This window comes from Niallia sp. 01092 (assembly GCF_052318935.1).
Lineage (GTDB): Bacteria > Bacillota > Bacilli > Bacillales > Cytobacillaceae > Niallia.
This window is the reverse complement of record NZ_JBQRKO010000009.1, coordinates 57,672-115,342: the sequence shown is the minus strand read 5'-3', so window position 1 is coordinate 115,342 and position 57,671 is coordinate 57,672. Positions and strand designations below refer to the sequence as shown.

Annotated in this window: 57 protein-coding genes (2 of these 57 cut by a window edge); all 57 read left to right on the top strand. The window is 35.4% G+C overall.

All coding sequences use genetic code 11. The annotated features are described in order from the left end of the window. On the top strand, nt 1-606 hold the 3' portion of the coding sequence (gene fabG / locus ACTXGU_RS10380; RefSeq protein ID WP_443481446.1) for a 3-oxoacyl-[acyl-carrier-protein] reductase. 138 nt of this gene lie to the left of the window's left edge; 606 of the gene's 744 nt are visible here — the last part of the coding sequence; its start codon lies beyond the left edge, outside the window; it ends in the stop codon at nt 604-606. A gap of 265 nt (nt 607-871) precedes the next feature. Then, nucleotides 872-1,102: an acyl carrier protein gene (locus ACTXGU_RS10375; protein ID WP_101175522.1), complete on the top strand. Its 231-nt coding sequence runs from the start codon at nt 872-874 to the stop codon at nt 1,100-1,102. Between the two features lie 382 nt (nt 1,103-1,484). Next, nucleotides 1,485-2,282: a ribonuclease III gene (rnc, locus tag ACTXGU_RS10370; protein ID WP_443481445.1), complete on the top strand. Its 798-nt coding sequence runs from the start codon at nt 1,485-1,487 to the stop codon at nt 2,280-2,282. 167 nt (nt 2,283-2,449) lie between these two features. After that, a complete protein-coding gene (gene smc, locus ACTXGU_RS10365; RefSeq protein WP_443481444.1) occupies nt 2,450-6,016 on the top strand; it encodes a chromosome segregation protein SMC in 3,567 nt (1,188 codons plus the stop codon). A 308-nt stretch (nt 6,017-6,324) separates the two neighbouring features. After that, entirely contained in the window at nt 6,325-7,314 is a 990-nt protein-coding gene (gene ftsY, locus ACTXGU_RS10360) for a signal recognition particle-docking protein FtsY (RefSeq protein ID WP_443481443.1), read from the top strand. 254 nt (nt 7,315-7,568) lie between these two features. Next, a complete protein-coding gene (locus ACTXGU_RS10355) occupies nt 7,569-9,923 on the top strand; it encodes a DUF7408 domain-containing protein (RefSeq protein ID WP_443481442.1) in 2,355 nt (784 codons plus the stop codon). Next, nucleotides 9,920-10,852, top strand: coding sequence for an ATP-binding cassette domain-containing protein (locus ACTXGU_RS10350; RefSeq protein ID WP_443481441.1), 933 nt, complete (start codon nt 9,920-9,922; stop codon nt 10,850-10,852). The genes ACTXGU_RS10355 and ACTXGU_RS10350 overlap by 4 nt, the downstream gene beginning before the upstream one ends. Continuing rightward, on the top strand, nt 10,849-11,691 hold the full coding sequence (locus ACTXGU_RS10345; RefSeq protein ID WP_443481440.1) for an ABC transporter permease: 843 nt from the start codon (nt 10,849-10,851) through the stop codon (nt 11,689-11,691). Before ACTXGU_RS10350 ends, ACTXGU_RS10345 begins: the two co-directional genes overlap by 4 nt. A gap of 17 nt (nt 11,692-11,708) precedes the next feature. Further along, a complete protein-coding gene (locus ACTXGU_RS10340) occupies nt 11,709-13,316 on the top strand; it encodes a hypothetical protein (RefSeq protein ID WP_443481439.1) in 1,608 nt (535 codons plus the stop codon). A 7-nt stretch (nt 13,317-13,323) separates the two neighbouring features. After that, on the top strand, nt 13,324-14,337 hold the full coding sequence (locus ACTXGU_RS10335; RefSeq protein ID WP_443481438.1) for an AAA family ATPase: 1,014 nt from the start codon (nt 13,324-13,326) through the stop codon (nt 14,335-14,337). Next, nucleotides 14,334-15,197: a DUF58 domain-containing protein gene (locus ACTXGU_RS10330; protein WP_443481437.1), complete on the top strand. Its 864-nt coding sequence runs from the start codon at nt 14,334-14,336 to the stop codon at nt 15,195-15,197. Before ACTXGU_RS10335 ends, ACTXGU_RS10330 begins: the two co-directional genes overlap by 4 nt. Nucleotides 15,198-15,211: 14 nt before the next feature. Beyond that, nucleotides 15,212-16,993, top strand: coding sequence for a vWA domain-containing protein (locus ACTXGU_RS10325; RefSeq protein ID WP_443481436.1), 1,782 nt, complete (start codon nt 15,212-15,214; stop codon nt 16,991-16,993). Beyond that, entirely contained in the window at nt 16,977-19,730 is a 2,754-nt protein-coding gene (locus ACTXGU_RS10320) for a VWA domain-containing protein (RefSeq protein WP_443481435.1), read from the top strand. The genes ACTXGU_RS10325 and ACTXGU_RS10320 overlap by 17 nt, the downstream gene beginning before the upstream one ends. A 107-nt stretch (nt 19,731-19,837) precedes the next feature. Further along, nucleotides 19,838-20,170 carry a putative DNA-binding protein gene (locus ACTXGU_RS10315; protein ID WP_443481434.1) on the top strand — a complete coding sequence of 111 codons (333 nt, stop codon included), beginning with the start codon at nt 19,838-19,840 and terminating at the stop codon, nt 20,168-20,170. A gap of 12 nt (nt 20,171-20,182) precedes the next feature. Continuing rightward, on the top strand, nt 20,183-21,535 hold the full coding sequence (ffh, locus tag ACTXGU_RS10310) for a signal recognition particle protein (protein WP_443481433.1): 1,353 nt from the start codon (nt 20,183-20,185) through the stop codon (nt 21,533-21,535). A gap of 130 nt (nt 21,536-21,665) precedes the next feature. After that, nucleotides 21,666-21,938, top strand: a complete 273-nt coding sequence (gene rpsP, locus ACTXGU_RS10305) for a 30S ribosomal protein S16 (RefSeq protein WP_443481432.1) — start codon at nt 21,666-21,668, stop codon at nt 21,936-21,938. 13 nt (nt 21,939-21,951) lie between these two features. Then, a complete protein-coding gene (locus tag ACTXGU_RS10300; RefSeq protein WP_443481431.1) occupies nt 21,952-22,182 on the top strand; it encodes a KH domain-containing protein in 231 nt (76 codons plus the stop codon). Between the two features lie 243 nt (nt 22,183-22,425). After that, the gene (locus ACTXGU_RS10295) at nt 22,426-22,812 is read left to right on the top strand and encodes a YlqD family protein (RefSeq protein WP_443481430.1); all 387 of its coding nucleotides are present in this window, start codon (nt 22,426-22,428) and stop codon (nt 22,810-22,812) included. A gap of 10 nt (nt 22,813-22,822) precedes the next feature. Continuing rightward, nucleotides 22,823-23,341 carry a ribosome maturation factor RimM gene (rimM, locus tag ACTXGU_RS10290; RefSeq protein WP_443481429.1) on the top strand — a complete coding sequence of 173 codons (519 nt, stop codon included), beginning with the start codon at nt 22,823-22,825 and terminating at the stop codon, nt 23,339-23,341. After that, a complete protein-coding gene (gene trmD, locus ACTXGU_RS10285) occupies nt 23,341-24,078 on the top strand; it encodes a tRNA (guanosine(37)-N1)-methyltransferase TrmD (RefSeq protein ID WP_443481428.1) in 738 nt (245 codons plus the stop codon). Before rimM ends, trmD begins: the two co-directional genes overlap by 1 nt. A 141-nt stretch (nt 24,079-24,219) precedes the next feature. Then, a complete protein-coding gene (gene rplS, locus ACTXGU_RS10280) occupies nt 24,220-24,564 on the top strand; it encodes a 50S ribosomal protein L19 (RefSeq protein ID WP_141431197.1) in 345 nt (114 codons plus the stop codon). A gap of 484 nt (nt 24,565-25,048) precedes the next feature. Further along, complete coding sequence (lepB, locus tag ACTXGU_RS10275; RefSeq protein ID WP_443481427.1) at nt 25,049-25,603, top strand: signal peptidase I; 555 nt, start codon at nt 25,049-25,051, stop codon at nt 25,601-25,603. A 28-nt stretch (nt 25,604-25,631) separates the two neighbouring features. Continuing rightward, on the top strand, nt 25,632-26,507 hold the full coding sequence (ylqF, locus tag ACTXGU_RS10270) for a ribosome biogenesis GTPase YlqF (protein ID WP_443481426.1): 876 nt from the start codon (nt 25,632-25,634) through the stop codon (nt 26,505-26,507). Between the two features lie 123 nt (nt 26,508-26,630). Further along, a complete protein-coding gene (locus tag ACTXGU_RS10265) occupies nt 26,631-27,401 on the top strand; it encodes a ribonuclease HII (RefSeq protein WP_443481425.1) in 771 nt (256 codons plus the stop codon). A gap of 10 nt (nt 27,402-27,411) precedes the next feature. Then, nucleotides 27,412-28,704 carry a hypothetical protein gene (locus ACTXGU_RS10260; RefSeq protein WP_443481424.1) on the top strand — a complete coding sequence of 431 codons (1,293 nt, stop codon included), beginning with the start codon at nt 27,412-27,414 and terminating at the stop codon, nt 28,702-28,704. After that, nucleotides 28,701-28,985: an EscU/YscU/HrcU family type III secretion system export apparatus switch protein gene (locus ACTXGU_RS10255; RefSeq protein ID WP_443481423.1), complete on the top strand. Its 285-nt coding sequence runs from the start codon at nt 28,701-28,703 to the stop codon at nt 28,983-28,985. The genes ACTXGU_RS10260 and ACTXGU_RS10255 overlap by 4 nt, the downstream gene beginning before the upstream one ends. 260 nt (nt 28,986-29,245) lie before the next feature. Beyond that, the gene (dprA, locus tag ACTXGU_RS10250) at nt 29,246-30,106 is read left to right on the top strand and encodes a DNA-processing protein DprA (RefSeq protein WP_443481422.1); all 861 of its coding nucleotides are present in this window, start codon (nt 29,246-29,248) and stop codon (nt 30,104-30,106) included. A gap of 450 nt (nt 30,107-30,556) precedes the next feature. Further along, nucleotides 30,557-32,632, top strand: a complete 2,076-nt coding sequence (topA, locus tag ACTXGU_RS10245; protein WP_443481421.1) for a type I DNA topoisomerase — start codon at nt 30,557-30,559, stop codon at nt 32,630-32,632. Nucleotides 32,633-33,276: 644 nt separating this feature from the next. Further along, the gene (gene trmFO, locus ACTXGU_RS10240; RefSeq protein WP_443481420.1) at nt 33,277-34,590 is read left to right on the top strand and encodes an FADH(2)-oxidizing methylenetetrahydrofolate--tRNA-(uracil(54)-C(5))-methyltransferase TrmFO; all 1,314 of its coding nucleotides are present in this window, start codon (nt 33,277-33,279) and stop codon (nt 34,588-34,590) included. 60 nt (nt 34,591-34,650) lie between these two features. Next, nucleotides 34,651-35,556, top strand: a complete 906-nt coding sequence (xerC, locus tag ACTXGU_RS10235; protein WP_443481419.1) for a tyrosine recombinase XerC — start codon at nt 34,651-34,653, stop codon at nt 35,554-35,556. Between the two features lie 27 nt (nt 35,557-35,583). Next, entirely contained in the window at nt 35,584-36,135 is a 552-nt protein-coding gene (gene hslV, locus ACTXGU_RS10230; RefSeq protein WP_443481418.1) for an ATP-dependent protease subunit HslV, read from the top strand. Between the two features lie 16 nt (nt 36,136-36,151). Beyond that, nucleotides 36,152-37,561, top strand: coding sequence for an HslU--HslV peptidase ATPase subunit (gene hslU, locus ACTXGU_RS10225; protein WP_443481417.1), 1,410 nt, complete (start codon nt 36,152-36,154; stop codon nt 37,559-37,561). Nucleotides 37,562-37,793: 232 nt separating this feature from the next. Continuing rightward, entirely contained in the window at nt 37,794-38,573 is a 780-nt protein-coding gene (codY, locus tag ACTXGU_RS10220) for a GTP-sensing pleiotropic transcriptional regulator CodY (RefSeq protein WP_443481416.1), read from the top strand. A gap of 611 nt (nt 38,574-39,184) precedes the next feature. Next, complete coding sequence (flgB, locus tag ACTXGU_RS10215) at nt 39,185-39,565, top strand: flagellar basal body rod protein FlgB (protein ID WP_443481415.1); 381 nt, start codon at nt 39,185-39,187, stop codon at nt 39,563-39,565. A gap of 1 nt (nt 39,566) precedes the next feature. Further along, nucleotides 39,567-40,025, top strand: a complete 459-nt coding sequence (gene flgC / locus ACTXGU_RS10210; RefSeq protein ID WP_443481414.1) for a flagellar basal body rod protein FlgC — start codon at nt 39,567-39,569, stop codon at nt 40,023-40,025. A gap of 13 nt (nt 40,026-40,038) precedes the next feature. Continuing rightward, complete coding sequence (gene fliE / locus ACTXGU_RS10205; RefSeq protein ID WP_443481413.1) at nt 40,039-40,341, top strand: flagellar hook-basal body complex protein FliE; 303 nt, start codon at nt 40,039-40,041, stop codon at nt 40,339-40,341. A 133-nt stretch (nt 40,342-40,474) separates the two neighbouring features. Beyond that, nucleotides 40,475-42,058 (top strand): flagellar basal-body MS-ring/collar protein FliF, encoded by a 1,584-nt coding sequence (gene fliF, locus ACTXGU_RS10200; protein WP_443481412.1) that lies wholly within the window; start codon nt 40,475-40,477, stop codon nt 42,056-42,058. A 13-nt stretch (nt 42,059-42,071) separates the two neighbouring features. Then, entirely contained in the window at nt 42,072-43,088 is a 1,017-nt protein-coding gene (fliG, locus tag ACTXGU_RS10195) for a flagellar motor switch protein FliG (RefSeq protein ID WP_443481411.1), read from the top strand. Then, complete coding sequence (gene fliH / locus ACTXGU_RS10190; protein ID WP_443481410.1) at nt 43,081-43,827, top strand: flagellar assembly protein FliH; 747 nt, start codon at nt 43,081-43,083, stop codon at nt 43,825-43,827. Before fliG ends, fliH begins: the two co-directional genes overlap by 8 nt. 3 nt (nt 43,828-43,830) lie before the next feature. After that, a complete protein-coding gene (gene fliI / locus ACTXGU_RS10185) occupies nt 43,831-45,147 on the top strand; it encodes a flagellar protein export ATPase FliI (RefSeq protein ID WP_443481409.1) in 1,317 nt (438 codons plus the stop codon). Between the two features lie 4 nt (nt 45,148-45,151). After that, complete coding sequence (gene fliJ / locus ACTXGU_RS10180; protein ID WP_443481408.1) at nt 45,152-45,604, top strand: flagellar export protein FliJ; 453 nt, start codon at nt 45,152-45,154, stop codon at nt 45,602-45,604. Further along, complete coding sequence (locus ACTXGU_RS10175) at nt 45,605-46,246, top strand: MotE family protein (RefSeq protein WP_443481407.1); 642 nt, start codon at nt 45,605-45,607, stop codon at nt 46,244-46,246. A gap of 44 nt (nt 46,247-46,290) precedes the next feature. Beyond that, the gene (locus ACTXGU_RS10170; RefSeq protein WP_443481406.1) at nt 46,291-48,444 is read left to right on the top strand and encodes a flagellar hook-length control protein FliK; all 2,154 of its coding nucleotides are present in this window, start codon (nt 46,291-46,293) and stop codon (nt 48,442-48,444) included. Nucleotides 48,445-48,460: 16 nt separating this feature from the next. Next, nucleotides 48,461-49,090: a flagellar hook assembly protein FlgD gene (flgD, locus tag ACTXGU_RS10165; protein WP_443481405.1), complete on the top strand. Its 630-nt coding sequence runs from the start codon at nt 48,461-48,463 to the stop codon at nt 49,088-49,090. A 12-nt stretch (nt 49,091-49,102) separates the two neighbouring features. Then, nucleotides 49,103-49,489, top strand: a complete 387-nt coding sequence (locus ACTXGU_RS10160; RefSeq protein ID WP_443481404.1) for a TIGR02530 family flagellar biosynthesis protein — start codon at nt 49,103-49,105, stop codon at nt 49,487-49,489. Between the two features lie 76 nt (nt 49,490-49,565). After that, on the top strand, nt 49,566-50,444 hold the full coding sequence (gene flgG, locus ACTXGU_RS10155; protein WP_443481403.1) for a flagellar basal body rod protein FlgG: 879 nt from the start codon (nt 49,566-49,568) through the stop codon (nt 50,442-50,444). Between the two features lie 57 nt (nt 50,445-50,501). After that, the gene (locus tag ACTXGU_RS10150; RefSeq protein ID WP_443481402.1) at nt 50,502-50,723 is read left to right on the top strand and encodes a flagellar FlbD family protein; all 222 of its coding nucleotides are present in this window, start codon (nt 50,502-50,504) and stop codon (nt 50,721-50,723) included. After that, nucleotides 50,713-51,141: a flagellar basal body-associated protein FliL gene (fliL, locus tag ACTXGU_RS10145; RefSeq protein ID WP_443481401.1), complete on the top strand. Its 429-nt coding sequence runs from the start codon at nt 50,713-50,715 to the stop codon at nt 51,139-51,141. Before ACTXGU_RS10150 ends, fliL begins: the two co-directional genes overlap by 11 nt. Nucleotides 51,142-51,178: 37 nt before the next feature. Continuing rightward, nucleotides 51,179-52,177 (top strand): flagellar motor switch protein FliM, encoded by a 999-nt coding sequence (gene fliM, locus ACTXGU_RS10140; RefSeq protein WP_443481400.1) that lies wholly within the window; start codon nt 51,179-51,181, stop codon nt 52,175-52,177. Continuing rightward, nucleotides 52,167-53,348: a flagellar motor switch phosphatase FliY gene (gene fliY / locus ACTXGU_RS10135; protein ID WP_443481399.1), complete on the top strand. Its 1,182-nt coding sequence runs from the start codon at nt 52,167-52,169 to the stop codon at nt 53,346-53,348. The genes fliM and fliY overlap by 11 nt, the downstream gene beginning before the upstream one ends. A 25-nt stretch (nt 53,349-53,373) precedes the next feature. Beyond that, the gene (locus tag ACTXGU_RS10130; protein ID WP_443481398.1) at nt 53,374-53,736 is read left to right on the top strand and encodes a response regulator; all 363 of its coding nucleotides are present in this window, start codon (nt 53,374-53,376) and stop codon (nt 53,734-53,736) included. A gap of 25 nt (nt 53,737-53,761) precedes the next feature. Continuing rightward, on the top strand, nt 53,762-54,427 hold the full coding sequence (locus ACTXGU_RS10125) for a flagellar biosynthetic protein FliO (RefSeq protein WP_443481397.1): 666 nt from the start codon (nt 53,762-53,764) through the stop codon (nt 54,425-54,427). After that, on the top strand, nt 54,420-55,085 hold the full coding sequence (gene fliP, locus ACTXGU_RS10120; protein WP_443481396.1) for a flagellar type III secretion system pore protein FliP: 666 nt from the start codon (nt 54,420-54,422) through the stop codon (nt 55,083-55,085). Before ACTXGU_RS10125 ends, fliP begins: the two co-directional genes overlap by 8 nt. 14 nt (nt 55,086-55,099) lie before the next feature. After that, nucleotides 55,100-55,369: a flagellar biosynthesis protein FliQ gene (fliQ, locus tag ACTXGU_RS10115; protein ID WP_443481395.1), complete on the top strand. Its 270-nt coding sequence runs from the start codon at nt 55,100-55,102 to the stop codon at nt 55,367-55,369. A gap of 4 nt (nt 55,370-55,373) precedes the next feature. Continuing rightward, the gene (fliR, locus tag ACTXGU_RS10110; protein WP_443481394.1) at nt 55,374-56,150 is read left to right on the top strand and encodes a flagellar biosynthetic protein FliR; all 777 of its coding nucleotides are present in this window, start codon (nt 55,374-55,376) and stop codon (nt 56,148-56,150) included. Nucleotide 56,151: 1 nt separating this feature from the next. After that, a complete protein-coding gene (flhB, locus tag ACTXGU_RS10105) occupies nt 56,152-57,240 on the top strand; it encodes a flagellar biosynthesis protein FlhB (RefSeq protein ID WP_443481393.1) in 1,089 nt (362 codons plus the stop codon). Nucleotides 57,241-57,336: 96 nt separating this feature from the next. Continuing rightward, nucleotides 57,337-57,671, top strand: the beginning of a protein-coding gene (gene flhA / locus ACTXGU_RS10100) for a flagellar biosynthesis protein FlhA (RefSeq protein WP_443481392.1). The gene runs 1,702 nt beyond the window's last position; the window shows 335 of its 2,037 coding nt (coding positions 1-335); the start codon lies at nt 57,337-57,339; its stop codon lies beyond the right edge, outside the window.

Here is a 57,671-nt window from a genome sequence, read left to right as displayed (position 1 = left end):
GTTCAAGAAATAAAAAACTTAGGCAGAGAAGCTATTGCTATTCAATGTGATGTATCAAATGGTGATGCAGTAGCAGATATGATCAAACAAACGCTGGATGCTTTTGGCGCGATTGATATTTTAGTGAATAATGCTGGCATCACAAAAGATAATTTATTAATGCGTATGAAGGAATCAGAATGGGATGATGTTATTAATACGAATCTGAAAGGCGTATTTCTTTGCACAAAAGCTGTTACACGCCCGATGATGAAGCAAAGAAAAGGTCGTATTATTAATATCACATCGATAGTTGGTGTGACAGGCAATCCTGGTCAAGCAAACTATGTTGCCGCTAAAGCAGGTGTAATTGGCTTTACAAAAACAACTGCAAAAGAGCTGGCACAAAGAAATATTACCGTTAATGCGATTGCACCAGGATTTATTACAACTGATATGACAGATAAATTAACAGATGATGTAAAAGAAGCCATGCTAAGCCAAATTCCATTAGGAGCATTCGGAAAGCCGGAGGATATTGCTAATGCAGTTGTTTTCTTAGCATCTGATGAAAGCAGTTATATGACTGGCCAGACATTGCATATAGATGGTGGTATGTATATGTAAGCATGCAGATAAAAGAGTATTTTAGAAGATAAGAATGCATAATTTTTGAAGTTTGATGGATGTCTAGCTTCAGCACCTAGCCCCTGTGAAAAATAACCCTATGCCTCTAAATGTAAAAAACACTTTCGAGTCAAATGAACATTTTTCTTCGGGGCTTAGCAAGGTGCCTACACTTTTCTTATTATTTTTAAGTAAACGGTAAAAAAGAGCATTTATTATTTGAGTAAAATACTCTATAATGCATTTGAGAGGAGGTGAAAAGAAAATGGCAGATGTATTAGAACGTGTAACAAAAATCGTTGTTGATCGTCTTGGTGTAGAAGAATCAGAAGTAACACTTGAGGCTTCATTTAAAGATGATTTAGGTGCAGACTCTCTAGATGTAGTAGAACTTGTTATGGAATTAGAAGATGAGTTCGATATGGAGATCTCTGACGACGACGCTGAAAAGATTGCTACAGTAGGTGATGCTGTTAATTACATAAGTAATCGATAAGTCGCAAACTTTAAAGCTCCGTTTATAGCGGAGCTTTAAGAGTATTGACAGACTCATTTTTGCAGGAACTTCAGGCTGATTGAAAACGTTTGTCTTTCGAGGCGTGAAGCCTTAGGAGGAGCGGAATTACCGTGGTTTGGTAATGAGCATCTGAGTAAGGCGAACAACGAAGAAAGCGAGCGTTTGTCGACAGCCTGAGAGCTCCGTTTATAGCGGAGCTTTCAGTGTAGTGTTGAGACTGTCGCAAAAGGGATATGTATCCTTTGTCAGAGAGATGGTAGACACTTGGAAAGAAAAAACTTTCCAAGTTTCTTTGCGTTTTTTATCTATTTTACTTAAACTTAAAATGGATATGTAAACTTAGGGCTAAGGTGGAGGCAAAATGCGAGGCAACGGAAAAGAAAAAAGAATGATTCGTCCAAACGATAAAAAAATAAAAGAGTTACAACAACAAATTGGTATTCCATTTAATAATGAAAAACTGTTAAAACAAGCTTTTACCCATTCATCATATGTGAATGAGCATCGTAGAAAGCCGCATGAAGATAACGAAAGACTTGAATTTCTAGGGGATGCAGTGTTAGAACTGACTGTTTCACAATTCCTTTTTAAAAAATATCCAATGATGAGCGAAGGAGAATTAACGAAATTACGAGCGGCTATTGTATGTGAACCTTCTCTCGTTACCTTTGCAAACGAATTATCATTTGGCAGTTTTGTGCTGTTAGGAAAAGGGGAAGAAATGACCGGAGGCAGAACAAGACCTGCTTTACTTGCTGATGTTTTTGAAGCATTTATTGGTTCCCTTTATTTAGATCAAGGAATTGAGGTAGTTGTAAATTTTCTAGAAAAAGTAATATTTCCGAAAATAAATGCCGGTGCTTTTTCTCATGTGATGGATTTTAAAAGCCAGCTGCAAGAATATATACAAAGAGACGCTTTTGGAACGTTAGAATACCGAATACTATCAGAAAAGGGGCCAGCACATAATAGAGAATTTGTTTCTCAAGTGTTCTTAAACAGTAAAGAACTGGGTACAGGGAGTGGACGTTCCAAAAAAGAAGCAGAACAACACGCTGCTCAAATGGCTTTGTCGATGCTAAAAACGGAAAGTCCTATTAAAACAAATGTAGCAAACAATATGCAAACATATAGAACAGAGAAAGATAAACAACAGTAATTCTTATTCACCATACAAAACATCAGGAAAAAACAATTAGTGAGTGTTCAAAAAGGGGGATAATAAAAGCGGAAAAGGTCGAGGTGCGGAAGTAATGTATAGATTCGACGGTTAGGCTTCCCGGACTTTTTGAATAACCTCATATAGAAGAACCGGGGGTGAGGAAGATGTTTTTAAAACGGTTAGATGTGATTGGATTTAAATCTTTTGCAGATCGAATTTCTGTCGATTTTGTCCCAGGAGTAACAGCAGTAGTCGGTCCGAACGGGAGTGGAAAAAGTAACATAACCGATGCGATTCGCTGGGTTCTAGGGGAACAATCAGCTAAATCTCTTCGTGGCAGTAAAATGGAGGATGTTATTTTTGCAGGAAGTGATACAAGAAATGCTGTAAACTTTGCAGAGGTTACTTTAACATTAGAAAACGACGATAATTTTCTGCCGCTGGATTTTCATGAAGTGAGTGTAACAAGAAGAGTTTATCGTTCAGGAGAAAGTGAATTCCTTATTAATAAACAAAATTGCCGATTAAAAGATATTATCGATTTATTTATGGATTCTGGTTTAGGAAGAGAAGCGTTTTCCATTATCAGTCAAGGGAAAGTGGAAGAAATCTTAAACAGTAAAGCAGAAGAACGCCGATCCATTTTTGAAGAAGCGGCAGGTGTATTAAAATATAAAACAAGAAAAAAGAAGGCCGAAAGCAAACTTGTTGAAACACAAGAAAATTTAAATCGTGTCCATGATATTCTTTTTGAATTAGAAGGGCAAGTAGAACCATTAAAAATTCAAAGCTCGATAGCAAAAGACTATTTAGAGCAAAAAGAAAACCTAGAACAAATTGAAGTAGCATTAATGGTTTATGATATTGAGGAAGCTCATAAAAAATACGAACAAATCTCTAAACAGGTAACCAATTATAAAGCAGAAGAATTAAAGCTATCTTCCCTTTTACAAGGAAAAGAAGCAAAGATGGAAGAAACGAAAAACTATCTTTCTGCATTAGATGAATCAATAGACAATCTTCAGCAAGTACTGCTAGCAGTAAGTGAAGAGTTGGAGAAATTAGAAGGAAAAAAAGAAGTTTTAAAAGAAAGAAAAAAAAATGCTGCCCAGAACCGAGAGCAGTTGGAAAAAAATAAACAAGAGCTAGAAGCAAGAATAAAGGATGTAACAGTTGAAATAAGCAAGCAGCAACAGGCAGTTAAACAGCTGCAATCAGAAGCACAACAGATAGAGGCGTGTTTAAAGAAAAATGAACAAGATTTGCAGCTGTTAAATGAAAATTTAGAAGAAAAGATTGAAACGTTAAAAAGTGATTATATAGAGCTATTAAATGAGCAGGCTGCGGCAAATAATGAAATAAACTATATAAATCAACAGTTAGAAAATCAAGATCGACGAACAACGCAGCTGGAAGCGGATAATGCAAAACATACAAATGAAAGACAACAAATACTTGAAAAAAAGCAGGAAATGATCCAGAAATCAACTCAGCTTGCCGATGAACTTGAAACGATTAATGAATCGTTGGCAGTGAAACAAGCAGCAGTTGAGGATTTGGTAAACAAACTGCAAAAATTGGAAAAGTCGCTGTATCAGTCGTATCAATTTATTCAGCAGGCAAAGTCGCGTAAAGAAATGCTAGAGGATTTAGAAGATGATTATGCCGGTTTTTTCCAAGGTGTAAAAGAAGTATTAAAAGCAAGAGGAAAGTCGTTAAATGGCATTCATGGAGCGGTTGCTGAATTAATGCATGTCCCAAAAAAATACAGTGTAAGCATGGAAATTGCTCTTGGTGGAAGCATGCAGCATCTTGTTGTCGAAACAGAACAAAATGGACGCGAGGCTATTGCTTATTTAAAGAAGCATGCATTTGGACGGGCAACTTTTTTGCCAATGAATGTTATTAAAGGGAAAACATTAGCTGATTCCCAGCTTCGACTTATTCAAAATCACCCTGCTTTTATTGGCATTGCAGCAAATCTTATTCGTTATGATTCTCCCTACCATGATATTATGCACAATTTATTAGGGAATGTTATTATTACAAAAGATTTAAAAGGTGCCAATGAGATGGCAAAGCTTTTGAACTATCGATCCCGCTTTGTAACGTTAGAAGGGGAAATTGTCAATCCAGGCGGTTCCATGACAGGTGGTGCCATAAAACAAAAGACTGCGTCGATTCTAACACGTAAAGGGGAGTTAGAAGATTTAAAGGCGAAGATTTTTGAAATGGAAAAAACATCCCTTAAATTAGAGGATCAACTAAAAAAAGGGAAAGGCACGTTGCATACAGAGGCATCCAGTTTAGAAAAAATTCAAGACCATGCAGAGGATCTTCGTTTTCAATTGCAATTATGTAAAGATAATTTAAAAGAAATAGAGTTCGAAGAAAGAACAATGAATGAAAAATTATCTTTGTATGATCGTAATAAAGCTGATTTTGTTCAAGAAAATCAAACATTGCAAAACAGACAACAGGAGTTAAAACAATCATTAGAAACACAAAAGCAAAAGATATCGGACTTGGATCATGACATAACAGTTTTAACAGATAAAAAAAATAAACAAAGCTTATCGAAAGAAACGGTTGTCCATGAAATGGGAGAATTGCGCGTTCAATATGCAAGCAAAAAACAGCAGTTAACCCATGCGGAAGAAAAGCTTTCCATACTAACAATAGAATTAAAAGAGAAGGAAGAAAACTGGACGAATGTAAAAGAAGATTTAGAGCTGCTTTCATCCGAGATGACATCAAGCCATTCGGGAGAAGAATATTTAGAGAATGAAGCGGCACAAAAGCTAAAAGAAAAAAAGGAAACAACGAAGCTTATTTCGCAAAGACGGGAAGAACGTCTGCAACTACAAATGACAGAAGAAGATTTAGAGCTGGATATTAAGGAACATCGCCGGATTCATCGCGGAATGGTTCAAGCATTAAATGATGAAGAAATCAGGCTGAACCGGACAGACGTGGAGCTTGACACAAGACTTTCAAACCTTCAGGAAGAATATATGATGACATTTGAAGGAGCAAAAGCAGAGTATCCAATGACGATACAAGTGGAAGACGCACGCAAACAAGTAAAGCTAATAAAATTGGCAATTGAAGAAATGGGCACGGTCAATTTAGGAGCGATTGAAGAGTATGAACGAATTTCAGAGCGTTATAACTTTTTAATCGAGCAAAAAACAGATTTAGAAAATGCCAAAGATACTTTATTCCAAGTGATTGATGAAATGGACACTGAAATGAAAAAAAGATTTGAACAAACATTTACAGGAATAAAGACTCATTTCGAACCGGTCTTTCAAGCGTTATTTGGTGGAGGACGTGCAGATTTACGCTTAACGAATCCTGATGATCTATTAAATACTGGAGTTGAAATTGTGGCACAGCCCCCTGGGAAGAAACTGCAAAACCTTGGGCTTTTATCTGGCGGTGAAAGAGCATTAACAGCCATTGCCCTATTATTTTCGATTTTAAAGGTGCGCCCGGTGCCATTTTGTATTTTAGATGAAGTAGAAGCGGCATTAGATGAAGCGAATGTATTTCGATTCAGTTCGTACTTAAAATCATATAGCAGTGAAACCCAGTTCATTGTTATCACCCATCGAAAAGGCACAATGGAAGGAGCAGATGTTCTTTATGGTGTCACCATGCAGGAATCTGGTGTTTCCAAATTAGTATCGGTAAAGTTAAGCGAAATGGACAGCCTTGTAGCTAATTAATCAAACAAGGCGGCTTACGCAGTTCTTAAATGATTGGCTATGTTAATAAAGCTAATTGTTGATTTTGGCACTATGTTGATTGGAGTGGAAGGCGTGAGACTCCTGCGGGAAAAGCGAGTCAGAGGGAGACCCCACAGGCGCACAGCGCCGAGGAGGCTCCCGGACCGCCCGCGGAAAGCGAACGCCTGGAACGGAAATCAACAACAGGCAAGTTTAACAGAGCCAAAAGATAAGAAGTATAAAATTTTTAACTTAGATGAGTGTCTAGCTCCAGCGCCTGCGCTTCTCTAATGAAAGAAGGGAAATATATGAGCTTTTTTAAAAAATTAAAAGAAAAAATGACCCAGCAAACAACTGCGGTATCAGAAAAGTTTAAAGAAGGATTGTCTAAAACAAGAAATAATTTTTCAGAAAAAGTAAATGATCTTGTTTCACGATATCGAAAAGTCGATGAAGATTTCTTCGAAGAGTTGGAAGAAATTTTAATTGGTGCCGATGTTGGATTTGACACCGTTATGGAGTTAATTGATGAATTAAAAAAAGAAGTAAAACGAAGAAATATTCAAGATCCAAAAGAAGTACAGGCCGTTATTTCTGAGAAGCTAATTGCAATTTATGAAAATGGAGATGATTCTTCTTCGACAATAAATGTGCAAGAGAATGGATTGACCGTTATTCTTTTTGTTGGCGTTAATGGCGTTGGGAAAACGACTACCATTGGAAAATTAGCTCATTATTATCAGTCAGAAGGAAAAAAGGTATTATTAGCTGCAGGAGATACATTCCGAGCTGGAGCAATTGAGCAGCTGGAAGTTTGGGGAGAACGTGTAGGCGTTGACGTAATAAAGCAAGTAGCAGGATCTGATCCTGCCGCGGTAATGTATGATGCCGTGCATGCTGCGAAGTCTCGTAATGCAGATATTCTTTTATGTGATACGGCCGGCCGCTTGCAAAATAAAGTGAATTTAATGAATGAATTGGCAAAAGTGAAAAAAGTGATTGAGAGAGAAATTCCAGGAGCACCCCATGAGGTACTATTAGTATTGGATGCAACAACGGGACAAAATGCGTTAGTGCAGGCAAAAACATTTAAAGAGGCAACTAATGTTAGTGGAATTGTGTTAACGAAATTAGATGGGACAGCAAAAGGCGGCATCGTTTTAGCTATCCGCAATGAATTAAATATTCCTGTTAAATTAGTTGGTTTAGGAGAAAAGATGGACGATTTACAACCATTTGATCCAGAAAAATATGTGTACGGTTTATTTTCTAATTTAGTGGAAGAAGCCGAAGAATAAAGAAAAAGCTGATTACAAAATGTAATCAGCTTTTTTAGTATGCTCATTTCGATACAAAAAATCTATTCTATATAAATTCCTTTTTTTAGTTGAATATTATGATTATTTACAATAAGGTTAAACAGAGTGTAAAAATACCAGTTAATAAAAAAATCTACAAAAAAATGAAAAAAAGTGTAGGGGAATCGACACTTACGATCGTTTATTAAGTGGTTGAAAAAAATTTACCGATTATTATATGGAATGGAGGATGAATGTTGAAGACCTCAAAAAAGGCAATCATCGTTTTAGTGTTAATTTGGTTATTATTTTCCGTTACAGAAAGAGAGGCTTTTGCAAAAAAAATAGCAAGTGATTTAAAAATTACGACAGAAGCAGGTTTTGACGGAAAAATAGGAGAAGGAAAAGGCTACCCGCTTACAATTACAGTTGAAAATACGGGAAAAGCGTTTAAAGGGGATTTATTATTACCGAATTCTCCATCATATGAGATGGGAGGAAGCAAAGTATTAGCAATTGATGTACCTGCCAATAGTCAAAAAACTTATACCATTTCTCTTTCTGGTTTAAATACAGAAAATAGCAACAATGCGATCCGATTGTATAAAGGGAATTGGCAGGACGGTGTCCAAGCGAGTTTTACTGGTGTAAAAAATATAAAAGCGAATTTTATTACAGACTATACACTCGGAATTTTAAGTGAACAATACGATCAATACAAAAGCTTGCGGGATTTGCCCAGTAATTCTGTTAAAACCGTAGAACTGACAAAAGAAAAGATGCCAGACAGCTCCATTGGTTTAGAAGCGATTAATTACTTATTAGCTGACGACTTTTCTCTGTCAGAATTAAGTGAATTACAGCAAAAGTCTATACATGATTGGATAGTAAAAGGCGGAATATTGATTACGGGCAGTAAGCCTAATAGTGAACAAGATTATGGTGATCTTCATTCTTTGCTGCCATTAAAAGCCAGCAAAGAAACGACTATTTCAAGCACTGCTATACATAGTGGCAACAATGGAAATGTAAAAGATTTTTCTATTTCTTCATATGAAACAACCCTTACTGATGGAAGTGAAGTGATTTCCAAAAGTAAAAATACACCAATTATTGCGAAAAAAAAGGTTGGAAATGGCTTGATCATCCAAACTGCTTTTTCACTTCATGATCCTAATTTGCTGACTTCGGATATGTATGCCAATTGGTTTGAACAGTTGTTGTTTTCGCAAAATACGCAAACGTTAAATAGTCAGCAATACTCAAGTGGTTTTTGGAGTGATTTATACTATTCTTTTTTTGAATCAAATGAGTATTTTAAAAGCTCGAACTTTTCAATTTTGTTGATCATTGGCATTTTGCTTAGTTATTTGATTGTGGTTGTTCCAGTGCTGTATTTTGTTTTAAAGAAAAAAGATAAAAGAGAATATGCTTGGTGGATTATACCTAGTATTGCTATTTTGCTGTCAGCAGGTTTGTTTATCGTTGGAGCAAAGGATCGCATTAAATCTTCTCAATTTAATGAAATGGGGATGTTTAAATATGAAAATAATTATTTAACAGGATATTATGCTACCACTTTATTAAGTAAAAATGCTGGAGATTATACGCTTGACTTTAAAAGTTCTGAATATACGCCAATTCCTTTTGCAGGTTATTCCAACTATAAAAAAGAATCGGTAACAACAGAAAAACGACAAATGAGTGAAATACATTTTACTGATGTTGAATATTGGTCTAATCGAACAATGGTTGGAAACGCTATAAAGCAATTAAAAGGCGGATTTGAACCAAACTTAAATAGTGCAGAAAAAACAATAACAGGAACGATTAAAAATAATTTCCCGTATAATTTTTCCGCTGTTTATATTTGGTCTGGAAAAGACAAAATTAAAATCGGCAGTTTAAAAGCAGGAGAAACAAAAAATATTAATGCAGCAAAAAATGAACCATACTTTTCTGCACCAATTGATCAAAATTCTCATGGATATTATCTTGGAAGCTATAAAGGTAAAGATTTAACGGAATTTCGTGCGAAAGTACTTGAAAATGCTGTTGCACAAAATCAATGGATAGAAATGAACGAAGGAAGTAAACCGATTATTTATGGGATAACAGAGGATGAAATTATCTCTGTTAATCTAGTAGATGATCAGGTGAAAAAGAACAAAACAAGCATCATTATGCAACCTATTTCATTGGGTAATCATTTTTCAGGCAAATTTACTTTTACAGAGCAAAACCTTGATAAAAAAATTACCATTATGAAAGGTGCGATATATAGCAAATCAGTTATCCATGATTTATTGGTAGAAACGGGTGAATACGCATATAATCTCCAAGTTCCGAATTCTTTTGATCTGAATAAAATGTCTTTTCAGTCATTGGACATTCAAGGGCAAAGAGCAGCAGGAGCTGAATTTACGATTTATAATAACGAAACAAAAAAATATGAAGGCATAAACGGTTCGTTTATTGCGAATAAAGAGAAAGTTGGTCAGTATATATCAGTTAAAGGTTCGATTATGATTCGGATTAAAAAGATGTCGAGTGGAGATCCTTACGTATCAATGCCGCCTATTAAGCTAAAAGGAGAGGTAAAAGAATGATAGAGATTCATGATCTTTCCAAAAATTACGGAAAGTTTACTGCGTTGCACCCTTTAAATTTAACGATAGACAAAGGAACAGTATTTGGTTTTGTTGGACAAAATGGAGCAGGCAAATCAACGACATTTTCTATGTTGTCTACCTTATTGGCCCCAACTTCTGGCACTGCCTATATAAATGGCTTTAACATTATCGAGGAGCCAAAAGAAGTACGCAAACAACTTGGATATATGCCGGATTTTTTTGGTGTATATGATCAATTAAAAGCAGAGGAATATTTGGATTTTTATGGAGCAAGCTATGGCATCAGTGCGGTAGAGCGTCAAAAATTAATCCCTCAGCTGTTAGAATTAGTGAATTTATCTCATAAAAGAGGAGAATATGTTGATTTACTTTCAAGAGGAATGAAGCAGCGTCTTTGTTTAGCACGCAGTCTTATTCATGATCCAGCCGTTCTTATTTTGGATGAACCTGCATCCGGATTAGATCCTAGAGCTCGTGTTGAAATGAGAGAAATATTAAAAGAGTTAAAAAAGATGGGAAAAACGATTATGATTTCTTCTCATATACTGCCTGAATTAGCGGAAATGTGTGATGTGATCGGGATTTTAGATCAAGGCGTCATGGTAGCACAAGGAGCAGTTTCTGATATTCAACAGCAGCTTCAAAGTGAAAAACTAATTACGGTCATCACGTTAGATGTCGAAAAAACGATACATTTTTTAGAAGAAAATTTTCAAGTATCTAAAGTAGAACGTATTGGCGACAATAAAACCGTTCAATTTTTATATAAAGGCAGTGACGAAGAGCAAATGCAGCTCCTAAAAAAGGCAATGTTACTAGATATTCCTATCGTTAGTTTTTCTCAAGCGGAAACGAATTTAGAAGATATCTTTATGGAAATAACAAAGGAGGTTGAATTTTCTTGAAGTCCTTTTTTATGAATCCTGTGTTAAATAAAGAGATTAAATTACGGTTTCGTTCAGGAAAGAGCTTTCTTGGCTTGCTCTTTTATTTGCTTGCACTAAGCATTCTTTTAATCGGTTATATGTATATAGGAATGCTTTCGAATACAAATGGGTTTTTTAAACCTGAAAACAGCCGTGATATGTTTATGTTATTTTCTTTTATCCAACTATGCCTGATATTGTTTATTACTCCAGGGTTAACAGGGGGAGTTATTAGCAGTGAAAGGGAAAGGCAAACGTTAAATATACTTCTTACGACAACACAAAGCAGCATCGGAATTGTGATAGGAAAACTATTGTCTTCCCTTTCTTATTTAGTTCTCTTATTATTTGCTAGTTTGCCTTTGTATAGTTTGGTGTTTTTATATGGAGGCGTTTCTCCTACACAAATTTTTTATACATTTATGTTCTTTTTGTTTACGATGATTGCCATCGGGAGTTTAGGCGTCCTATTTTCTACTTTAATAAGAAAAACGATTGTTTCGATGGTAACCACTTACAGTTCTGTTCTGTTTCTTGCAGGTGGAACTGCTGTAATAGCTTTAATATTGTATCAGCTGGCGATGATAAATGCCCAAGGACATCAAGTTGATTCTCCGTATTTTTATTTTATCGCGATGTTAAATCCAGGTGTTATTTTAGGCGGAATGTTTCAACCAGAGCTGCTTGCTGAAATAAAGGGGCAATCAGGGATAGATTTTCCGATGTGGGTAGCGTATGTTATTTCTTATTCAGTCATAATCATTGCATCGCTTACGATTAGCATCCGTAAACTTAGACCGAATATGAAAAAGGGATAATAAAGTGAGGAATGAAAATGGATAATGAAAAGCAATTTTTATCTTTATTAAAACCGATAAAACGTTCGTTATTGATGGAATTATTAGCAAAAGAACTGCACTTCCTGCTTTTAGAAGCAGGAGGTGTCCTCTTATTCGGTTATCTTTTAGCAAATATATTCGTTATTCCGTTTATTTACTGGTACATTTTTGCATGCTGTGGCGTTATTCTCCTTGTTTTTATCATTCGCTTATGGATGAAATATCCTACTAGCAAACAAGCTGTTGCTTTATTTAATGAGTATGTAGCGGAAGATTATGCGATCACTGCCTTTCATTATTTGCATAGTAATGGTGCAAAGGAACAAGTAGTAGTGCAGCAAGCATTGCAGGAAATGAAAATAAAGCAGTTTCAAGTTTTTCAAAGAAAAAAGAATTACTTTTATCCAAAATTAATGATCCTTGCTTTTTTGTGTTTTGCTTCCTATGCTGTTTTACTGCAATTCCCGTCGTCTGCCTTTCAATTTGGAAAGGAAAAGGAAAAAGAAATAAAAGTAATTGCAAAAACGAAAAAAGAGCTAGATAAAAAAATCACAAAAGAACCAAATAAAAACATTGCTGATACGTTAAAAAAAATCGATAAAGAGTTAAATAAATCAGATACCGTAAAAAAAGCCTTGCATTCGATTGAAAAGGAAACGAAAAAGCTCCAATTAAAAAGCAATAAAGAAATTAATAAAAAAACCGCACTAGAAAACACAGAAAAACAGCTCAAAGATAGCGGCTTAAATTCTTTGGCAGAAGCGCTTGCCCAAAAAAATGCAAAACTTCTAGAAAAAGAATGGAAAGACGCGAACAGGCAGTATAAATCATTAACGGCAGAGCAGAAAAATGCCTTAAATCAACTGTCCGGGTATGATCGGAAACTAACAGAAGAACAGCTTAAACAAATGATGAAGCAAATGGAAGATATGCTGCAGTCAGAAAGCAAGCTTCAGGAATTAGCTTCCGCGCAAAATGAACTAGCTAGTTTGAACCATTATTTGCAGCAGCAAAGTACCGCAAACGGAATTACTACTCCGAACACAAATACAAACACGGCAGCCAATACAAATCCATCGTCCAACACGAATCAAACTGCACAAAACAACACGAATCCGAACGCCAATAATGGAGCCGGAAGAAATAATCCATCTAATCCAAATGGGAATAATGGAAATGGCTCAGAAAACGGGAAAGGTTCTGGCAATGGAAATGGTTCAGGAAGTGGCAACGGGTCAGGCAATGGAAATGGAAATGGAAACGGAAACGGGAGTGGATCGGCTAGTGGTTCAGGTTCAGGAATCGGTGCAGGCGGCTCAGGTGCTAGTTTTGGAACTGGATCAAGAGAATTGTTGTCGATTCCGGATAAAGTGAAAGGGAAACAAAATCAAGAAACAGATACAGGAGTATTAGGCAATGGGAAACAAGGGGAATTATCTGAAGGGAATGGTCCAGTGTTAAAAGGAAATGTGCAGCCATATGACCAAGTGTATGCTGATTATGAGCAATCCTATCGCGAAAGTACAGACAGATATAAGCTCCCGTCTGATCTTGAAGGAATAGTAAAAAATTATTTTAGCACCATTAATCCAAATGAAAAGTAGGGATAGTATGATAGAAAAAGAGATGGTAGAACAAGATTATAAGCAAGCACAAGCGTTAATAGAAAATATCAAGTTGGAAATTAAACAATTTATCGTAGGGCAAGACAAAATGATTGATGAAGTATTATGGAGTATTATTGCGGGTGGACATGTATTATTAGAAGGGCTGCCTGGCTTAGGGAAAACAATGCTTATCCGGACTATTTCGGAAGTGCTTGATCTAAGCTTTGCAAGAATTCAATTTACGCCTGATTTAATGCCTGCGGATATTACAGGAACGATGCTATTGCAGCCTGATGAAACGGGAAAACAGCAGTTTCAGTTTCATGAAGGACCATTATTTAATCATATTGTATTAGCAGATGAAATAAATCGTGCAACTCCGAAAACACAAAGTGCCTTACTTGAGGCGATGGCAGAAAAAACCGTTACGATCATGGGGAATACGAAAAAGTTAGACCCTCCTTTTTTTGTTTTAGCGACACAAAACCCAATTGATATGGAAGGTACGTACCCATTGCCAGAAGCACAACTTGATCGGTTTTTATGTAAACTGGAAGTGAAATATCCGACAAAAGCAGAGTTGAAAGAAATTATCTTAAAAACGACCAATATGGAACAAGTACCTTTAAAAAGAATGGCCAATCTGGAACAAGTGCTTACCCTTCAAAGATTAGCAAAACAGGTTTTGTTTGCAGACCACATGCTAAATATTGCAGTTGCGATTCTTTCTGCCACACATCCTGACTCAGAAGATGCAACTGAATTAGGTAAAAAATACATTCAATATGGCAGCGGACCTCGAGGCTTGCAAAGTATGGTTTTAATGGCAAAAGCAAGAGCACTATCTTTGGGTCGCTTACATGTTTCTTTAGCAGATATCCGTTATGCAGCAGTTCCAGTTTTAAGACATCGCATCCTTTTGAACTTTGAAGGAGAGATTGCCGGAATTTCTACTGATGACGTAATCGAGGATATATTGCAAAACATAATCAGTTTGCATGCAGGAAAAAGCAGATGAACAATTATCAACAATTATTAAGCAGACTGCAAAGAAAAAGTTTGCAGCTGCAAAACAAAAAAAGAGGGATGCAAAACGGCAGAAGAAAGTCATCTGCAATCGGATCCTCTTTGGAATTTTCCGATTATAAGAAATATCAGCCGGGTGATGATATAAGGCAAATTGACTGGAATGTGTATGGCCGCACCAATAAAGCGTATATAAAACGATTTATGGATGAGAAGGAAGTGCTGATCAGCATTTTTTTAGATGCAACATTGTCGATGAAAGCGATCGCCTCAAAATGGGAGCTGGCAAAACAGTTGGCAGCAAGCTTAAGTTTTATAACGTTAGCTAACGAAGATCGTTTATTTTTTTCGACCCTGTCTTCTCCTCAAAGCTCCTTTTACAAAAAAGGGGCCGTGCATAGCAAAAGAACCTTTTATGAAATAATGGATATACAAGAGGAAAGTGCTACGGCAAGTTTTATTGAATCAGCACGAAATGCGATGGCTAAAAAACAACAACTTACTATTTTCATTACAGATGGATTAGAACCGATTGAAAAATGGAGCGAATTTTTTCAACGCGTAAACACTGGTCACTATAATGTTTGGTTTATTCAACTGTTAAGTGAAGCAGAAATAACTCCTGCTTATCATGGTGATATAGAGCTATTAGACAGCGAAGATCAATCGACTGTAAATGTAAGCATGAATCAACATATTTTAAACTTATACAAAAAAAGAGTAACGGAACATAATAAAGAATTAGCTTCACTTTGTGCAAAATTTGGGGTGCATTACATATTGGTAACTGATGCTAAAGATATTCAAACCATCCTGCTGCGGGATTTTAGTGCACATGGCTATATAAAATAAGGAGGAAGCTCAGCATGCAATTTGTTTATCCGCTCTATTTTTTCTTTACGATTTTTATTGCTGCGTTTATCCTCTTTTATTTTTTTCGCAAGCAATATACAAAACAAATGATTCCCTCTAATTTACTGTGGACAGAAGTTGTAAATGAAATAAAAGCGTCTTCTTGGCTTCATAAATGGCAAAATAATCTGCTGTTTTGGCTGCATCTCCTATGCTTATTATTGCTGTTATTCGCATTGGTGCAGCCTGTTACATGGAAGGAAGGATTAAAGGGAGAGCAAATCATTTTTTTATTTGATACTTCCGCTTCCATGGCAAGTAAGCCAAATCAACAAAATAAACTCGAAGCTAGCAAAAAGGAAGCGATTGAGATGGTTCATCATTTAAACAATAATCAATCGGTCACACTAATAGATGTAAATGATCAGCCGAATATTATGGTAAATAATGAAACAGACCAGAAAAAAATAATCAACGTCATCAATCATTTGGATATAACGTATGCACATGACAATTTCGATAAAGCAACACAGATGGCAGCATCGCTTGCTGTGGAAGGAAAAAGTGCCATTCATATCTTTTCAGATGCTGTTACAAACGAAACAGTGGCACAACATTTGCGAAACTTTTATACAGAGGTCCATAACGTTGGAAATGCAACGGATTCTAATCTTTCTATCTTATCTTTTGGCGTTGCGAAGAAAAACGAAAGAATAGCCGGGATAGCAATGGTTAAAAATCAAAACAACCAAAAAGAAACAGTACCGTTTCAAGTGGTCAGTGCAGGAGCGGTAGTATGGGAGAAAACGATTACCCTTCTTCCAAACGAACAAAAAATCATTACGATGGAATCACTGCCAAAAAAAGCTTATTATGAAGCAAAAATAAATATCGAAGATCAATATACAATCGATAATAAACAAACGGCTATTTTTACGAGTGTTTTATCCTCTATTTATGCACCAGATGCGGTAAATGCCTTTTTGTTAAAAGGTTTTTCTACAATCGGTTTACAAGTTGTGCAAATGGAGAAACAAGCGGACATTATGAAGAAAAAGGATGGCATTTATTTATTTAATGGTTCTTCTGTAGGGAAAAACATGTCACAGCCGCTTATCTTTTTTTATGAATCGAAAAATAAAGTGGCGTTAAAAGAAGAGTTGAAACTAGAAGAGGACACCTTATTTACCCATGTCGATATGAAAGATGTCTATATAAAAGAAGCCTATATAAATAAAGACAAAAACTTGGAGACGATCCTGAAAAGTGGAGATATTCCCCTTATTCAAAAAGGAAAAATAAATGGACAGCCGGTTATTTATATCAATTTTTCTATTCAAGACAGTGACTGGCCTCTGCATCCAAGCTTCCCAGTATTTTTGTATAATAGTTATCAATGGCTATCAGCACAGTCCAATTATATTGGTGATTTTCAGCCATTAGAAGAAAAATCGCTGAATTTAAATGCTAATATAAAGGAATGGGAAATATTTAATGAAAAAGATGAAGTGATTTCGTCCTATCGTCCTGACGAAGAAAGTTTTCAGGCACCTAAATATCCAGGTGTATATCAACTTACATCCGGTAATGCCGTTTTTTACTTTTCCGTAAATTTAGATGATCGGGAAAAAAATATTCAATCAGAAAAATCATTTTCAATTAATGATCAGACTGTCCAAAACACAGCGAAGAAAGTGGCTGTACAGCAAAATACAGTATGGTATTGGTTTGCTTTACTGACATTCGTTCTTCTTATTATCGAATGGGAGGTGTATCGACGTGCTAGTAGAATTTAAATACCCTTTCCTGTTTTTTTTGTTTTTGCCAGTTAGCATCATTCTGTTTTTATCGATAAAACAAATGAAAAATCGTGCCAATAAAAAAGAAGGATATTGTATCATCGTTCTTCGTTCCTGCTTATTTACGTTGCTCATTTTCGCTTTAACCGTTCCACAGCTAGTTATACCGCAGAAAAATGTCCCTGTCGTATTTTTGCTAGACAGATCTGCCAGTGTAAAAGGGTCAGCAGATACCGAGCTTAGCTGGGTGGAAAAAAGCATCAACAAAAAAAATCCAGATGATGAATACAGCATTATCTCCTTTGGGAAGAAACCGGTTGTCGAACAAATGATGGGCAAAGACGAACTGCGAATTACTAAATTAAGTGAAGAAGTGGGACAAGATCAGACGAATATACAAGCTGCTTTATCATTAGCTTCCAGCATCGTACAAAATAATGGTGGAAGACTAGTGTTGCTAACAGATGGGAATGAAACGACAGGCAAGGCAAAAGAGGTTGTGTCACTATTAAAAAATCAAGCTATTGAATTAGATGCTTATTTTTTGCAATCAGAAAACTATGAAGATATGGCGATAAGTGGCATTGATCTTCCTCCTACTTTATATAAAGGGGAACAAGCTTCTTTACATGTAACCGTGGACAGTAATGTTGCTAAAAGTGGGAAACTTCATTTATATGCTAATAACGAAAAAGTTGTCACGAAAGACATCGATGTAAAAGAAGGACAAAATGTATTTCCGATCAACATGAAGGTCAATCAAACGGGACTTGTTACGTACCGAGCAGAATTGGAAGTGGAAAATGATGCTTATACGGAAAACAATAAATTCCAAGCGGTAACAACGATTAAAACAACACCTAAAGTGCTGATTGTCCAAAATACTGAGGATGAATATGTGAAAAATATTTTGCAATCATCTGGATATGATGTGGATATTTTATCGCCTGTAAAACTTCCAACCTCATTAACTGGCTACCTTTCCTATCAATCGATTATTTTTAACAATGTACCTGCCACTTCTATATCAGAGAAACAAATGGCTTTAATTGAAAAAAGTGTAAAGGATTTTGGTACAGGTTTTTTAATGACAGGTGGAGAAGAGAGTTTTGGGCTAGGCGGCTACTTTAAAACACCAATTGAAAAACTGCTGCCTGTTGATATGGATATTAAAGGAAAAAAAGAAATGCCGTCATTAGGTTTAATCATCGTATTAGACCGTTCTGGAAGTATGCAAGGCAATAAACTGACATTGGCAAAAGAAGCAGCTGCGAGATCGGTTGAGCTGTTAAAAGACAGTGATACATTTGGGTTTATTGCTTTTGATGACCAACCATGGGTGATTGTCGAACCGAAGCCGCTTAAAAAAAAGTCCGCGGTTATTAAAAAAATCCGTTCTGTTGCTTCTGAAGGAGGAACAGAAATATACGCACCATTAGCAACAGCATATGAACAGATGGAAGAATTGGATGTGAAACGGAAGCATATTATTTTACTAACAGATGGACAGTCTGCTACAAATAATGATTATAATGCCTTATTAGAAGGCGGGAAAAAAAATAACATCACTTTATCAACTGTTGCATTGGGGATGGACGCGGATATTGGACTGCTGGAAGAACTTGCTGAAGTAGGCTCAGGGCGTTTTTATTCAGTTCAAGACTCTAGTGTTATTCCATCTATTTTATCAAGAGAAACGGTGATGGCTGCGAGGACCTATATTGAAAATAAGCCGTTTTATCCGATAATCCAACAAGGATATAATTGGTCTAGTCTTTTTCAAGATGGGGTTCCAAAAATGAATGCATATATAGCGACCACACCAAAAGGACAAGCACAAATCCCTGTTTTAAGCGAAAAAAAAGATCCGATTTTAGCACAATGGCAATACGGCCTTGGAAAGACAATGGCGTTCACATCTGATCTAAACGGCAGTTGGAACGGCGATTGGTCCCGCTGGTCAAAATGGGGAAGCTTTGTAAATAAAATGGTAACAGAAACGTTGCCTCAATACGATTCAGAGCCGTATTCTTTATCTGTAGATAAACGGGAAAATCAACATATATTATCGATAAACTCGGATAATTTATCGACACTCCCGGTAGAAGTTTCGATTGTTTCACAAAAAGGGGAAAAGCTTGATATTAATACAAAAATGACAGCCCCAGGCAAATATGAAGTCAATCTTGACGAAGATCCTGGATTATATTTTATTAATATTAAACAAACAGAAGAAGATGGCAGCGTATCTCTTTATCAATCAGGGTTCTCTATTCCTTACTCGAAAGAATATTTAGTAAAAGGAAGCGATGAAAAGAAACTTAAAGAGCTGTTAGCGATTTCGAATGGAAAAATACTGACAAAAGAGGCAGAATCTTTTCGACCGCTTCAAGACAAAAGCAGCAAGAAACAAGAGATTGCTTCCTGGTTGATTATGATCGCATTTTTGCTTTTATTCATTGAAATAGCAATTCGCCGCTTTGGATTAAAAATAATAAACTTCCCTTCCTTTACATTTAAAAAGGACAACGAGCAAAAAACAACACCAATACACAATAAAGAATTTTCGCAAAAGCAAACAAGTGAAAGACAAGTGGTAATGATGGGTGAGCCAAAAATATACAAAAAGAAAAAGGAAAGGAAAAAACAAACAAAGAAGAAAGCCGAAAACGCTTCCGATAGAGGAGATCATTTGCAGCAACTATTAGAAATGAAACGAAAAAATCAAAAATGATGAATGAACAAAACTGCGTCTTGTAAAGATAAAATCTTGACATGTTAAGATGTACTGTGTAAAATAATTGATGTAAAGGCTTTTGACTTAACACGGAGGTATGTTCGATGCTTGAAAAAACAACACGAATGAATTATCTTTTCGATTTCTATCAGTCGTTGTTGACACCGAAGCAACGAAGCTATATGTCTCTTTATTATTTGGATGACTATTCTCTTGGTGAAATTGCAGACGAATATGATGTAAGTCGTCAAGCAGTGTATGATAATATAAAACGTACAGAAGCAATGCTTGAAGAATATGAGCAAAAATTATTACTCCTTCAGAAGTTTCAAGAGCGTACTGTACTTTTTGCGCAAATGAAAGAGTTGTTAAAAAACGATACTCCTTCGGTTTCAGCGTTGCAGAAAGCAATATTAGAGCTGGAGAATTTAGATTAAGGAGGCGGCATAATGGCATTTGAAGGTTTAGCTGACCGACTGCAGAATACGATTCAGAAAATCCGTGGCAAAGGGAAAGTAAATGAAGCGGATGTAAAAGAAATGATGCGTGAAGTCCGCCTTGCATTACTGGAAGCGGACGTTAACTTTAAAGTCGTAAAAGAATTTGTGAAAAAAGTTAGTGAACGTGCAGTTGGACAGGAAGTGCTAAAAAGTTTAACTCCTGGGCAACAAGTTATTAAAGTAGTAAAAGAAGAGTTGACAGAATTAATGGGTGGAGAGCAAAGTAAAATTGCTGTTTCCAACCGCCCGCCAACAGTTATTATGATGGTTGGGCTGCAAGGTGCCGGTAAAACCACTACTACTGGTAAACTCGCTAATTTGCTGCGGAAAAAATACAATCGAAATCCACTCCTTGTTGCGGCAGATATTTATCGACCAGCTGCTATTAAACAGTTGGAGACATTAGGAAAACAGCTTGATTTTCCCGTGTTTTCTCTTGGCGATCAAGTAAGCCCAGTGGAAATTGCCAAACAAGCGATTGCAAAAGCAAAAGAAGACCATCATGACTATGTATTAATTGATACAGCAGGCCGTCTACATGTAGATGAATCTTTAATGGATGAATTAAAGCAAATTAAAGAACTGTCAAAACCTGATGAAATTTTCTTAGTTGTAGATGCAATGACAGGACAAGACGCTGTTAATGTTGCAGGCAGCTTTAATGAGCAGCTTGGGTTAACAGGGGTTGTTTTAACAAAACTTGATGGTGATACCCGAGGGGGAGCAGCCCTTTCTATTCGCTCTGTTACAAAAACACCGATAAAGTTTGTCGGTCTCGGAGAAAAAATGGACGCTTTAGAGCCATTTCATCCAGAACGCATGGCTTCCCGAATTCTTGGAATGGGCGATGTTTTAAGCTTAATTGAAAAGGCTCAGTTAAATGTGGATGAAGAAAAAGCAAAAGAGCTTGAAAAGAAAATGAAAAATGCTTCCTTCACATTAGATGATTTTCTTGATCAATTAGGCCAAGTACGAAACATGGGTCCACTTGATGAATTATTAAAAATGATGCCTGGAGCAAATAAAATAAAAGGCTTAAATAATTTGCAAGTAGACGAAAAACAAATTGCCCATGTAGAAGCAATTATTCGATCCATGACAAAGAAAGAAAAGGAACAACCAGAAATCATCAACGCAAACAGACGGAAGCGTATTGCAAAAGGAAGCGGCAGAACGGTACCTGAAGTAAACAGGCTGTTAAAGCAATTTGATGATATGAAAAAAATGATGAAACAAATGACCAATATGGGTCAAAAAGGAAAGAAAAAAGGTGGCTTTAAATTACCTTTTAATCCATTTTAAACAGGAAAAACCACAAGAATGAATGAAATTGATCAGAATGTAAAGTCTGACAAGAAAAAACACTTTACAAACTCGCAAACAATTGATAATATACTATCTTGTGTGAAACTATTCGGAGGTGCAATTTTAAATGGCAGTAAAAATTCGTTTAAAACGTATGGGAGCAAAAAAATCTCCTTTTTATCGTATCGTAGTAGCAGATTCTCGTTCACCACGTGATGGACGTTTCATTGAAACAGTAGGAACTTACAATCCAGTAGCAGAGCCTGCTATCGTGGACATCAACGAAGAAAAAGCATTACAATGGTTACAAAATGGTGCAAAACCATCTGATACAGTTCGTAACCTTTTCTCTAACCAAGGTATTATGGAAAAATTCCACAATATCAAAAACGGTAAGTAATCCGTTCTGGAAAATGAAAGAGCTTATAGAAACGATTGTTAAGCCCCTTGTTGATTTTCCAGATGATGTTCTAGTACAGGTTACGGAAGAGGATAATCGAATCATTTACTTGCTTTCGGTCAACAAGCTTGACATGGGAAAAGTAATTGGGAAGCAAGGGCGGGTTGCGAAAGCAATTCGAACGGTTGTTTATGCAGCAGGATCATTACAACAGAAGAAACTAATTGTTGAGATTAGCAAGTAGAATAAAGGAGGAGGGGAAACCCTTCTCTTTTTCTAATCTTCTAGGAAATTATAAACGAAATGAAGTTGTGGATAACTTAAGGGCTTAGTCAGCATCTAGCTCCAGCGCCTAGCCCCTGTGAAAGATAACCTCTTGCCTCTAAAAGTAAAAAACACTTTTTGAGTCAAGAGAACATTTTTCTTCGGGGCTGAACAAGGCGCCTGCGCTTATGTTCTTAATTACAAATCTTTCAGGAGGAAGTAAATGCAAATACTCCAGACTGTAATTGTAAAGCAAGTTCTAACGGAATCAACGAAAGAAAATTTGTTGGAAAAATATAAACAAACATTAGTGCAATTAGAGAAAGAATGTCAGCAGCTCCGTTTTGAAGAGAAAAAACAATCACGAAATCAACAGTTGTCAACAAACAAAATAAAAAGCTACTATAACAGTGAAATGAAAAAAAGATTGGAAAAACAGAAAGACATAGAGTTTCTAATCGATCAAATACATATACTACCATTGGGCAGTGAGCTAAAAGAACAAGAAGTTACAGCATTAGTGGAAATAAACGAAGGCGACGTTTGGCACGATGCTATTTCTTCTAAAACAATCATAGTAAAAGATGGGGTAGTAGAAGAAATAAGGTAGAGGTGAAGAAATGGAAAAATGGTTTAACGTAGGAAAAATCGTGAATACACATGGAATTAAAGGGGAAGTTCGCGTTATTTCACGCACAGACTTTCCAGATGAAAGATATAAAGTAGGCAATACTATTTATTTTTTTCAAACTGATAAATCAGTACCAATGGAATTAACAATAAAAAGCCATCGAGTTCATAAAAACTTTAATTTATTAACATTTGAAGGGTATGATAATGTTAATAATGTCGAGTTTATGAAAGGTGGATTATTAAAAGTTCCAGAAAGTTTTTTAGGCGAACTTTCCGAGAATGAATACTACTTCCACGAAATAATCGGCTGTACCGTGGAAACAGTAGAGGGAGAAGAACTTGGTACGATTACAGAAATTCTCACACCAGGTGCAAATGATGTTTGGGTAATAAAAGGAAAAAATAAAAAAGAACTGCTTATCCCTTATATTGAAGAAGTAGTCATGAAAGTCGATGTGAAAGAAAAGTTAGTGATTATTGAGCCGATGGAAGGGCTGTTGTCTTAATGAAAGTAGATGTTCTATCCCTTTTTCCAGAAATGTTTGAAGGCATATTTAATAGTTCCATATTAAAAAAGGCGAAGGAAGCAGAAAAGGTTACGTATAATGTCGTAAACTTTCGGTCGTTTTCTGACAATAAACATCAAGCAGTAGATGATTATCCGTACGGTGGAGGCGCTGGCATGGTTTTAAAGCCTCAGCCAATATTTGATGCTGTTCAAGATTTAAAAGAAGCAAGCGGTGCTTCTCCCCGTGTAATATTAATGTGCCCGCAAGGTGAAAGGTATTCGCAAAAAAAAGCAGAAGAGCTTGCTCAAGAAGACCATTTAATTTTTATTTGCGGCCATTATGAAGGCTATGATGAGAGAATAAGAGAACATTTAGTAACAGATGAAATTTCGATTGGTGATTACGTGTTAACTGGTGGAGAACTTGGGGCCATGGTAGTAATTGATAGTGTAGTTCGCCTGCTGCCAGGAGTTTTGGGCAAGGAAGCCTCACATGTTAATGATTCTTTTAGTACAGGCTTGCTTGAACACCCCCATTACACCCGTCCAGCAGATTTTAGAGGAATGAAAGTTCCAGCCACTTTATTATCGGGAAATCACGCACATATTGATGAATGGAGAGAAAAGGAATCTCTTAGAAGAACCATCGAAAGGCGACCTGATTTACTAGAAAATTATCCATTAACAGAACAACAAAAAAAACTAATAGAAGAAATCAAGAAAAGCCATGATTAGATATTGCTGTTCCATTCTTTTTATGTTAAGATAACACTTGTGACTTAATCCGATATTTCTCGGCAAAAGTCTTAAAACGATGTTCCGCTGCAAGAGTTCTCTTATGAGTGCAAGAGCGTCTGTTGGAAGGAGTTGAAAACGATGCAAAAATTAATTGAAGAAATCACAAAAGAACAACTTCGTGCAGATCTTCCTGCGTTCCGTCCTGGTGACACTGTACGTGTACACGTGAAAGTTGTTGAGGGTACTCGTGAGCGTATTCAGGTATATGAAGGTGTTGTGATTAAGCGTCGTGGTGGTGGAATTAGCGAAACTTTTACAGTACGTAAAGTTTCTTACGGAGTAGGCGTTGAACGTACTTTCCCAGTTCATACACCAAAAATTGCGAAGCTTGAAGTTATTCGTCGCGGTAAAGTTCGCCGTGCTAAACTTTACTACTTACGTAACCTACGTGGTAAAAAAGCTCGTATTAAAGAAATTCGATAATTGTTACCAAAAAAGAGCTTGTTCTAGTAACAAGCTCTTTTTTAATGGCTGTTTTCTCAAAGTTTGTTGTTTTTCACGTGAAAAAATGGGGAAAGAAGTACTCAGCAGACTGAATACGCGAAGACTCCTGTGGGAATGCGAGAAAGACGAGACCCCACAGGAGCGTATGCGACGAGGAGGCTCGACGCTCGCCCATGGAAAGCGAAGTGTCTTCAGGCTGCGAGTTTAAAAGCACATTCTATTCGAAAACAGCTTTTTTAATTGTAACCGCATAGATACTTGCTAATTTTGTTAGTATATTAATATGTACATACTCATCATCTGAAATTTTACTTCGTCCTCTTGTTTCGATTACAATAAAAGAGAAGAAGAAACTAGCTTAACATATAGGCAGGAAATGAAAGATTTACTGTGCTAAATAGTTAGATAAGACTTAGAAGAGCAATAACTTCTTTGATATGAATAACAAGGAATGGTGAACGTAATGGCAAAGAAAAAGAAAAATGAAGCATTAGAATGGGGTAAAGCGATCATAATTGCCGTATTATTAGCATTTGTAATCCGCTATTTTCTATTTGCCCCAATTGTTGTAGATGGAGAGTCAATGATGCCGACGCTTCATGATCAAGACAGAATGATTGTAAATAAATTAAATTACAAAATCAGCAGTCCGAAACGCTTTGATATTGTAGTCTTTCATGCGCCAGAAGGAAAGGATTATATTAAACGAGTAATTGGCTTGCCTGGTGATACAATTGAATACAAAAATGATACGTTGTATGTCAATGGGAAAGCATATAAAGAGCCATATTTAGATGAATATAAAAAACAGGTGATTGATGGTCCATTAACAGAATCGTTTACATTAGAAGAAAAAACCGGCCATAAAACCGTGCCTGAAGGAGAACTGTTTGTTATGGGAGACAATAGACGAGACAGTAAAGACAGCAGACATATCGGCACCATTTCCTTTGAAAAAGTATTAGGAAATACTAGTGTTATTTACTGGCCGGTAACCGATATACGCATAATTAAGTAAACTTGTTTCAGTAATAGAGGTGATTATATTGACTATTCAATGGTTTCCTGGACATATGGCGAAAGCAAGAAGACAGGTAACAGAAAAATTAAAGCTTGTAGATATTATTTTCGAATTAGTGGATGCTCGAATTCCACAGTCATCACGAAATCCGATGATTGATGAAATTATTCAGCATAAACCAAGATTAGTGCTGCTAAATAAAGCGGATATGGCAGACAAAGAGAAAACAAAAGAATGGATTCATTATTTCCAAAGCAAAGGGATAAGAGCCCTTGCCATTAACTCTCAAGCTGGTGTTGGAATGAAAGAAATTACTGCACTTGCAAAAGAAGTATTGGCAGAAAAATTTGAGCGAATGCGGGCAAAAGGAGTTCGGCCCCGAGCGATTCGTGCGATGATCGTTGGGATTCCTAATGCAGGAAAATCAACATTGATTAACCGTTTAGCTAAAAAAAATATTGCGAAAACAGGCAATACCCCAGGGGTAACAAAAGCACAGCAATGGATTAAAGTAGGCAAGGAGCTGGAGCTTTTAGATACGCCAGGGATTTTATGGCCTAAATTCGAAGATCAGGAAGTAGGCTTAAAGCTTGCATTAACGGGTGCCATTAAAGATACTATATTAAATTTACAAGATGTAGCTGTGTATGGATTAAGATTTTTAGAAAAAGAGTATCCTAACAGATTAAAAGAAAGATTTCAGATGGAAGAAATACCGGAAGATATTGTCGAGCTGTTTGATAAAATTGGACAAGTACGTGGCTGTTTAACAGGTGGAGCGATTGTTGACTATGATAAAGTAACAGAATTAGTCATTAGAGAAATAAGAGGAGAAAAACTAGGTTCTCTCACATTTGAAAATGCGGGAGATATGGAAGCGTCTCAAACAGAAAATGACTAACAGTAGGAGGATCTTGATTAGTATGTTCATGATCCTCTTTTTTGTCTGTTACGGTTACAATGAAAAGAAAAGCTTTATCATAAATAGAAGCTGCCGATATTAAAGGAAAGTGGAGTGCGGGAATTGAAAATAGCAACAACAAAAGAAATAAAAATAAAACTAGAAAATATAACAGATAGTAACGATCCTTTTATCGAAGAGATAAAAAATGACGATAGAAAAGGGGTACAAAGTCTTTTTAAAGCATGGCAGAAAAAGCGAGAAAAGGAAATGGAACTTCATCAACGCTTTTTAGCATTAAATACATACGAAAACCAACTCAAAAATCAAGGATATTCTTACATAGCCGGAATAGATGAGGTAGGCAGAGGACCATTAGCAGGACCGGTTGTAACAGCTGCAGTCATTCTTCCAGCAACATTTTATTTACCAGGATTAGATGATTCGAAAAAACTTTCTGAAAAGAAAAGAGAAGAATTTTTTGAAAAAATTCAACAAGAAGCCATTTCGATAGGAATCGGAATGATCCATGCTGAAGAAATTGATCGAATAAATATTTATCAAGCAACAAAAAAAGCAATGTTGCAAGCGATCAATGATTTAACGATAAGACCGGATTATTTATTAATAGACGCGATTACCTTAACAACACCGTACCCAAGTCAATCAATTATTAAAGGAGACAGTAAAAGTTGTTCTATTGCGGCAGCAAGTATTATTGCAAAAGTAACAAGAGATAGAATGATGAAAGAGCTCGATAAACAATTTCCAGCTTATCAATTTGCCAAAAATATGGGCTACGGTACGAAGGAACATTTAGAAGCGTTGCAAAAGGAAGGAATAACAAGCTATCATCGCAAAAGCTTTTCACCAGTTAAAGAAATGTCGAAATAAGGAGGGGAGTATGAGTTACTCTACTAGTTTTATTCAAAAGCTGTTTAAACAAGAAAATAACCTCTGGTCTCAACCATTGCCATTAAGACCAGGTCAAATTATGTATGGGAAAATAATGAAATTATTTCCAAATCAAATCGCGGAAGTGCAAGTTGGTCAACAGAAGCTATATGCCCATTTATCCATTCCTCTTTCTGTTGAAGCAAATTATTGGTTTCAAGTTCAACAAGGACAAGAAAAGCTCGAATTAAAAGTATTATCTCCTTTGAACGAAACAGTGCAAATGGATAAAAACAATATCACAACATTGTTAAGGCAGCAATCTCTTCCTGACACGAAAGAAAATAGAGCATTAGTTGCTTCTTTTCTTACCGATCAACTGCCATTAACAAAAGAGATTCTTCAAAAGGCAAGCAACTGGTTAACGAAAAGCAACGATACTTCATCAGAAATTGCAGTAATCAAGCAAATGGTACAACAAGAGCTACCGCTTACAAATACAGTATTTTCTAGTTTATTACAAGTACAGTCTGGACAATCATTTTCCGATTTAATCAATGCTTTAAACAGCGAATTAAACATACATTCGATTAAAAATAAGCCATTAGAACAAGTGGTAGCAAATATAATGACAGGGGTATTTACGTCTGAAGATGATAGTAAGCAAATAAAGCAACAAATAATGAAAATGTTGCACAGTATCGGTTTTTCCTATGAGTCAGAACAGTTTTTTCGATTAAATGAAACAAATAATACGGAAGTAGAAACAAAAAAGTTAAAACCACTTTTACTCGAATTGTTAAAAACAGATATTCCTGTTTCAACGAATGAAATAGCCAATCAGCTAGTAGATAAAATAACAGGTTTGCAGCTATTATCGCGAGAAGTTGGACCAATAATTCAAGCTGTAATGCAACTGCCAATATCGTTTGCAAACCATACAAAGGATGTAACGGTGCAATATAATGGTAAAAAAACGAAAGATGGCAAGATAGATAGTGATTATTGCCGGATTATGTTTTATTTAGATTTAGAACATTTAAAAGAAACAGCCATTGATATGCAAATTCAAAACAGGGTAATGAATATTACCATTTGGAATAATCATCCCATCATTCAATCACTTGCAGCAGCATATACAAATACATTAAAGGAAAAGATGAAACAAGCCGATTACATATTATTAAATGTTAACAGCAAGCCCTTTTCTAAAAAGGAAACCAACATAAAAAACGGATTATCCTTTTTGGATATTGAAAATTCCTATAAAAATTTCTATCAAGGAGTAGATGTAAAAATATGAAAGAAAGTGGAAAATGGAAGCGAAAGGAAGCAGTTGCATTACGTTATGCACAAAATCTAGATGCCCCGACAGTATTAGCAAAAGGAAAAGGAATGGTTGCCGAATCGATTATCGAAAGAGCAAAAGAAAATGGAGTGCCCATCCAAGAAGATCCTTCCTTAGTGGAACTATTAGCAAAGCTGAATTTTCATGACCAAATACCAGAGGATTTATATCAAGCAGTTGCTGAAGTTTTTGCTTTTATTTATAAACTGGATAAAGAATATGGGGAGAATAAATAGTGTAAGGAGGTTCCCCTATTAAATGAGAACACCCCTAAGAAAAGAGGCGGAATTTTATAGTATAAAAGAATAATAGTAAAATAGTAAAATAGTAAAAACGAATCGTTATCAAAATAAAATATCTATTAAATTTGGACGGAAGCGATTATAATAATACGTATAATTCCTTATTATTTTCTTATGTTTATTCATTTTTTTGTATACTTTACAAATTCCTTCTATTATATATTGTGCAAATTCTAGGAAGGAAGGTAAGTTTATTGGAGAAATTAAACGAAAAATTAATTTTGCTTGATCACTGTAGAGGAATTAGCTGGAAAAGTATTTTCTTCCTATTAAAAACAGATCCTGATCTTCAAACAATAAATGCTTCTCGAGAATTCCCCTCAAGTTCTTTACAATGGAAAAAAGAATTCATTGAAGATTTTCACTCCCCTTTTATTCATGAACAAATCAGCCAATATGCCCCTAACGGAATAACTGCCATTACTTATTTTGATTCCCGTTATCCAAAGATATTAAAAGAAATCTATCAACCTCCATGGGTACTTTATGCAAAAGGAGATTTATCTTTATTAAATGTAGAAAAAAAACTGGCAATCGTCGGATCGCGCCTTGCTACCAATTACAGTCAGAAAGTAATGGAAAAAATAATTCCAGAGTTGATAAAAGATAATATTACGATTGTAAGTGGTCTAGCGACAGGTGTTGATGCTTTAGCACATAAGTTAACGATTGCAAATGGTGGGAAAACAATAGCGGTTATAGCTGGAGGGTTGTTTCATATCTATCCAAAAGAAAATATACTGCTTGCAAGCGAGATGATGAAAAAACACCTTGTAATATCAGAATATCCTCCGTTAACTAAACCAAATAGATGGCAGTTCCCAATGAGAAATCGGATTATTAGTGGCTTATGTAATGGTACATTAATCATTGAAGCGAAAAGAAAAAGCGGCTCCTTAATAACGGCGAATTATGCTCTTAACGAAGGAAGAGATGTATTTGCTGTTCCAGGAAGTATTTTAAGTCCTTTTTCAATAGGAACAAATGAATTAATAAAGGCAGGCGCAAAACCAGTTATAACTGCAAATGATATTTTAGAAGAATGGAATTTTTGATAAGAAAAAGGAAATTAATAGTATTTCTTTTACAAGAAGGAAATGATACGATATAAACATTGGGAAAAATAAGGGATTATTCTATTGTGTCTAGCTTCAGCGCCTAGCCCTTGTGAAAAATAACCCTTTGCCTCTAAAAGTAAAAAACACTTTTTGAGTCAAATGAACATTTTTCTTCAGGGTTGTTTAAGGCGCTTACGCTTTTCTTTTGTGTCAACTTTTTGTATTAAAAGAGTGAAATTTTATCCTTTTTTAAAAGGAAAAACAAAAAAAGGTTGCTATTTTTTGAAATCTGTTATACATTTTTTCAACAGATAAAAAATGAAAAACTAAAAAACAAATGGGAATAAAACAGTTGAAAACGTTTACTGATTATCGTAATATTTGACAAATGGAAACATAGTATACAATAATAGTGAATATTTATAATCCCTCTAAGGAGGACAGTTAATGTCAGATTTTCTTGTAATCGTGGAGTCTCCTGCAAAGGCAAAAACGATTGAACGTTATTTAGGAAAAAAATATAAAGTAAAAGCATCTATGGGCCATATTCGGGATTTACCAAGAAGCCAAATGGGTGTTGATATAGAAAAACAATACGAACCGAAATACATAACGATTCGTGGTAAGGGCCCGATTTTAAAAGATTTAAAGACCGCTGCTAAAAAAGCTAAAAAAATATACTTAGCAGCTGACCCTGACAGAGAAGGGGAAGCGATTGCTTGGCATTTGGCAAAAAGCTTGAATGTGGATATCGAGTCAGACTGCCGCGTCGTATTTAATGAAATTACAAAAGACGCGATTAAAGAGTCCTTTAAACATCCTCGGCCAATAAACATGGATTTAGTAGATTCACAGCAAGCCAGAAGGGTTCTTGACCGTTTAGTTGGGTATAATATTAGTCCGTTATTATGGAAGAAAGTCAAAAAAGGATTAAGTGCTGGGAGAGTACAATCTGTAGCGGTAAGACTAATTATTGATCGTGAACATGAAATTAAACAATTTATTCCAGAGGAATATTGGACAATTGAAGGCAGTTTTCTTAAAGGAAAAACAAGCTTTGATGCTGCGTTTTATGGAATTAATGGAAAAAAAGTAGAACTGAAATCAGAAAAAGAAGTACAAGAAGTAAAGGCGTTAATCAATGGAAATAAATTTACCATAGAAAAAGTGACAAAAAGAGAACGAAAAAGAAATCCTGCAGTTCCGTTTACCACCTCCTCTCTTCAACAAGAGGCTGCCCGTAAATTAAATTTTAGAGCGAAAAAAACAATGATGCTTGCACAGCAGCTTTATGAAGGAATTGATTTAGGAAAAGAAGGAACAGTCGGATTAATTACCTATATGAGAACGGACTCGACTAGAATATCCGAAGTTGCTCAAGGAGAAGCCTTCGAGTATATTACAAAAAATTACGGCAGTGAATATACAAAAGGGGATAAAGGCAAAGAAAAGAAAAATGCAAATGTTCAAGATGCCCATGAAGCCGTTCGGCCAACAAGTACAACAAGAGAACCGAGCATGCTAAAAGAACATTTATCAAGAGACCAGCTTCGGTTGTATAAACTCATATGGGAAAGATTTATCGCAAGTCAAATGGCTCCTGCCATTATGGACACAATGAGTGTTGATTTACAAAATGGTGAGGTGCTATTTCGGGCTACAGGCTCAAAAGTGAAGTTTCCCGGTTTTATGAAAGTATATGTGGAAGGAACCGATGATGGCGTAGAGGAAAAGGATCGACTGCTCCCTGATTTGAAAGAAGGAGATGAAGTAATAAATAAAGACTTCGATCCGAAGCAACATTTTACACAGCCGCCTCCTCGATACACAGAGGCAAGACTTGTCAAAACATTGGAAGAGTTAGGAATTGGCCGTCCATCGACTTTTGCACCAACATTAGATACGATCCAAAAGCGTGGATATGTAGCATTGGAAAATAAACGATTTATTCCGACAGAGCTGGGAGAAATAGTATTAGAATTAATCTTAGAATTTTTCCCTGAGATATTAAATGTTGAATTTACAGCTAATATGGAACATGATTTGGATAATATTGAGACTGGAAAAGTGAATTGGGTAAAAATAATTGATGATTTTTATCAAGTTTTTGAACAAAATTTAGAAAAAGCTGAAAAAGAAATGCAATCAGTGGAAATTAAAGATGAACCTGCTGGAGAAGACTGTGATTTATGTGGAAGTCCTATGGTCTTTAAAATGGGCCGATATGGTAAATTTATGGCATGCAGTAATTTTCCTGATTGTCGAAATACGAAACCGATAGTAAAAGAGATAGGTGTTAAATGCCCTTCATGCCATGAAGGGAACATCATTGAAAGAAAAAGTAAAAAGCGTCGCATATTTTATGGATGTGACCGTTATCCTGGATGTGAATTTATTTCATGGGATAAACCAATACAACGTCCATGCCCAAAATGTGAAGGCATGCTCGTGGAGAAAAAGCTGAAAAAAGGGATACAAGTTCAATGTGTTAGCTGTGATTATAAAGAGGAACCTCAAAGTTAAGAGAGTGAGCATCATTTGCTCACTCAGGCTGTTGAAAAACGTTCGCTCTCTTCGTCACTTCCCGTTTTTTGCGGTGCTCATTACCCGGTAAAGAAGGATGAACGACTAAGTACGTCACGTCCTGTGACAACGTCGTTCTGACCAACTTCCTGTTGGCCGCTGTTCCTCAAAAAGGGTCGTTCCGCGATAGACAAACGTTTTCATTTAGCCTGACGTTTCTGCAATTATTACTTTTTCTACATCCTAAGTGAGCATCAATTGCTCACTTTTTTCTATGGAATAAATTGTTGTCTAACAGGATAAAAGTTAGTAAAAACAAAATAAAAATAGTAGAAACTTTAATTACAGCTATTCATAGTGTAAAATGCTAGAGAATATATCATTTTATAAAATAAGAAAGAAAAACATTTTTCAACTTAGGTGAGCGTCTAGCTCCGACGTACAGGACGTACAAGTGCCGGCGTTGCCACAGGATGTGGCGTAATTAGCCGGCCAGTGCCTAGCCCCTGTGAAAAATAACCTTTTGCCTCTAAAAGTAAAAAGCACTTTTCGAGTCAAATGAACATTTTTCTTCGGGGCTGAGCAAGGCGCCTGCGCTTTTCTTATAAAAAATGAAATAATGATAATAAGTTGGAGGACTATACATGCAAGAAACAAACAAACACGTAAATGTAATTGGGGCAGGACTCGCGGGAAGTGAGGCTGCATGGCAAATAGCAAAAAGGGGAATTAAGGTACATTTATATGAAATGAGACCAGTTAAACAAACTCCTGCACATCATACCGATAAATTTGCTGAACTTGTTTGCAGCAACTCTTTAAGAGGAAACGCCTTAACAAATGCGGTTGGTGTATTAAAAGAAGAAATGAGAAATTTAGATTCCATTATTATTGAATCTGCCGATTTATGTGCAGTTCCTGCCGGAGGAGCATTAGCTGTTGATCGACATGAATTCGCAGGAAGAGTAACGGAAAAAGTGAAAAATCATCCGAATGTTACCGTTTTTCATGAAGAAGTAACCGAGATTCCAGAGGGCCCTACAGTGATAGCGACAGGTCCTTTAACAAGTGAAGCTTTGTCTAAAAGTTTAAAAGACTTAACAGGAGAAGAATATTTATACTTTTATGATGCTGCTGCACCTATTATCGAAAAAGACAGCATAGATTTAAATAAAGTTTATTTAAAATCCCGCTATGATAAAGGAGAAGCTGCTTATTTAAATTGTCCTATGACTGAAGAAGAGTTTGAACGTTTTCATGAAGCACTTGTTTCTGCAGAGACAGTTCCTTTAAAAGAATTTGAAAAAGAAGTCTATTTTGAAGGCTGTATGCCGATTGAAGTAATGGCTGGTAGAGGGAAAAAAACAATGCTGTTTGGTCCGATGAAGCCAGTTGGTTTGGAAGACCCACGCACTGGAAAACGTCCATTTGCTGTTGTGCAACTTCGCCAAGACGATGCTGCAGGAACATTGTATAATATTGTTGGATTTCAAACTCATTTAAAATGGGGAGCTCAAAAAGAAGTGCTTCAATTAATTCCAGGGCTTGAAAATGCAGAAATTATAAGATATGGAGTAATGCATCGCAACACCTTTATTAATTCTCCAAAGGTATTAGAAGCAACTTATCAGTTTAAAAATCGAAGCGATTTATTTTTTGCTGGTCAAATGACGGGAGTAGAAGGATATGTAGAATCAGCAGCTAGTGGCCTTGTTGCTGGAATTAATGCAGCAAAGTTTGTAAACGGAGAAGATCTAATTGTTTTTCCAGATGAAACGGCAATTGGAAGCATGGCGAAGTATATTACAACTACAAATGCAAAGAATTTTCAACCAATGAATGCTAATTTTGGACTTTTTCCAGCGTTGCCTATTAGAATAAAAGGGAAAAAAGAAAGATATGAACAACACGCTAACAGAGCATTAGAGACAATTCAGAACTTTGTGAAGACTATGTAAATTAATTGATTGCGTATACAAAGTATGTTAATATAATAAAGCCGTCTGTGAGGTGATACATTGGATTTGAACACACACACTTCATTACAGCGATTTGTTGAATATTTACAAATTGAAAAAAACTGTTCACCATATACGATTGAATATTATCAAGACGATATAAATCAGTTCTTGCTTTTTATGTCCAAACAACTAATAAATAAACTAGAGGACGTTCAGTCCTCTGATGTAAGAATATTTTTAACGGACTTATTTCATGCAAAGTTAGCAAGAAAATCTATTGCCCGGAAAATATCTAGTCTACGCAGCTTTTACAGGTTTTTAGTAAGAGAAAAACTAGTGGCTGCAAATCCTTTTTCAACCATAACGATACCGAAGTTAGAAAAAAGATTGCCGGATTTTTTTTATGAAGAAGAGTTGCAGCAGCTATTTTTATCATGTGACTCTTCAACTCCTTTAGGAAATAGAAATAAGGCACTCCTTGAATTGTTATATGCTACGGGCATTCGAGTTGGTGAATGTACGAAAATCGAGTTAAAAGATATTGATTTTAGTATTTCTACCGTCTTAGTGAAGGGAAAGGGAAAAAAGGAGAGGTACGTTCCATTTGGCAGCTTTGCACATACCGCTTTAGAATCTTACATAAGAGATGGAAGAACAAAGTTGATGGGGAAAAACAGTAATCAACATTCCTTTTTATTTGTAAACTATAGAGGGGGCCCTTTAACTGCAGGAGGCGTCCGGGATATTTTAAGCAAAATGATGCATGCTTCATCAGCACAAGGGAAAATTCATCCTCATAAACTTAGACATTCATTTGCAACCCATTTATTAGCAAACGGGGCTGACATGAGAACTGTTCAAGAACTATTAGGTCATGCAGATTTATCGTCTACTCAAATATATACACATGTAACAAATGAGTATTTAAAGAAAACATACATGTCCTATCATCCAAGGGCATAGTCCAAATTGTTAAAGGAGAAAGTATAGATGGCTGAATTACCACAATTTCATGCAACAACAATTTTTGCTGTTCATCATAAAGGGAAATGCGCCATGTCAGGTGATGGTCAAGTAACTTTCGGAAACGCTGTTGTCATGAAACATACAGCGAAAAAAGTTCGAAAGCTTTTTAACGGAAAGGTAATTGCAGGCTTTGCCGGATCAGTTGCTGATGCCTTTACACTATTTGAACTATTTGAGGGTAAACTGGAAGAGTTTAATGGGAATTTACAAAGAGCAGCAGTTGAGCTGGCGAAACTTTGGAGAAATGATAAATTTTTACGCAAGCTGGAAGCGATGCTAATTGTAATGAACGAAACAGATTTATTGTTAGTATCGGGTACTGGAGAAGTGATTGAACCCGATGACGGTATTTTGGCAATTGGTTCTGGTGGAAACTATGCGTTATCTGCTGGAAGGGCTTTAAAGAAATATTCAGGCGAACAGTTATCCGCCTATGAAATTGCAAAAGCTGCATTGGAAATTGCTGGGGAGATTTGCGTATATACAAACAATAATATTATTGTGGAAGAATTATAGGGGGAGGATTTATTTAATGCAAAATAAAGCAAGCTTAACACCTCGTCAAATTGTGGAACGTCTCGATCAATATATTGTTGGACAAAAAGATGCTAAAAAAGCAGTGGCAGTAGCATTAAGAAATCGTTTTCGCCGCAGTTTATTAGATGAAAAGCTAAGGGATGAAATCAGTCCAAAAAATATTCTTATGATGGGTCCAACCGGTGTTGGTAAAACGGAAATTGCAAGACGTATAGCCAAAATTGTCAGTGCGCCATTTGTTAAGGTAGAAGCAACTAAATTTACAGAAGTCGGGTATGTAGGCAGAGATGTAGAATCAATGGTGAGAGACCTTGTTGAAACATCGGTCCGACTTGTAAAAGAAGAGAAGATGCTTCAAGTAAAAGAAAGAGCAGAAATAGCAGCAAATAATCGAATAGTCGACTTATTAGTGCCATCCTCATCAAAAAAACAATCAAATTACAAAAATCCACTTGAAATGCTTTTTGGCGGTGGAAATACGGAAGTAGAAGCAGAAGAACCTTCAGTGGAAGAAACGAATAAATATGAAAAAAGGAAAATAATAAAAGAAAAGCTTGCACTAGGAGAATTGGAGAATGAACAAGTAACAGTCGAAATGGAAGAGCAGCAACCTTCCATGTTTGATATGCTCCAAGGATCTGGAATGGAGCAAATGGGCATGAATATGCAAGATGCATTAAGTAATTTTATGCCTAAGAAAAAGAAAAAAAGGAAGTTAACTGTTCGTGAAGCACGAATTGTATTAACAAATGAAGAGGCACAGAAACTGATTGATATGGATGAAGTTACGCAAGAAGGTGTACAGCGAGCAGAACAAATGGGTATTATTTTTATAGATGAAATCGATAAGATTGCTAGTAAAAGCAATGGTGGCTCTTCTGCAGATGTTTCAAGAGAAGGGGTACAAAGAGATATTCTGCCAGTTGTAGAAGGATCAACGGTTGTTACAAAATACGGATCTGTAAAAACCGATCATGTTTTGTTTATTGCGGCAGGTGCTTTTCATATTTCAAAACCATCTGATTTAATCCCGGAGCTTCAAGGACGTTTTCCAATTCGTGTTGAACTTACAAAATTAACAGTTGAAGATTTCTATCGTATACTTGTAGAGCCAGATAATGCACTGATTAAGCAATATCAAGCTCTTTTATTAACGGAAGGTATAGAAATAGAATTTTCTGACGATGCTATTCATAAAATTGCAGAAGTAGCGTACGAAGTAAATCAGAATACAGATAATATAGGAGCAAGAAGATTGCATACTATACTTGAAAAATTACTCGAGGATTTATCATTTGAGGCGCCAGAAATAACTATGGACAAAATTGCGATAACACCGCAGTACGTGGAAGAAAAACTTGGTGCTATATCAAGAAATAAGGATTTAAGCCAGTTTATTTTATAATGTACGACTGAAGAAGGTAATAAGATGAAGCTGCAAACAGTGGGGTGTTAGTACAACCAATCAATTCTTTACGGGAAGTTTCCCCCCTTTGTTGTTTCGTCAGAATCTTGAGGAAGGTGTCTTACTTCCCTAAATAGGGTAATCTCCTAAAATTTGCAATAGACAAGCATGATATGATATAGAAGGAAACAAAATTTACAGATTTGGTTTTAGTTAATAGGAGGAAAAAAGAATGGATTTATTATCAAAAACAAGAAAAATTAATGCAATGCTGCAAAAAGCAGCAGGAAAACCTGTGAACTTTAAAGAAATGGCAGAAACTTTATGTGAAGTCATTGAAGCGAATATATTTGTTGTTAGCAGAAGAGGGAAACTTTTAGGTTTTGCTGTAAACCAACAAATTGAAAATGATCGTATGAAAAAAATGCTAGAAGATCGTCAATTTCCGGAAGAATATACAAAAAGCTTATTTAATATTCAAGCAACATCCAGCAATTTAGATGTAGAAAGTGAATATACCGCATTTCCCGTTGAAAATAAGGAATTATTCCAAAAAGGGTTAACTACAATTGTTCCTATTATCGGTGGTGGAGAAAGATTAGGTACTTTAATCTTAGCGCGTCTTAAAGAACAATTCCATGATGATGATTTAATCTTGGCTGAATATGGTGCAACCGTAGTAGGTATGGAAATCCTGCGTGAAAAAGCAGAAGAAATTGAAGAAGAAGCTAGAAGTAAAGCGGTTGTACAAATGGCTATCAGTTCATTGTCATATAGTGAATTAGAAGCTATTGAGCATATTTTTGAAGAATTAAACGGGAATGAAGGATTATTAGTAGCTTCTAAAATTGCAGATCGAGTCGGGATTACAAGATCGGTTATCGTAAACGCTTTACGTAAATTAGAAAGTGCTGGTGTCATTGAATCTCGTTCACTTGGAATGAAAGGTACGTATATAAAAGTACTTAATGGAAAATTCCTATTAGAATTAGAGAAACTTAAAGCAAATTAATATTATTTTATCCATGAAAGTCTGATAAAAGCTTTTATTTTTATTTGGTTTCTTCTATAAAATAGTACAGCAATCAACAAGGATGTCTTTAAACTAGGTTTTCTTTCAAATAAAAAATGATGTAAGTTGCTAACACTACTTGGCAAGTAAAGCGGAAGAGAAACCTAAATAAAAGATTATCCTTGTTTATTATTTATGCTGCACCTAATTTTCAAATCATGTAAAGAACCTCTTAAATGATGTATTATCTTCGTAAAACAAACCCCTCCATTTAGCATTTTTTCAGCAAATTTCGATATTTTTCTAGTTCTTTTCATTTTTATTACAAAAATTATCATGAATTTTTTAAAATACTATTTTGTATAGTGCTAATATACTATGAATTTAGTATTTTTTTTTTGTAAATATTAAGATAAGATATTGAATTGTTTTTGATAATCTTTTCGTATACGTGTTAAAATAGGACTATTGAATTATTAAAAATTTCCTTTTGTCCGTAGACATATTATTTCAAATTCATTACAATTATAGTCATCATGTTTTATTTTCGTCATTTACTTGCATGATTCTACAGAAAATTTATGATTAATTACCATTTATTGAGGTGTGCCATGAAACTTTTTTCTAATACGATAACGAGTTTAGAAAACGCAATAAATTATTCGAATACAAAACAAAAAGTGATTGCTCAAAATATAGCGAACGTTGATACGCCAAATTTCAAATCAAAAGAAGTTACTTTTAAGCAATCATTAACAAAAGCATTAGAAGCAAATAAAACAGATCCAAAACATATGGATTTTACATACAATAATTCTGCTCCTAAAATTGCTGCAAAAAAGAACGTTACATACAATAACAGTGGAAATAGTGTCGATGTTGATAAAGAAATGACCGATTTGGCTACAAATCAAATTTATTACAACGCTTTAATTGAAAGAATGAACGGGAAATTTAATTCCCTCGAAACTGTTATTAGAGGAGGAAAGTAATATGTCTATGTTTCATAGCATAAACACCACCGCTTCCGCATTAACAGCACAAAGGTTGAGAATGGATGTTATATCCTCTAATATGGCTAATGCAGAAAGTACTAGAGGGAGAATAGTAAATGGAGAATGGGAGCCATACAGAAGGAAGTCGGTTGTATTGCAAGCACAAGAAGAGAAAGGGTCCTTTGCATCTTATTTGCAGGCAGCAGCAAATAATCGTGCAAACGCAGGGAACGGAGTAAAAGTTTCACGAATTGTGGAGGATGAAACGCCATTTGAGTTAGTATATGACCCGGAAAATCCAGATGCGAATGAAGATGGATATGTTGAAATGCCCAATGTGGATCCTCTACGGGAAATGGTTGATTTAATGAGTGCTTCTAGATCATATGAAGCAAATGTTACAGTACTTAATTCATCTAAAAGTATGATGATGAAAACATTGGAAATCGGTAAATAGAGGAGGGGATTATATGACCATTCATTTTTCAGCAGTATCAACAGCACTGCCATTAACAAACACAAATTCGGCTAAAGAAAGCACGACAGAACCACAAAAAAGTTTTGCCTCTTTTTTAAAAGACTCCCTTCATTCAGTAAACAAAGCGCAAAATGAATCAGATGCTTTGACGAATAAGTTAGCTAATGGTGAAAACGTAGACTTATCTCAAGTAATGATTACTTCACAAAAGGCAAGCATTACTCTGCAAGCAACAATCGAAATTCGGAATAAAGCAGTTGAAGCTTATCAAGAAATGATGAGAATGACGGTTTAATCATTAAATTGGTTATTCCGTTATTTACCCACGCATATCGGTCAGAGTCTACCAACTTAAGATTTGAGAGGCAACTGTCCGTGTGTGAAAGGCCTGGAAGTTTCGCCTTATCAACAGTAACCGGGGGAAAAGAATGAAAGAGAATTTGCAAAAGTTTTTTAATCCTATGAAGGATTATTGGCTTAATCGTTCCAAAAATCAAAAAATAATGCTCATTAGCGCTGTCTTTTTACTAGTAATTATTATAGCTGTGTCCGCTTATTTTTTTTCTAGAGAAAAGTTAGTTCCTTTATATAGTAATCTATCACCTTCTGAAACGGGAGCAATTAAAGAAAATCTAGACGCAAGAGGTATCACCTCGGAAATTTCTGAAGGCGGAAAAACAATCAGTGTACCAGAAGAAGCAGTTGATACATTGAAAGTAGAACTTGCTGCTGAAGGTATTCCGAAATCTGGAAGTATTGACTATTCCTTTTTTAGTCAAAATGCAAGCTTTGGCATGACAGACAACGAATTTAATGTTTTAAAATTAGACGCAATGCAAACTGAGATTGCCAATTTAATAAAGGGAATTGACGGGATCAATGATGCGAATGTTGTCATCACTTTGCCGAAAGAAGGGGTTTTTGTTTCAGATAATAAGGGAGAAGCTTCAGCTTCTATCGTATTAAATACAAAAGCAGGATATGACTTCTCCGAAAGTCAAATCAAAGGTTTATATACACTCGTCTCGAAAAGTGTTCCTAACCTTCCTACAGATAATATCGTCATTACCAACCAAAACTTTGAGTATTTTGATTTAAATAATGCAACAAATAATGCAACAGATACATTTTCGACACAAAATAATGTCAAAAAACAAATAGAAAGAGATATTCAAAGGCAAGTGCAGACGATGTTAGGAACCTTAATGGGTCAAGATAAAGTATTGGTTTCTGTGTCTGCAGACATTGATTTTACAAAAGAAAACCGAGAAGTAAATGAAGTAACACCTGTTGATGTAGAAAATATGAAAGGCATTGCCGTCAGTGCACAAAAAATTACAGAAACATACACTGGCGAAAATGCTGCTGAAGGTGTTCCACAAACAGAACAAAATACAGATACAACCACGTATAATACGGAAAATGGTACAGGTAATGGTGATTATGAAAAAGTAGAAGAGACGGTAAACAATGAAGTGAACCGCATAAAAAGACAAATAGTAGAAAGTCCTTATAAAATACGAGATGTCGGAATTCAAGTGATGGTAGAACCGCCAGATGCTAATGATGCCTCATCACTTCCACAAGAGCGGATCGATGATATAACAAATATACTAGGTACAATTGTAAGAACAACAATCGATAAATCTGCTACGAACGGACAATTAACTGATGAGGACCTTCAAAATAAAATCGCTGTATCTGTACAGGAATTTAATGGGAAAGCAGTAGCTACCACACCCCCTGCAGCAGGAATCCCTTGGTGGATTTATGCAATTGGGGGAGGATTGTTAGCCATCATTGCGCTATTAATTTTCTTCATGCTAAGAAATCGTAAAAATAAAGCAGTATCTGAAGAAATAGAAGAAATTATTCAGCCCGTTTCCATTCCTGATGTAAATGAAGAAAAAGAGTCAGACGGAGCGGTTAGAAGAAAACAATTAGAAAAAATGGCAAAAGAAAAACCAGAAGACTTTGCCAAACTTCTTCGAACATGGATAACAGAAGACTAAGGAGAGTCAATAAATGGCAAGACGAGATGCAAGTGAACTAACAGGGAAGCAAAAAGCAGCGATTCTTCTTATATCGTTAGGTCCAGACGTTGCTGCTTCCGTATATAAACATTTAAGTGAAGAAGAAATAGAAAAACTGTCATTAGAAATATCTGGGGTTAAAAAAGTGGAAAGCACTTCAAAAGAGGAAGTTTTAGAAGAGTTTCACAATATAGCCCTTGCGCAAGATTATATTTCACAAGGCGGGATAGGCTATGCGAAAACAGTGCTGGAAAAAGCGCTTGGAACAGAACAAGCGTCGGTTATTTTAAATCGATTAACATCCTCCTTACAAGTAAGACCTTTTGATTTTGCAAGAAAAGCGGATCCTAGCCAAATATTAAATTTTATTCAAAATGAGCATCCACAAACGATCTCGTTAATATTATCGTATTTAGATCCAACACAAGCAGGGCAAATACTGTCAGAACTACCGCAAGAAATGCAAGCAGATATTGCAAAAAGAATAGCAGTAATGGATAGTACATCTCCGGAAATAATTAACGAAGTGGAACAAGTATTAGAAAGAAAATTATCAAGTACAGTTACGCAAGACTATACACAAACGGGTGGCATTGAAGCGGTTGTAGAGGTATTAAATGGCGTAGACAGAGCAACAGAACGGACAATACTAGATGCCTTAGAAATCCAAGATCCAGAATTAGCAGAAGAAATTAAGAAGAGAATGTTCGTATTTGAGGATATTGTGACATTAGATAACCGAGCCATTCAACGAATTATTCGAGATTGTGAAAATGAAGATCTTATGCTTGCATTAAAGGTTTCTGGTGATGAAGTAAAAGAAATTGTTTATAGCAATATGTCAACAAGAATGGTGGAATCTTTTAAAGATGAAATGGAATTTATGGGTCCAGTAAGACTAAAAGATGTAGAAGAAGCACAATCAAGGATTGTAGCAATTATTCGTCGCCTAGAGGATGCCGGTGAAATTGTAGTCGCACGTGGCGGAGGAGATGATATTATTGTCTAGATTAATTAAGTCAAAATGGGCAGGCCAACATTCATCCAATGAAAAGATTATTTCAATAAAATATCTTCATTCGCTTGAAAATGCAGAGAATGAATTACATCCTGGACATCAAAAAATGTTAGAAGAAGCAGCTCAGGAAGCCAATTTAATTCTTCAAAAGGCAAAGGAACAAATAGACAAACAAAAAGAACAGTTTGTTTTTGAAAAACAAAACTGGGATACAGAGAAAAAACTACTTATAGAAGAAGCGAAAACAATAGGATATAACGCGGGATTAGAAGAGGGCAGAAATATAGGGTATGATGAATTTCGTCAACATATTCAAAGTGCGCAAGACGTAGTAGAGGCTTCGAAAAATGATTATCAATCCTATATGCAGTCTGCTGAAAAAACGATTTTGCAGCTTGGAATAAAAGTTGCCGAAAAAATAATTAACGAAAGTATTTCAACGGACAATGAGTATTTTTTACATCTAGTGAAAAAAGTGTTGCAAGAGACACAAGCACAAAAAGAAATTCAATTACATGTTCATCCAAGTCAGTTTGAATATATCTTATCTGAAAAGGAAGAGTTGTTAAACATATTTCCCATACAGCCTAATCTTTTTGTTTTTCCAAATGAAAATGTATCAGAAAATGGCTGTATGATAGAAACCGCAAATGGAAGAATTGACGCCAATATCGATACACAGTTACAGCTAATTAAACAAAAACTGCTTGATATATTGGAGAGTGAATAAGGAATGAAAGCGGAAGAACTTCTTTCCGAAATTGATACAATCGATTCTTTAAAACGATATGGAAGAGTAAAAAAAGTAGTTGGTTTAATGATTGAATCACAAGGGCCAGAAAGTTCAATAGGGGATGTATGTCTTATTCATATTGGTACAAAAAACAAACGGGTAATTAAAGCAGAAGTTGTTGGCTTCAAAGAAGAAAATATTATGTTAATGCCTTATACAACCCTTCATGATATTTCTCCGGGATGCTTCGTAGAAGGGACATCTGAACCATTACAAATAAAGGTAGGGGCTGGACTAGTCGGTACGGTTGTCGATTCATTAGGAAATCCATTAGATGGCTCTGCTCTTCCCAATGGACTAAAGCAAGTACCAATAGATCAAGAACCTCCGAATCCGTTAAAAAGACCGCCTATTTCTAATCCTATGGAAGTAGGAATTCGTTTAATAGATGGATTGCTTACTGTGGGTACAGGACAGCGTTTAGGTATTTTTGCGGGAAGTGGTGTCGGAAAAAGCACATTGCTCGGTATGATAGCAAGAAATACAAAAGCTGATCTTAATGTAATAGCCCTAATAGGGGAACGAGGTAGAGAAGTTCGGGAATTTATTGAACGTGATTTAGGTCCAGAAGGGTTAAAAAGGTCCATTGTCGTAGTAGCAACTTCTGATCAACCGGCCTTAATGAGAATTAAAGGTGCTTATACAGCTACCGCAATAGCAGAATATTTTCGAGATAAAGGCTTGAACGTAATGTTGATGATGGATTCTGTTACACGGGTTGCGATGGCACAGCGGGAAGTAGGACTAGCAGTTGGTGAACCCCCGACAACAAAAGGATATACTCCCTCCGTATTTGCGATACTGCCAAAGCTATTAGAACGCACGGGGACAAATGAAAAGGGAAGCATTACCGCATTTTATACCGTTCTTGTAGATGGAGATGACATGAATGAACCGATTGCAGATACAGTTCGAGGGATATTAGACGGTCACATTGTAATGGATAGGGAGTTAGCAAATAAAGGCCAATATCCTGCTGTAAATGTACTGAAAAGCATCAGCAGGGTAATGAATCATATTGTTTCAAAAGAACATATTCGTGCAGCAGAAAGATTAAGGGATTTATTAAGCACGTACATGAATTCGGAAGACTTAATCAATATTGGTGCATACAAAAAGGGATCTTCTAAAGAAATTGACACAGCTATTAAATTATATCCCACTATTTTATCTTATATTAAGCAAACTACAGATGAAAAAGTCTCAATGGAGGAAACGTTTCACTTGTTATTATCATTAGTAGGAGCAGGGGATTAATGTTATGAGCTATACATTTAAATTTGAAAAAATTTTAACGATGAAAGAACGAGAAAAAGACGAGGTTCGTGCTACTTATAATCAAGCAGTTAAACGATTTGAGGATGCTGCCGAAAAGCTTTATGAACTGTTAAAGAAAAAAGAAAATCTTGAAGAATACCAAGCAACAAAGCTTAAAAACGGACTTTCTGTACAAGAAATAAGGCATCATCAGCAATTTGTTGTTAATTTAGTTAAACTGATTGATCATAGTCAAAAAATGGTTGTAAATGCTAGAAACTCAATGAATTTCTACCAAGAAAAACTAATGGAAAAAAATATAGAAGTGAAAAAGTTTTCCAAAATGAAAGAGAAGGATGTTAGGGAATTTAATCAATTTGCAAAAGCGTTAGAAGCAAAACAAATGGATGATATTTCTTTGCAACAATATATGCAGCCAGGAAAGTTAGGTGGCTAAATGGAGAATTTAGTAGAAGAAAAAAAGAAAACATTTAATTTTTTTCAACGGTTTTTATTAGTATTTGTTATTCCGACAGTGTTTGCCATCGTTGTTTTATTATTATTAATGATTTATTCGGGAGCAGACGTTTTGGAAAAAGGAAAAGAGCTGGCAAATAATCTTCCTTTTTTAAGTTCAGAAAAAGCGTCAAGTGAAGAAAAGGCAATCGATCAGAGTAAAAAAATTCACGAATTGGAAAACAAGCTATCTGATCAAAATAAAGAAATCTCTAAGCTTCAATCTGAGTTAGATAACAAGATGAAGCAAGTAGGAACGCTGCAGTTGGATAAAGAAAAATTGCAAAATAAGATGGAAGCACTGCAAAAGGATCAGGAACAAACAGAACAAGCATTTAATGAAATTGTCAAAACATATGAAACAATGTCAGCAAAAAGTTCAGCAGCTATTCTTGCTAAGATGAATGAGCAGGAAGGGTTGAAAATATTAGCAGCACTTAAACCTGCAACGCTTGCACCAATTTTAGAGAAAATGGATCCACAAAAAGCATCTCAATATACAGAACTTTTATCAAAAACAAGTGCTCAAAATAATACAGAAGCAAACAATGGATCAACTACAGAGGCAAATTTAAATAATTAGATCATTGGTTAAAAAAATCCTGTTATGTGAAAGGAGGTGAAAAGGTGCAACTTGGCCTCGACTATAAAGTGTTATCGCCAAATAATTCTGGCGTTGTTTTTGGACAATCATCAGTTAATAGTAACAAGTTTCAGTTGCTGCTTAACACATTGAATCAAACAAAAGGACCAGAATTAACCGAAAGCAACGATATTTTACATGCAGATGAAGAAAAGAAAGCTAGTTTACATGCGTTATTGCAAGTGTTAACAAGTGAAAATAGCTTATTAATTGATGCAAATTTATCTGTTAATCAAAAAGAAAGCGATATCCAGCAAGATGAAGATATAATACAACATTTGTTAACTAATGTGAATGACGATTCTGAATCAAAAGGAATGGATCAATCAGCCACACAGTTAAATCAACTGCTAGAAAATGTATATACCGAAGTAGAGCAGAAGCTTTATCAATTTTTAAGCACTTTTCATTTTGAACAAACAAGTGAGGATATGTTTACGGATACAGACTTCCCTGAATTGGTGAACACGATAAAAATCTTGCAAATGGCTGAAAAAGAAACTTCTACTTTAAATAAGGAAGATGAAATTTCAGAAATAGTCGAAGCATTAACGAATTTAGTTGAGAATTTAATAAATCAGACAAGTATGGCTGAGCAAGAGAAGATATCAAACAGCAGCATTACAGAAAAAAAATGGACTATTAATAGGAATCCTCTAAATTCTGGTTTTGACAACATAGAAAAGAATATGGTTCAAAAGGATGTCCAACCTTTACAATCATCAAGTTTAGTAAGTGATGATCTTAAACTAACTGGAATGAATGATGTGATAAAGGAATCAGCAATTGTTGACATAAAAAACTTACATAGAGAAAGCACTGAGGAAAAACAAAATAATCTATTAGATTCATTGACCATTGCTGAGCTAGTGAACTATATGCTGAAAAATGGTGCAGAAGAAATTCCAATGCAACAAACAGAAAAAATCGAATTTAGTAGTAAACAACCAGTAAATACAGAAGAAAAACAAAAAAATCTGTTTGATTCATTGACCATTGCTGGGTTAATGGAATATATGCTGAAAAACGGTATAGTAGAAATTTCAAAGCAACCGGATAAAACAGAATTAAGCAGTAAACAACAAGTAAATGCCGAGGAGAAGTCTCAAAATTTACTTAATTCAATGACTGTTACTAAGTTGATTGAATATATAAAAAGTGTGATGGAAGAAGTCCAGATTCAACAACCTGGAAACGAGGAATTAAGCATCACACAACCCGAAAGTATAGAAAAAATGCAACAAATCCCACAAGCGCTAATTAACGGAAACAGCAACAATGAGACAAGAAATTTAGGCTTGGCTAATATAGGATATCCATCTTATATTCAGCCGGTTCTACTTCCTGCTGATAAACAAATGAAGCACGTAACTAGCCAAGTGAATAACAAGGATGGTTTTTTTGAAAAAGGAACAGATTCATCTAGTCCTATCATGAAAATACAATCACTCGCTTCCAGCATTATCGAGAAACTAAATACAACAAATAAAACAGCAGAAAAACCAATTGTGATGTATCCAAAAATGATCAACCCATTAATGGTAGAGTCATTAAAGAAACAAGAATCGACAATATCTGCATCTACGATTCATCTTGAACCCAATGCAGAAAAAATCGAAGCAGATACAAAAACATCTATTTCAATTGGACAATTGCAAACGTCTTATCCAACAAAGCAGCAGCCTTTACAAATTTTAAATGCAAACGGCAACCCCGTTTCATCTAATCAATTGGAAGAGCAGTTAAATAAGATTTTTTCAAATGCGTCCTATATAAGAAATGGTGACAGTCAAAAGTTTACATTAAGACTAGCTCCTGAACATTTAGGATCTATTAAAATTGAAGTATATCAAAAAGAAGGCACAATACTAGCAAAAATTTTAACAGCTACACCGGAAGCAAAAGAAGTGCTAGACTCTCACCTAACAAGTCTGAAGCATGGATTAAGTTTGCAAAATTTAGTTATTGATAAAGTGGAAATTGCATACACTCCACCTGGACAACAGGAAAAAATGAATCGAGACCAGCAATCACATCAACAACAGCAGCAACAGCAAAAACAAGAGCAATCATCACATCAAGAACAAAATAAACAGAAGAAATCTTTTTTAGAAGAACTTCTGAATATAGAGAGTTAAAATAGGAAGTGAAAAGATGGCTAATACGATTGATTCTTCTTTGTATCTATCGAATTATCAGAAAAACACTGCTAAAACTGGTAATTCAAACTTAGGGAAAGATGACTTTTTAAAAATATTAATAACGCAATTGCAGCATCAAGATCCAGCTAATCCAATGGAAGACAAAGATTTTATTGCGCAAATGGCTACTTTTTCATCTTTGGAACAAATGACCAATATGAATACAACGATGAATAATTTTATTAATCTTCAAAAGCAGTCCAATCTTATTTCGTATAGTCAATTTGTCGGCAAAGAAGTAAATTGGCATAAAGCAGAAACAGATGATTCAGGGAATGAAGTAACCACTTCTGGAGCAGGCAAGGTGATATCAGTATCCTATAAAGATAATACAGCAGAATTTACGTTAGAAGATGGCTCGAAACTTTCATCTGAAAATATCTCTAGTATGAATGATAATGATAATAATCTTGTAGAAGCAAGCCAGATGATTGGTAAAATGGTGACTTATTTGGATGATAACAAAAACGAACAAAGCAATGAAGTGAAGTCTGTTTCCTTAAAAAATGGTGTGATTTATTTTACCTTAAACGATGATACTAACAGTCAAATCACTTCTAATAAAATGATAAAAATTGAATAGGAAGTGATTTTTATGGATAAACAAATTTATCCTACCTATAAATCACAAGCAGTCATCGCTAATGGCATAAATGCGATTAAAGCAAAAGGCAATCATTCAGCATCCTTTTCAGCCCATTTGCAGCAGTCAATCAGCTCGGTTGATAAGCTGAACATCAGCAAGCATGCAAATCAACGCTTACAACAAAGAGGGATTGTGATAGATGAAACGAAATGGGAACAAATAGAAGCAAAAGTAAAACAAGCAAAACAAATGGGTGTCAAAGAATCACTTGTTTTACTAAATAATGCAGCACTGATAGTAAGTGCAAAAAACAATACCGTAATTACCGCAATGGATCGGGAAGAAGCATCACAACAAATATTCACCAATATTAATGGCACGATTGTACTGAATTAAAAATATGGCTGGACCTAAAAGGGGGCCGAGAGCTGTGGAGTGATAGAAGCAGCTAATCTGAAAGGAGAAAAAATAAATGTTACGTTCATTATATTCTGGAATTAGTGGGATGAAAAACTTTCAAACAAAACTTGATGTGATTGGTAACAATATTTCCAATGTAAATACTTATGGATTTAAGAAAGGAAGAACGACTTTTAGCGACCTAATCAGTCAAACCTCAGCAGGTGCAACAGCACCAGACGGTACAACTACTGGTGGTATTAATGCGAAACAAATTGGATTAGGTGCTCAAATGGCTTCGATTGATACTTTACATACTCAAGGTAGTATGCAAACAACTGGAAGAACACTTGATTTGGCTGTTTCGGGTGATGGCTATTTTGTTTTGCAAGCTCCTGGAGATACAACTGATAATTATACAAGAACAGGAAATTTTTATTTAGATGCAGATAGAAATATTGTTAGTACAAATGGAATGTTATTGCAGGTTGAAAATGGTATTTTGAGTGAAAATGCTGATGGTACTCCTAACTATAGAAATAATAATGTAGTTGGTGGAACAAAAATTCCTAGTACTGCCCAAAGTTTCAGCATTGGTGCAAATGGTTTAATTACATATATCGATGCTGGTGGGAATACGCAAGAAGCTGGTCAAATTCTGCTTGCAAAACCTGCGAATCCAGAAGGTTTAACAAAAGCAGGAGCAAATACGTTCCAAGCTTCCAATAACTCAGGAGCTCTTTCTGGAGATCCTGCTGTTAATCGAGGATTAGTAACTTCTGGACAAGATGGAACAGGATCCATTAACAGCGGATTTTTAGAAATGTCAAATGTAGAACTTTCAGATGAATTTACCGACATGATTGTTGCACAAAGAGGTTTCCAGTCCAATACAAAAATAATTACAACATCTGATGAAATCTTGCAAGAACTAGTTAACTTGAAACGATAATAGAAGGAGGATCAGAGACTAAGGTAACTCAAAACTTTAGTTTCTGAATACATAACAGTGATAAGTGTAACTCGATTAAATGGAAAAAAATTTAAACTAAACGCCCTGTTTATTGAATCAATTGAATCGTTTCCAGATACTACTATTACATTAGCGAATGGAAATAAATACGTTGTAAAAGAAAGTGAACAACAAATAGTGGAATTAGTAAAAGATTATTATCAAACTGTTAACCTTTTCGGATTACCGAATATAGGAGAGAACTGTAATGAAGAATAATAAAGTTGTAATGATCATGCTCGTTTTGCTCCTTGCTATCGCAATCGTTGGGACAGGTGCATTTATCTATTTAACAAAATTTGCTGGAGATCAAAAGAAGAAGGAACCAACAATTGATGAAGTGATTGAGGCGTCGGTAGATGTTCCTGAAATCACCACCAATTTAGCAAGTGATAATTTTATTAAAATATCGTTTAAAATTCAAACAGATAGTAAAAAAGCAAAAGAAGAGTTAGAAAAAAGAAATTTTCAAGTGCAAAATATTATCATTCAAGAGCTTTCAGAAAAAACGAATGATCAGTTAAAAGGGAAAAAGGGGCAAATAGATTTAGAGAATGATTTAAAAGATAAAATAAATGGACTGATGCAAGAAGGGAAAATCGTTCAAGTATATATTACCAATTCTCTCCTTCAATAAAATATAATGGGATAACGATGACGGAGGTGAGGTTTTATTGTCAGGAGATGTTTTGTCCCAAAATGAAATAGATGCACTATTATCTGCATTATCTTCAGGAGAAATGGATGCAGATGAATTAAAAAAAGAACAGTTAGAAAAAAAGGTGAAAGTTTATGACTTTAAACGCGCCTTACGATTTTCGAAAGATCAAATACGAAGCTTAACACGTATTCATGAGAATTTTGCGCGGTTATTGACTACTTTCTTTTCGGCGCAATTAAGAACATATGTCCAAATTTCAGTTACTTCTGCAGATCAAATTCCATATGAGGAATTTATACGGTCTATTCCGAAAATGACGATTTTAAACGTTTTTGAAGTACCTCCACTTGATGGAAGAATATTAATGGAAGTGAATCCTAATATTGCCTATGCCATGATGGATCGAATGATGGGCGGCAGGGGAACGAGTATTAATAAAGTCGAAAATTTAACCGAAATAGAATCAAAAATCATGTCCAATACATTTGAAAATGCATTTGACCACTTGCGAGAAGCATGGGAAGAATTGGTGGAAATCGAAGCGGCATTATCAGAATTTGAAGTGAATCCGCAATTTTTACAAATGGTTTCACCAAATGAAACAGTCGTTGTTATTTCATTAAATACTACAATCGGTGATATAAGTGGTATGATTAATTTATGTATACCACATGTAGTGTTAGAACCGATATTACCAAAGCTGTCAGGTCATTACTGGATGCAGACAGAAAAAAAAGAACCAGAGCCGGGAATAACCCGTCAGATAGAGAAAAACATTGAACAGTCTATTGTTCCAGTAGTAGCTGAACTAGGTACATCGGATATTTCTATTCAAGATTTTTTAATGTTAGATATTGGTGATGTGATTGAAATGAATCAATCGATCGATCAGCCCTTGCTAATTAAAGTTGGTGATATTCCTAAATTTATCGGTCAGCCTGGAAAAGTAAATAAAAAAGTTGCTGTCCAAATATTAGGGACTTTAGAAAGGGGGAATGAGGATGGTAAGTAAAGATATGCTTTCACAAGATGAAATTGATGCATTGTTAAGAGGTGATAATCCTTCTGAACCACAAGAAGAGTTAACGGTGGAAGATTATTTATCTTCTATCGAACAAGACGCATTAGGAGAAATTGGAAATATTTCATTTGGAAGTTCTGCAACAGCACTGTCGACTTTATTAAATCAGAAAGTGGACATCACGACACCAAATGTTGGGGTCGTGATTAGAGATAGGCTTCCTGATGAATTTCCAAATCCATACGTTGCAATTCGTGTCAATTACACAGAAGGGTTTTCCGGTATGAATTTATTAGTGATAAAACAATCGGATGCCAGCATCATTGCGGATTTAATGTTAGGTGGAGATGGGTCTAATGCTTCTGAAATGATGGATGAAATCCAACTTAGTGCTGTACAGGAAGCGATGAACCAAATGATGGGTTCTGCTGCTACCTCTATGTCCACTATTTTTAGCAAAAAGGTAGATATTTCACCGCCGTCCATTGATCTTCTTGATTTAATGCATGGAGAAGGAACAGATAGAATACCGAGTGACGATATCTTTGTAAAAGTATCCTTTAGATTAAAGATTGGAACCTTAATTGACAGTAAAATAATGCAATTATTGCAATTGCCATTTGCTAAGAGTTTAGTAGATGGATTAATAAATGCAAATAATAGTTCAGAAGAAGTGTTCAACACGCCTGAAGTAGACTATAATTCTGGTAATGAGCCAATAGTACCGAACCAGCAACCAATGATGGATGCTAATTATCGGGAAAGTAATCATAAAGATGAATCGAATCAACAGGCTCAACCGCAGCATTTTGGCTCAAATTCTTCTTTTGGCAGCCAACAAGCGAATGTGCAGCCAGCTGTATTTTCTAATTTTGAACCATTTACTCCAACAGAACCAGAAACAAAAAATTTAAATATGTTGTTGGATATTCCATTGCAAGTGACGGTTGAATTGGGTAGAACAAAACGTTCAGTGAAAGAAATTTTAGAGCTTTCATCAGGTTCTATTATTGAACTTGATAAACTCGCAGGAGAGCCAGTCGATATTCTTGTTAATAATCGACTTGTTGCCCAAGGAGAAGTGGTTGTTATTGACGAAAACTTCGGTGTAAGAGTAACCGATATTGTCAGTCAAAGCGATCGATTAAATAAGTTAAAATAATATCATTATATGGGGGTAGAGATTAATGGCACAAAAGATTTTAATAGTAGATGACGCAGCATTTATGAGAATGATGATTAAAGACATTTTATCAAAAAACGGCTATGAAGTAGTTGGAGAAGCAGCAGATGGGGCACAAGCAATCGAGAAATATAAGGAAAGTCAACCTGATTTAGTAACGATGGATATTACGATGCCTGAAATGGATGGCATCACAGCATTAAAAGAGATTAAAAAAATTAATCCAAACGCTAAGGTTATCATGTGTTCTGCGATGGGACAGCAAGCGATGGTTATTGATGCTATCCAAGCAGGGGCAAAGGATTTTATCGTAAAACCGTTTCAAGCAGATCGAGTATTAGAAGCCATCGGTAAAACATTAGGTTAATTTCATAAATTAGAGGGTGCCATTAGTGAATAAATTAAAGTTTTTTTTAACAAGTTCACTATTTATCATTGCTCTGCTAGGCTTGGGTCATCAAGCCTATGCAGAGCAACTTGATAACAGTGTTCATAGTATGTTCGAAAAGTCAAAAAATGATACAAAGAACAAGCCGGAGCAGCCTGACAAAAAAGAGGAAATAAACAAGGTATCAACCGGTGTAGGATTAACTTTTTTTGATTTTGTAAAAATGATTGTCGCTACGGTATTTGTTATTGCACTTATATATAGTATTTTGAAGTTTATTAATAAACGAAATCATGTGTATAAAAGTTCACAATTAATAGAGAATATAGGCGGTACAACGTTAGGAGCTAATCGATCGATTCAAATTGTAAAAATTGGGAAAAGGTTGTTAATTGTCGGAGTTGGAGAAAGTATACAATTAATTAAAGAGATTGAAGACGAATCCGAATATAAGGAAATAGTAGAATCGTATAATCGTAAAATGGATCAGTTAACACAGCCAAGCGATATTGTGACAAAGGTAATGCATGCTGTAAAAATGCAGCCTGCGAAAGAAAAAAAGCAGGATTCATTTGCCGTGCATTTAAAAAAGCAATTACAAGAAATATCAATAGGACGCAAAGAAATGTTAAAAGAAATAGATAAGAAAGGGCCAGAAAAAAATGAATGAGTTTATACAGTTTTTTAATAACAGTTCTCCTGAAAATGTTTCCACTTCGGTACAGCTGTTATTATTGTTGACCGTCCTTTCTTTAGCACCAAGCATCTTAATATTAATGACTTGTTTTACTAGAATTGTTATTGTTCTTTCCTTTGTCAGAACAGCGCTTGCAACACAACAAATGCCACCTAACCAAGTAATTATCGGATTATCCTTGTTTTTAACTTTTTTTATCATGGCACCTACCTTTCAAGAAGTGAATGAGAAAGCGTTGACTCCGTTATTTAATGAAAAAATAACGTTAGAACAAGCGTATGATCATGCAGCCATTCCATTTAAGGAGTTTATGAGCAAACATACAAGGCAAAAAGATTTGGAACTTTTTCTTAAATATTCAAATGCAGAAGAACCTAAGTCAGTTCAGGATATCCCTCTGACAACATTGATTCCTGCTTTTGCTATTAGTGAGTTAAAAACGGCGTTCCAAATCGGATTTATGATCTTTATCCCTTTTTTAGTAATAGACATGGTGGTAGCGAGTATTTTAATGTCAATGGGGATGATGATGCTTCCTCCCGTTATGATTTCTTTGCCATTTAAAATATTATTATTTGTCCTCGTTGATGGATGGTATTTAGTTGTTAAATCTTTATTAGAAAGCTTTTAAGTAGGTGAAAAAACATGTCTTCCGAAATGGTAATTTCAATAGCAGAAAACGGGATACTAACCGTTATGGTTGTTAGTGGACCATTACTAATCATTGCTTTAGTAGTCGGATTAGTGGTTAGTATTTTTCAGGCGACGACTCAAATCCAAGAACAAACGTTGGCATTTGTACCTAAAATAGTAGCCGTACTTTTAGGGCTGATTTTTTTTGGCTCATGGATGCTTAGTCATATGCTTTCCTATACAGCAAATATCTTTTCTAATCTAACAAGGTTTATTGGTTAATATAATGATTGAATTTTTACCAAAATTTCCGGCATATTTATTAATATTTGTACGTGTAACATCTTTTTTTCTTATGCTTCCTTTATTTTCTTATCGGACCATTCCTTCATCTCATAAAATAGGTTTAGGTTTTTTTCTTTCTATTATTATGTTTATTAATATGGATCCACCGTCCATTTCGATTGATGGTATATACTATTTGCTTATTATAAAGGAAGCGCTTATCGGTTTATTGATCGGATTTTTAGCGTATATGTTATTTTCCGCTGTCCAGACTGCTGGAGGATTAATTGATTTTCAAATGGGTTTTGCGATTGCTAATGTAATCGACCCGCAAACAGGTGCTCAAAGCCCTCTTACTGGTCAATATTTATATACGATCGCCTTATTTTTTTTATTATCTGTTAATGGTCATCATTTGTTGTTGGATGGCGTGTTTTACAGCTATCAATTTATACCCCTTAACCAGGTATGGATAGCATTTGGCGATGAAAATTTAATTGCTTTTATCATAAAATCATTCGCACTTATGTTTACCATCGCATTTCAGATGTCCATCCCTGTTGTAGCGAGTATTTTTTTAGTGGACATTGGATTAGGAATAGTTGCTAGAACAGTTCCACAATTAAATATATTTGTTGTTGGTGTACCGGTTAAAATCATTGCTGGATTGATTATTATGATGATTGTTATGGGTGTATTAATGGCTTCAGTTTCTAAGTTGTTTTCCACCATGCTGACAGTCATGAGGGAAATGATGAACATAATAGGTGGTTCGTAAGATGAAATATTTATCCTTAAACTTACAGTATTTTGCTGGAGAAAAAACAGAAAAAGCAACTCCGAAAAAAAGGCAGGACACACGAAAAAAAGGACAGGTTGCAAAAAGTCAGGATGTTAACACAGCTATTGTACTGCTTGTGGTGTTTGCAGTTCTTCATTTTACAGGCAGCTATATGCTCAAAGGATTTATTGCAATAATGAAGCATTCCTTTCAAGAGTTTATGTTATTGGATCTGACAGAGCAAAATTTACAGCATATTTTTTTGCAGATTTTGAAAGAAATAGCTTTCATAGTAAGCCCGATATTAATAGCGGCCATCGTGGCAGGTTTAATTGCCAATTATATGCAAGTCGGTGTGTTATTTTCAACAGAAGCGATTCAGTTTAAATTAGAAAAAATTAATCCAATATCTGGATTTAAGCGTATTTTTTCCTTACGTTCTATTATAGAGCTGTTAAAATCTATACTTAAGATAAGCGTTATTGGAGTTGTAACCTTTTCTATTTTATGGTTACAGTTTAGTGAGCTGTTGGTCTTATCATATAAATCTGTCTATACTTCCTTAATAACATTAGCTCAACTAACGATTCAAATGGGTCTATATGGATCTGGTGCATTGTTATTATTATCGTTGCTTGATTATTTATACCAGCGATATGATTTTGAAAAAAATATTAAAATGTCAAAACAAGATATTAAAGATGAGCACAAAAATATTGAGGGGGACCCTCTCATTAAATCCAAAATCAAGCAGCGGCAAAGAGAAATGGCTATGCGTCGAATGATGCAGGATGTTCCAAATGCAGATGTTGTGATTACCAATCCTACACATTATGCTATCGCATTAAAATATGAAGAAGATAAATACGATGCTCCCTATGTAGTAGCAAAAGGGATTGACTTTGTCGCTCAAAAAATAAAATTTATAGCAAAAGAAAATGATGTAGTGATGGTTGAAAATCGACCGCTTGCAAGAGCTTTATATAGTGAAATAGAGGTAGGCGATGTAGTGCCCGAAGAATTTTTTAAAGCTGTGGCTGAAATTCTTGCTTTTGTCTATCGGACAAGAAACGAAAAGTTACATTAAATCATGATTTTTGTTGTTATTTGTTTGAGATGAGAAGTAGATAGTATTAACAAAAAATTTGATTTAAATGTTTTGATTTAGTAAGGAGCGAAACATATGTCTGGTAGAGATCTTACCGTATTATTTAGTGTAATTTTAATTATTGCCATGCTGATTATTCCTTTTCCAACATGGATGTTAAGCTTTTTCATATTAATAAATATTACCTTGGCATTATTAATCCTTTTATTAACAATGAGTATGCGTGAGCCATTAGAATTTTCTATTTTTCCATCCATATTATTATTAATGACCTTATTTCGCCTAGGTTTAAATGTATCTACTACTAGATCGATTTTATCGACTGGCGACGCAGGTGGCGTTGTCCACACTTTTGGGACATTTGTGGTTGGTGGAAATATTGTAGTAGGTTTAGTCGTCTTTTTTATTTT

Coding starts and splice junctions, on each gene's coding strand:
- ACTXGU_RS10375 (WP_101175522.1), top strand. CDS start 872: ATGGCAGATGTATTAGAACGTGTAACAAAAATCGTTGTTGATCGTCTT.
- rnc (WP_443481445.1), top strand. CDS start 1,485: ATGCGAGGCAACGGAAAAGAAAAAAGAATGATTCGTCCAAACGATAAA.
- smc (WP_443481444.1), top strand. CDS start 2,450: ATGTTTTTAAAACGGTTAGATGTGATTGGATTTAAATCTTTTGCAGAT.
- ftsY (WP_443481443.1), top strand. CDS start 6,325: ATGAGCTTTTTTAAAAAATTAAAAGAAAAAATGACCCAGCAAACAACT.
- ACTXGU_RS10355 (WP_443481442.1), top strand. CDS start 7,569: ATGTTGAAGACCTCAAAAAAGGCAATCATCGTTTTAGTGTTAATTTGG.
- ACTXGU_RS10350 (WP_443481441.1), top strand. CDS start 9,920: ATGATAGAGATTCATGATCTTTCCAAAAATTACGGAAAGTTTACTGCG.
- ACTXGU_RS10340 (WP_443481439.1), top strand. CDS start 11,709: ATGGATAATGAAAAGCAATTTTTATCTTTATTAAAACCGATAAAACGT.
- ACTXGU_RS10335 (WP_443481438.1), top strand. CDS start 13,324: ATGATAGAAAAAGAGATGGTAGAACAAGATTATAAGCAAGCACAAGCG.
- ACTXGU_RS10330 (WP_443481437.1), top strand. CDS start 14,334: ATGAACAATTATCAACAATTATTAAGCAGACTGCAAAGAAAAAGTTTG.
- ACTXGU_RS10325 (WP_443481436.1), top strand. CDS start 15,212: ATGCAATTTGTTTATCCGCTCTATTTTTTCTTTACGATTTTTATTGCT.
- ACTXGU_RS10315 (WP_443481434.1), top strand. CDS start 19,838: ATGCTTGAAAAAACAACACGAATGAATTATCTTTTCGATTTCTATCAG.
- ffh (WP_443481433.1), top strand. CDS start 20,183: ATGGCATTTGAAGGTTTAGCTGACCGACTGCAGAATACGATTCAGAAA.
- rpsP (WP_443481432.1), top strand. CDS start 21,666: ATGGCAGTAAAAATTCGTTTAAAACGTATGGGAGCAAAAAAATCTCCT.
- ACTXGU_RS10300 (WP_443481431.1), top strand. CDS start 21,952: ATGAAAGAGCTTATAGAAACGATTGTTAAGCCCCTTGTTGATTTTCCA.
- ACTXGU_RS10295 (WP_443481430.1), top strand. CDS start 22,426: ATGCAAATACTCCAGACTGTAATTGTAAAGCAAGTTCTAACGGAATCA.
- rimM (WP_443481429.1), top strand. CDS start 22,823: ATGGAAAAATGGTTTAACGTAGGAAAAATCGTGAATACACATGGAATT.
- trmD (WP_443481428.1), top strand. CDS start 23,341: ATGAAAGTAGATGTTCTATCCCTTTTTCCAGAAATGTTTGAAGGCATA.
- rplS (WP_141431197.1), top strand. CDS start 24,220: ATGCAAAAATTAATTGAAGAAATCACAAAAGAACAACTTCGTGCAGAT.
- lepB (WP_443481427.1), top strand. CDS start 25,049: ATGGCAAAGAAAAAGAAAAATGAAGCATTAGAATGGGGTAAAGCGATC.
- ACTXGU_RS10260 (WP_443481424.1), top strand. CDS start 27,412: ATGAGTTACTCTACTAGTTTTATTCAAAAGCTGTTTAAACAAGAAAAT.
- ACTXGU_RS10255 (WP_443481423.1), top strand. CDS start 28,701: ATGAAAGAAAGTGGAAAATGGAAGCGAAAGGAAGCAGTTGCATTACGT.
- topA (WP_443481421.1), top strand. CDS start 30,557: ATGTCAGATTTTCTTGTAATCGTGGAGTCTCCTGCAAAGGCAAAAACG.
- trmFO (WP_443481420.1), top strand. CDS start 33,277: ATGCAAGAAACAAACAAACACGTAAATGTAATTGGGGCAGGACTCGCG.
- hslV (WP_443481418.1), top strand. CDS start 35,584: ATGGCTGAATTACCACAATTTCATGCAACAACAATTTTTGCTGTTCAT.
- hslU (WP_443481417.1), top strand. CDS start 36,152: ATGCAAAATAAAGCAAGCTTAACACCTCGTCAAATTGTGGAACGTCTC.
- codY (WP_443481416.1), top strand. CDS start 37,794: ATGGATTTATTATCAAAAACAAGAAAAATTAATGCAATGCTGCAAAAA.
- flgB (WP_443481415.1), top strand. CDS start 39,185: ATGAAACTTTTTTCTAATACGATAACGAGTTTAGAAAACGCAATAAAT.
- flgC (WP_443481414.1), top strand. CDS start 39,567: ATGTCTATGTTTCATAGCATAAACACCACCGCTTCCGCATTAACAGCA.
- fliE (WP_443481413.1), top strand. CDS start 40,039: ATGACCATTCATTTTTCAGCAGTATCAACAGCACTGCCATTAACAAAC.
- fliF (WP_443481412.1), top strand. CDS start 40,475: ATGAAAGAGAATTTGCAAAAGTTTTTTAATCCTATGAAGGATTATTGG.
- fliG (WP_443481411.1), top strand. CDS start 42,072: ATGGCAAGACGAGATGCAAGTGAACTAACAGGGAAGCAAAAAGCAGCG.
- fliI (WP_443481409.1), top strand. CDS start 43,831: ATGAAAGCGGAAGAACTTCTTTCCGAAATTGATACAATCGATTCTTTA.
- fliJ (WP_443481408.1), top strand. CDS start 45,152: ATGAGCTATACATTTAAATTTGAAAAAATTTTAACGATGAAAGAACGA.
- ACTXGU_RS10175 (WP_443481407.1), top strand. CDS start 45,605: ATGGAGAATTTAGTAGAAGAAAAAAAGAAAACATTTAATTTTTTTCAA.
- flgD (WP_443481405.1), top strand. CDS start 48,461: ATGGCTAATACGATTGATTCTTCTTTGTATCTATCGAATTATCAGAAA.
- ACTXGU_RS10160 (WP_443481404.1), top strand. CDS start 49,103: ATGGATAAACAAATTTATCCTACCTATAAATCACAAGCAGTCATCGCT.
- flgG (WP_443481403.1), top strand. CDS start 49,566: ATGTTACGTTCATTATATTCTGGAATTAGTGGGATGAAAAACTTTCAA.
- fliL (WP_443481401.1), top strand. CDS start 50,713: ATGAAGAATAATAAAGTTGTAATGATCATGCTCGTTTTGCTCCTTGCT.
- fliY (WP_443481399.1), top strand. CDS start 52,167: ATGGTAAGTAAAGATATGCTTTCACAAGATGAAATTGATGCATTGTTA.
- ACTXGU_RS10130 (WP_443481398.1), top strand. CDS start 53,374: ATGGCACAAAAGATTTTAATAGTAGATGACGCAGCATTTATGAGAATG.
- fliP (WP_443481396.1), top strand. CDS start 54,420: ATGAATGAGTTTATACAGTTTTTTAATAACAGTTCTCCTGAAAATGTT.
- fliQ (WP_443481395.1), top strand. CDS start 55,100: ATGTCTTCCGAAATGGTAATTTCAATAGCAGAAAACGGGATACTAACC.
- fliR (WP_443481394.1), top strand. CDS start 55,374: ATGATTGAATTTTTACCAAAATTTCCGGCATATTTATTAATATTTGTA.
- flhB (WP_443481393.1), top strand. CDS start 56,152: ATGAAATATTTATCCTTAAACTTACAGTATTTTGCTGGAGAAAAAACA.